Origin of the sequence: Knoellia locipacati (genome assembly GCF_007992835.1) — a bacterium.
In the GTDB taxonomy this organism is placed as follows: domain Bacteria; phylum Actinomycetota; class Actinomycetes; order Actinomycetales; family Dermatophilaceae; genus Knoellia; species Knoellia locipacati.
In genome coordinates, this window is the sequence record NZ_BKBA01000011.1 from 225,164 (window position 1) to 273,001 (window position 47,838).

The following is a 47,838-nucleotide window of genomic DNA, read 5'->3' on the forward strand; positions in this document are numbered from 1 at the left end:
GCTCCCCTGTTCACCTTGCGTGACCAGAACGGCGCGGACGTCTCGCTCTCGGACCACCTGGGCCGGCGCCACGTCCTGCTCGTCTTCTACCCGTGGGCCTTCTCGGGCATCTGCACCGGAGAGCTCACCGAGATCCGCGACAACCTCGGAGCCTTCGTCACGGAGGACGTCCAGGTGCTGACGATCTCGTGCGACGCGATGTTCTCGCTGCGCGCCTACGCCGACCGCGACGCCTACTTCTTCCCGCTGCTGTCCGACTTCTGGCCCCACGGCGAGGTCGCCCGGGCCTACGGCGTCTTCGACGAGAAGGCCGGTGTCGCCCGGCGCGGCACGTTCCTCGTCGACCCCGACGGCATCATCCGGTGGTCGCTCGTGAGCGGCATCGGCGAGCGCCGCGACTTCAGCGGCTACCACGACGCACTCGCCCGGGCCTGACCCGGTCCTGACACAATGGGCGACCGCACGCGGCCCAGCGTCGTGTCGGGGCCTGTAGCTCAGTTGGTAGAGCACCGCGTTTACACCGCGGGTGTCGTCGGTTCGAGGCCGGCCGGGCCCACGTGACCACCACCCTCAAGGACGTCGTCGACGTCCTCGACCGTCTCTACCCGCCGCGGACCGCCCAGTCCTGGGACCAGGTCGGGCTCGTCACCGGGGACCCCGAGCAGCCGGTCGAGCGCATCCTGCTCGCCCTCGACCCCACGCTGGCCGTGATCGAGGAGGCTCGCGACCTGCACGCCGACCTCGTCGTGACCCACCACCCGCTGCTCCTGCGCGGCATCCACTCCGTCGCGACGACGACCGCCAAGGGTGCGAGCATCACCGGTCTGGTCGTCGGTGACATCGCCCTCTACGTCGCGCACACCAACGCCGACGTCGCCGCCAACGGGGTGTGTGAGGCGCTCGCAGCCGCAGCCGGTCTCACCGACACCTCGCCCCTCGCCGTGGTCGAGGACCAGCCGCTGGGCCGGGTCGGGCGTCTCGCGGCACCGACGACGCTCGGTGCCTTCGCGACGGCCCTGCACGCCGCCCTGCCCGCCGCCGCGAGCGGCCTGCGGGTCTCCGGCCCGCCCGACGCGCCCGTCGAGACGGTCGCCGTGCTCGGTGGCGCGGGCGACGACCAGTTCGCGGCCGTGCGGGCGAGCGGCGCCGACGTCTACGTCACCGCGGACCTCCGGCACCACCCGGCGCTCGAGGCCCGCGAGGAGTCGCGGGGCGGTGCGCCCTACCTCGTCGACGCCGGTCACTGGTCGAGCGAGGCGGTCTGGCTGCAGACCCTGCGGGACGCCCTCGCCGGTGCGCTTAGGGTGGACATCGACATCAGCACAGTGCGCACCGACCCGTGGACCTTCACGGTCGGCGCGGAGAACCTCGGAGGTATGCCGTGAAAGCCGAACCAGCCCGCCAGTCAAGGCTGCTCGACCTCCAGGCCATCGACACACGGCTGTCCCAGATCGAGCACGCCCGCCGGACGATCCCGCAGCTCGCGGAGATCGCCGACCTCGAGGGCAAGGCCCGGCTCCTCGACGACCAGCTGATCCGCTCGCGCACCGAGCTCGGGGACGTCAAGCGTGAGATTACCAAGGCCGAGGGCGACGTGCAGCAGGTGCGCGACCGCGCGACGCGCGACCAGCAGCGGCTCGACTCCGGGGTCGGCAGCGCCAAGGACCTCACCGCGATCCAGCACGAGCTCGGCTCGCTCTCACGGCGCCAGGCCGAGCTCGAGGAGGTCGAGCTCGAGGTCATGGAGCGCGCCGAGGCGATCGAGTCCGACGTCGCCGAGCTCGAACGCGGCCGTGGCGAGCTCACCGAGCGGCTCAGTGCGCTCGAGAAGGCCCGTGACGAGCGCCTCGCCGAGCTGAGCGCCGAGGAGGACCAGGTCGCCGCCCCCCGTGAGACCGTCGTCGACGAGGTCGGCGAGGACCTCGTCGCGCTCTACGAGAAGATCCGCTCGACCAGCGGCACCGGAGCAGCACCCCTGCGCCAGCGCCGGTGCGGCGGGTGCCAGCTCGAGCTCAACCCGGTCGAGCTCCGGACGATCAAGGACGCGCCCGAGGACGAGGTGCTCCGCTGCGAGGAGTGCCGCCGGATCCTCGTGCGCACGCCCGAGTCCGGTCTCTGAACGACCCGTCGGGGCGAGCCGCCGCGACCCTAGGCTGGGTCGCATGACCTATGCCGGTGACGTCACCCCCACCGAGGCGTATGCCGCGGTGACCGCCTCCGAGGACGCCGTCCTCGTCGACGTGCGCACTCGCGCCGAGTGGGCCTACGTCGGTGTCCCGCAGCTGGACCCGCAGCGCCAGCCGCTCTTCGTCGAGTGGCAGCGCTACCCCGACGGGAGCATCAACGAGGCCTTCGTCGACGAGCTCCGTGCCGCCGGGGTGGGGGAGGGTACGTCGATCTACTTCGTCTGCCGCTCCGGCGTCCGGTCGATCGCGGCGGCGGAGGCGGCCACGGCCGCCGGTCTCGGGCCGGCATACAACGTCCTCGAGGGGTTCGAGGGTCCGCACGACGCCGCCGGGCACCGGACGGTCGCAGGCTGGAAGGTCGCCGGCCTCCCGTGGAAGCAGGGCTGAGATGAGCGACGACGCCGGACGGGCGTTCCGCCCCGAGACCCTCGCCGTGCGGGGAGGGTTGTCGCGCAGCGGTTTCGACGAGACGAGCGAGGCGATGTTCCTCACCTCGGGCTTCGTCTACGAGTCCGCCGAGCAGGCCGAGGCGGCGTTCAAGGACGAGATCGAGAAGTTCATCTACAGCCGCTACGGCAACCCCACGGTGAGCATGTTCGAGGAGCGGCTGCGCCTGCTCGAGGGGGCAGAGGCCTGCTTCGCCACCTCGTCGGGCATGTCGGCCGTCTGGGTGGCGCTCGCCGCTCTGTGCGGCAAGGGCGACCGGATCGTCTCGTCGCGCGCGCTCTTCGGCTCCTGCTTCGTCATCATCGACGAGATCCTCCCGAGGTTCGGTGTCGAAGCGGTCTTCGTCGACGGGCCCGACCTCGCCCAGTGGGAGGAGGCCCTGTCCGTGCCGACGGCCGCCGTCTTCTTCGAGACGCCGAGCAACCCGATGCAGGAGCTCGTCGACATCGAGGCGGTCTCCCGGCTCGCCCACGCGGCCGGTGCCACGGTCGTCGTCGACAACGTCTTCGGCACACCGGTCTTCTCGCGCCCGCTCGACCACGGGGCCGACGTCGTCGTCTACTCCGCCACCAAGCACATCGACGGCCAGGGGCGCGTCCTCGGCGGCGCGGTGCTCGGCACCTCCGAGTTCGTCGACGGACCGGTCAAGAACCTCATGCGGCACACCGGTCCGGCGATGTCACCGTTCAACGCCTGGGTGCTCGTCAAGGGTCTCGAGACGATGACGCTGCGGGTGCGCCAGATGGCCGACAACGCCCTCACCCTCGCGCGCCACCTCGAGTCACGTGACGGCGTGGTGAGGGTCGTCTACCCGCTCCTCGAGAGCCACCCGCAGCACGAGCTCGCTCGGCGCCAGATGACCGGGGGCGGGACGGTCGTGACGTTCGAGGTCGAGGGTGGCAAGGAGGTGGCGTTCAAGGTCATGAACGCCCTCCAGCTCGTCGACATCTCCAACAACCTCGGCGACGCGAAGTCGCTCGCCACCCACCCCGCGACGACGACGCACCGCCGCCTCACCCAGGAGGCCCGCGCTGCCGTCGGCATCACCGACGGCACCATCCGGATCTCGGTGGGGCTCGAGTCGGCGCTCGACCTCGTCGAGGACGTCGAGGCCGCGCTGGCCGGAGCGCTCCCGGGCTGATGCCGTCCTACCGCGTTACCGTCGACGTCGTCGGTGTGCGGGACGGTGTCCCCCCAGCGGACGTCCTGCCTGCTGCCGAGGCCATCCTGGCCAAGACGCACGTCGTCGAGGACCGGTTGCTCGATGTCGCCGACGTGGCGTCGCCCCGGCCACAGCCGCAGCTCCACCTGAGGTTCGTCGTGCCGTCCTCCGAGCGCGTCACCGAGGACGCCGAGGCCCAGGCCGTGGTGCGCCTGCTCGTGGACGAGCTCGACGCGTTCGCCAGGTGCGGGCGCTGGCAGGTCCGCCGTGGCCCCGGCAGGCGCTGGACCTTCGTCGCGAGCGGGAGCGCCGTCAGCGGGTCGTGACGTCGAGGACCCAGGGTCGGCCGCGTCGGGCCGGGGCGGTGAGCTCGACGTCGAACGCCTCTCCGACGATCGCGGCCAGCCTCTCGGGCGTGCGCGCCCGCTGGCCCTCGACGCAGAGGTGGCGGGCGACGAGACCTCGGGTGTGCTTGGCCATGTGGCTGGCGCCCGGCACGCGGACCTGCACCCAGCGGTCGGCGACCTCGCCCGTGGGAGTCCAGGCGACGGCATACGTCGAGCTCCGGCAGTCGACGACGACCTCGCGCCCGGCAGCAGGGGCGAGCACGTCGTCGAGGACCGGTCGCCAGGCGGCCGCCACCGGTCCGAGACCGGGCAGCCGGACGTCCATCGACAGCCGGTATGCCGTGATCCTGTCCTTGGGTCGCACGGCACCGTGGAGGGCCGAGACGACGACGAGCCACGAGTTGGCCCGGCGACGCGCCGCTGGGTCCATCGAGGCCAGGTCGAGCGCGTCGTAGAGGACGCCGGTGTAGACCTCCGCGGCCGGTGTGGCCGGTGCCGAGTCGAGGACGAGGTTGCGCGCGACCTCGTCGGCCAGACCGGGGCTCACGCCGAGATCGGCTGTGGCAGTGGGGGACTGGCTCACCTCTCGCAGGTGCCTCGCCACGAGTGCTCGCGTCTCGGCGAGCTCGGGGAAGGACCAGCTGCTCGGGTCGGCGGGCCGCCCACGGCGACGGTTCGACTTCGACTCCGACGGGGGCAGGAGGATGAGCACGCGGTCACCCTATGCGGGCCCCGCTTGGGTAGGTTGGCTGGCATGCCCCAGCGCCAGATCCGCCTCGCCCCGGCCGACGCGACGACGTCCGAGTCCCTCCGAGAGGCGCTGCTCGCCCGCTTCACGGCGATCCGGGCCGAGCTCGGGGTGAGCGAGGAGTTCCCGCCCGAGGTCGACGCCGAGGCTCAGGCCGTCGCCACGAGGCCGGTGGACCTGCCGGAGCGCGACGAGACGGCGGTGCCGTTCTTCACCATCGACCCCGCCACCTCGATGGACCTCGACCAGGCGATGCACCTCGAGCGCGACGGCGACGGCTACCGCGTGCGCTACGCGATCGCCGACGTGCCCGCCTTCGTCTCACCCGGCGGTGCCATCGACACCGAGGCCCGCCGGCGCGGACAGACCGTCTACTGCCCCGACAAGCGGATCCCGCTGCACCCCACCGTGATGAGCGAGGGCGCGGCCAGCCTGCTGCCCGGCGAGACCCGTCCGGCCTTCGTCTGGGACCTGCGCCTCGACGCCGAGGGCGAGGGCACGAGTGCCGAGGTCTACCGCGCCATGGTGAGGTCCGTCGAGCGGTTCGACTACACCGACGTGCAGAAGGCGGTCGACGCCGGCGCGACCGACGAGCGCTGGGTCCTCCTCGGCGAGATCGGCGAGAAGCGGATCCGCCAGGAGCAGCTGCGCGGCGGCGCCAGCCTCCCGATGCCCGAGCAGGAGGTCCACCTCGGCGACGACGGCGACTTCACGCTGGAGTTCCGCCCGCCGCGCCCCGTCGAGGAGTGGAACGCCCAGATCTCGCTGCTCACCGGCATGGCCGCCGCCGACATGATGCTGCACGCCCGCATCGGCATCCTGCGCACGATGCCCGAGGCTGAGCCGGGTGCGGTGGCGCGCTTCCGCCGGCAGGCCAAGGCGCTCGGCGCCCCGTGGCCGGCCGAGCAGGGCTACGGCGACTTCCTGCGCAGCCTCGACCGCACCAACCCCAAGCACCTGGCGCTCATCTACGACGCCACCTCGCTCTTTCGCGGTGCGGGCTACACCCCGTTCGACGGGGACGTCCCGGAGCAGGTCGAGCAGGCGGCCGTCGCCGACGCCTACGCCCACGTCACGGCACCCCTGCGGCGACTCGTCGACCGGTTCGGACTGGTCATCTGCGAGGCCGTGAGCAGCGGCACCGACATCCCGGCCTGGGTCCGCGAGGCGCTGCCGACCCTGCCCGAGATCATGAAGGAGTCCGACCGCGTCGCCGGCTCCGCCGAGCGCATGTGCGCCGACGCCGTCGAGGCGGCAGTCCTCAGCCCGCGGGTGGGACAGACCTTCTCGGCCGTCGTCGTCGACCGCGACGACCGTGGTCTCGAGATCCAGCTGCTCGACGTGCCCGTCGTCGCCCGGGCCAAGGGCGAGGCCGAGCTCGGCGCGACGGTCGACGTGCGCCTCGAGTCGGCGGACGTCCCCACGGGCAGGGTGGCCTTCGTCGTCGCGTGAGCGGATGGCGCACCGGGTGCTCGTTCCGGGTGCTCGTTCCGTATGCCGTCCGCACACCTCTATGCTGGGCGCGCGGACGAGTCAGTCCGACGGTCGCGTCGTGGGCAACCACGTCGAGGAAAGTCCGGGCTCCACAGGGCAGGGTGGTGGCCAACAGCCACCCGGGGTGACCCGCGGGACAGTGCCACAGAGAACAGACCGCCTCCCGGCCCCGGTCGGGCGGTAAGGGTGAAACGGTGGTGTAAGAGACCACCAGCGGTTCCGGTGACGGAGTCGGCTAGGTAAACCCCACCCGGAGCAAGCTCAGACAGTGTGCGTTCGAGGGCGGCCCGCCCGAGTACACGGGTAGAGCGCTGGAGGCCACTGGCAACAGTGGTCCGAGATGGATGACCGTCAGCGTGACCCGGGCAACCGGCCACGTGACAGAACCCGGCTTATGACTGACTCGTCCGCCCTCCGAGCCGGGCACCGGCATACGGTGAGGACATGCGACTGACCCACCTCGGACACGCGTGCCTCCTCGTCGAGATCGGTGGCGAACGGATCCTGCTCGACCCGGGGAGCTTCACGCCCGGGTTCGAGGGGCTGCGCGACCTCTCGGCCGTCGTGGTGACCCACCAGCACGCCGACCACCTCGACCAGCAGCGGCTGCCGATCCTGCTGCACCACAACCCCGACGCCCGGGTGCTCGCGGACCCGGGGAGCGCGCAGGTGATCTCCGGCCTCGGGCTCGACGCCGAGGTCCGCAGCGGGACGACCCGAGTCGGTGCGGTGACGCTCACGCCGGTCGGCGAGACCCACGCGCTCATCCACGACGAGATCCCGCGCATCCCCAACGTCGGGGTCGTCCTGCGCGCGGTGGGGGAGGCGAGCCTCTACCACCCCGGCGACAGCCTCGACGGCGACCCCGGTGACGTCGACGTCGTGGCGTTCCCGCTCAGCGCGCCGTGGCAGGCCAGTCGCGAGATGACCGGCTTCCTGCGGCGGCTCAACCCGTCTCAGGCCGTGCCGATCCACGACGCCCTGCTCAGCGCCGAGGGTCGCAGGCTCTACCTGTCGCAGGCCGACTCCCTGGGTGGCGCCGACACGGTGATCCACGACCTCGCCGCTCGAGGTGCGGTCGAGCTCGCGCCTCAGTAACCTCCGAGCAGCGACGTCGCGAGGGGCGGCGTCGACGACACGGAGGGGACACACGTGAAGGCATCACGCAGGGGCATGGTCGTGGCAGCGACGGCGGCGATCGGGGTGCTCGCCGGCGCGACGGCGGCGTACGCCGGCGGAGGCACGGGTGGCAACGGGTTCAGGGCGTCCGCGTGCCCGGGCTCGGTCATCGGCACCTACTCGCTGCAGGCCTCGGGCGGGGCGACCCACCCGAACGCGCGGGTCAAGGTCTACTACTCGACGGCGAGCGGCGGCACGAACTGCGCCGTCCTCCTCGACAACGAGGCGGGGGACCACTACATGCGCGTGACGATCGGGGGGCGGCCGGAGGTCCCGGTCGACTGGGCGAGCGACTACGGCACGTTCTCGTCGTATGCCGGCGCCGTCGGCATCCGCAACACCAACGGGCGGTGCGTCCACATCACCGGGACGATCCGGGACAACGGTCGCGACTACGACTTCGGCCGCTACGCCTGGTGCGGCTGACCCGGACCCGTCCGGGTCGCGGACCCGAGTTGGAGAGATAGGTAAGGCTCACCTACTCTCGATTGCGTGCCCCAGGTCTCCGCGAAGAAGAAGTGCTGCAAGGACAGGCCCCGCTGCAAGGCGTGCCCGGTCGTCCTCATGCGCCTCTCCAAGATGGGCTACGCGGAGCAGCTCTCGACGGGCAAGAAGCCCAAGTACGACGTCGAGAAGAACATCCCCAAGAAGGCGATGGTCCTCGCGCGTCAGCGCTGACCCGGCACAGCACGGTTCGCGAACCACGCAGTGGCTCGCAGTCCGGTTCGATCCGGACTGCGAGGCAGGTCGCGGTCCACGAACCGGTGGTGCCCGCCTGGCCCCAGAACCCGCTCAGTGCGAGTCGTGGTACTCCTGCGCGAGGTGGGCGGCACCGATGATCCCGGCCTTGTTCTCGAGCACGGCCGGCACGATCTTGGTCCGCAGCTTGAGCAGCGGCAGGAACTCCTCGTGGTCCTTGGAGACGCCGCCACCGACGACGAAGAGGTCGGGCCACAGCAGGTTCTCGAGGTGGCTGTAGTAGCGCTGCAGGCGCTCGGCCCACTCGGCGTAGCTGATCCCCTCGATGTCCTTGATCGACGAGGCCGCGCGCTTCTCGGCGTCGTAGCCGTCGATCTCGAGGTGGCCCAGCTCGGAGTTCGGGATGAGCGTGCCGTTGTGGATGAGCGCGCTGCCGATGCCCGTGCCCAGGGTCGTGACGATGACGAGCCCGTCCTGGCCCTTGGCGGCGCCGTAGTGCAGCTCGGCCACGCCCGCGGCGTCGGCGTCGTTGACGAGGACGATGTCGTGCCCGAGCTTCTTCTCGAGCATCGGCTCGGCGTCGAAGTCGAGCCACGACTTGTCGATGTTGGCCGCGGAGCGGACGACGCCCTTGGTGACGACCCCGGGGACGGTGATGCCGATGGGGGAGTCACCGCGCACGTCCTCGAAGTGGTCGACGATCTGGTCGATGACGTCGGCGACGGCCTCGGGGGTGGACTTCGCCGGGGTGTCGATCCGCTTGCGCTTCGCGGCGAACTCACCCTTGCCGAGGTCGACCGGGGCACCCTTGATGCCGCTGCCGCCCACGTCGATGCCCAGCGGCAGACCGGTCTTCTTGCTCATGGGGACTCCTTCGTCCGGGTCGTGCGTCAGGGGAGGGTGAGGATCTCGTTGCCGCGGTCGGTGACGAGGATCGTGTGCTCGAACTGGGCCGAACGCTTCCGGTCGCGGGTGACCACCGTCCAGTCGTCCTCCCACATGTCCCATTCCTCGGACCCGAGGTTGAGCATCGGCTCGATGGTGAAGGTCATGCCGGGCTCGATGACGGTGTCGTAGGAGGGCGCGGCGTCGTAGTGCGGGATGATGAGCCCGGAGTGGAACGAGCGACCGATGCCGTGGCCGGTGAAGTCGCGGACCACGCCGTAGCCGAACCGCTTGGCATAGCTCTCGATGACGCGGCCGATGACGTTGACCTGGCGCCCCGGGGCGGCTGCCTTGATGCCGCGCATCATCGCCTCGCGGGTGCGCTCGACGAGCAGCCGGGACTCCTCGTCGACGTCGCCGCAGAGGTAGGTCGCGTCCGTGTCGCCGTGGACCCCGCCGATGTATGCCGTGATGTCGATGTTGACGATGTCGCCGTCCTCGAGCCGGCGCGAGTCCGGGATGCCGTGGCACACGACCTCGTTGACCGACGTGCACAGCGACTTCGGGAACCCGCGGTAGCCCAGCGTCGACGGGTAGGCGCCGTGGTCGAGGAGGAACTCGTGGCCGACCCGGTCGATCTCGTCGGTGGTGACGCCGGGAGCGATGACGGCGGCCGCCGCCTCCATGGCCTGCGCGGCGATCCGGCCGGCGACGCGCATGAGCTCGATGGTCTCGGCGTCCTTGACCTCGGGGGAGAGGTTCTTGTCCGGCGCGGGCCGGTCGACGTACTCGGGCCGCTCGATCGAGGTGGGGACCGGGCGCCTCGGGGAGACCTCTCCCGGAGCGACACTTCCGTACGTCAGCGGCATACGGTGGAGTCTAGGCAGAGTGCCGATCCGGAAACCGAGGAGGACGACGTGGCGTACTGGTACAACATCGCGACCAAGCAGGTCGAGACCGACGAGAACCGCAGCCGCAACGACGACGTCATGGGTCCCTACGACACCGAGGCCGAGGCCAGCAACGCCATCGCGTCGGCCCACGCGAAGACCGAGCAGTGGGACGCCGAGGAGCGCGCCTGGGAGGGCGAGGACTCCGAGGCCTGAGCCGGCCGGCTCCGCGGGACGGAACAAGAGGCGGTATGCCGGGTGCGCACCCGGCATACCGCCTCTCGTCTCGTCGTGGTCCGGCCTTCGGCCTACTCCTCGAAGGAGTGCTCCGAGGCCGGGAAGGTGCCGGACGCGACCTCGTCGGCGTAGGCGCGGGCCGCGTTGCCCAGGTCGGTGCGCATGTCGAGGAACTTCTTGACGAAGCGGGGCGCGCGCCCGCCGCGCAACCCGGCCATGTCCTGCCAGACGAGGACCTGGGCGTCGCAGTGGGGACCGGCGCCGATGCCGATGGTGGGGATCCGCAGCGCCTCGGTGACCTTGGCGGCCACCGGCGCCGGGACCATCTCCATGACGATCGAGAAGCAGCCGGCGGCCTCGAGCGCGAGGGCGTCCTCGAGCAGCCGGTCCGCGCCGTCGCCGCGGCCCTGGACGCGGTAGCCACCGAGGACGTGCTCGCTCTGCGGGGTGAAGCCGATGTGGCCCATCACCGGGATGCCGGCCCGCACGAGCAGCTCGACCTCGGGGACCATCGGCTTGCCGCCCTCGAGCTTGACCGCGTGGGCCAGGCCCTCCTTCATGAAGCGCGTGGCCGTGGCGAGCGCCTGCTGGGGGCTCGCCTGGTAGGAGCCGAAGGGCAGGTCGGCGACGACCATGGCGTGCTTGGCGGCCGACGTCACGGCGCGGCAGAGCGGCACGAGGTGGTCCACGGTGACGGGCACCGTGGTCTCGAAGCCGTAGACGTTGTTGCCGGCGGAGTCTCCGACGAGGAGCACCGGGATGCCGGCCTCGTCGAAGATCTCGGCGGCATACATGTCGTAGGCCGTGAGCATGGCCCACTTCTCGCCGGTCTCCTTCATCTTCTGGAGGTGGGGGACGCGGATCCGCTTCTGCGGCGCGGCCTGGGCGCCGGTGCCGTAGGGGTTGGTCGTCTCGGCCGAGGGGGAGGGCTGCTCGCTCATGCGCCCGATCCTGTCAGAGAGGCCCGCGTGTCCGAGGACTGAGCCGGAAGGTAAAGGGGGAGTAAAAGATCACTCCGGAAACCGCACAAACCATTGTGCAATCCGAATGCACATGTTTCTCTGCAATGGCCCGCCTGACCCCTGGCTGGCGATCACATTCGGAGGAAACGTGACACGACGACACACTCGCGCCCTGGCCGGTCTGGCCGGAGCCGCGTTGGTGGTGAGCCTCGCGCCGATGGGTGCGCAGGCGAAGGACGCCGCCCCGCCGGCCAGCGACACCAAGGCCTCGACCGCGAAGAAGGACGACCTCCCCAACCCCCTGGGCGACGCCCAGCGTGCGCTGCGCCAGGAGGCCATCCAGGCGCTCGTCAAGGGCGAGGCGACGACCGAGACGCGAGGTGGCCAGCGGGTCATCAAGATGTCCGGCGACACCAAGACCGCGAAGGCGGGCAAGGGCGAGAAGGCCAACAAGCCCCGCTACGTCTCCTACCCGGTCGAGCGCGAGGAGGACATCTTCACGATCCTCGCCGAGTTCGGCACGCAGTCGAACCCCAAGACGGGTGGCACGGCCGGTCCGCTCCACAACCAGATCCCCGAGCCCGACCGCACGTGGGACGGCAACGCGACCGACGACAACTCGACCGAGTGGAGTGCGGACTTCAACCGCCAGCACTACCTCGACATGATGTTCGGTGACGGCGAGTCGTTCAAGGACTTCTACGCCAAGCAGTCCAACGGCCGCTTCCTGGCCAAGGGCGACGTCTCCGACTGGGTCAAGGTCCCCGGCAACGCCGCGACCTACGGCAGCAACAAGATCTCCGACGCCGAGGGTGCCTGGCCGTTCGTCCAGGACTCCGCCAACGCCTGGTACGACGCGCAGAAGGCGGCCGGCAAGACCGACGCCGAGATCAAGACCTACCTCGCGCAGTTCGACAAGGTCGACCGCTACGACTACGACGGCGACGGCAACTTCAACGAGCCCGACGGCTACATCGACCACTTCCAGGCCATCCACTCCGGTGAGGGCGAGGAGGCCGGTGGCGGCGCCCAGGGCGAGGACGCCATCTGGTCGCACCGCTGGTACGCCTACTCCAACCAGATCGGCAAGACGGGCCCGGCGCAGAACAAGGCCGGCGGTGTCCAGCTCGGCTCGTCGGGCATGTGGATCGGTGACTACACCACCGAGCCCGAGAACGGCGGCCTCGGCGTCTTCACCCACGAGTTCGGCCACGACCTCGGTCTGCCGGACTACTACGACACCGCGGGTGGCGACAACGGCACCGGCTTCTGGACGCTCATGTCCGGTGGCTCGTGGCTCAACCACGGCACGGACTCGATCGGCTCCACCCCGGGCTACATGGGTCCGCTCGAGAAGCTCCAGCTCGGCTGGCTCGACTACACGGTCGCCGACAAGAGCGGCAAGTACACGCTCGGCCAGGCCGACCTCGACGGCGCCAAGACGCCCCAGGCGATCGCGGTCCCGCTGCCCGACAAGAAGGTCGTCACCAACTACAACAAGCCGCACAGCGGTGCCAACGAGTGGTGGAGCGGGTCGGGCAACGACCTCAAGAACGCCATCACGCGTGACGTCGACCTGACCGGCAAGAAGACCGCCAGCCTCTCGGCGTGGCTCGACCACGACATCGAGAAGGGCTACGACTTCCTCTACGTCCAGGGCTCGACCGACGGTGGCGCCAACTGGACCGACATCGACGCGGTCGACGGCAAGAGCGCCGGCTGGGTGCAGAAGACCTGGGACCTGTCCCAGTTCGCCGGCAAGCAGACCAAGCTCCGCTTCCGCTACGTCACCGACGGTGGCCTCGCCCTCAAGGGTGCGTTCATCGACGACATCTCGATCACGGCCGACGGCGCCTCGCTCCTCAGCGACAACGTCGAGTCGGGTGCCAACGGCTGGACCGCCGAGGGCTTCACGATCATGTCGGGCACCACGGACAAGATGTACCCGCGCTTCTACCTCGTGGAGAACCGCGTGTACTCCGGCTACGACAAGACGCTGCAGACCGGTCCGTACAACTTCGGCTGGTCCTCGACCAAGCCCGACTGGGTGGAGCGCTTCCCCTACCAGAACGGCATGCTCGTCTGGTACGTCGACGGCTCCTTCGCCGACAACAACACCTCGGCCCACCCCGGTGGCGGCCAGTCCCTCCCGGTCGACGCCCGTCCGGCCCCGGTCAAGTTCCCCGGCGGCCAACTGCTCGGCAACCGTCGCCAGCCGTGGGACGCCACCTTCGGCCAGGAGAAGACCGACAAGGTCACCTTCCACCGCAACGGTGTCCCGGTGACCATCGACAAGCAGGCGGCGATCCCGACCTTCGACGACACCGACCCCAACAAGTACTGGACCGCGGACAACCCGTGGAACTCGGTCAAGGTCGCCGGTCTCGGCAACAAGATCACGGTCGCCAAGACCACCAAGAAGGGCACCGAGATGGAGCTCGACATCCAGCTCGGCGCCAAGTGACCGCAGCCACGAGCTGAGTCACCCCAAGAGGGGGAGGGCCCCGGAGCGAGATGCTCCGGGGCCCTTGCCCTGCCTCCCCCTAGGATGCCGACATGGATCGTCAGCAGGAGTTCGTGCTCCGCACCATCGAGGAGCGGGACATCCGCTTCGTCCGTCTCTGGTTCACCGACGTCCTCGGTGCGCTCAAGTCCGTCGCCGTGGCCCCGGCCGAGCTCGAGGGGGCCTTCGCCGAGGGCATCGGGTTCGACGGATCGGTGATCGAGGGCTTCGCACGCGTCTACGAGGCCGACATGCTGGCCAAGCCGGACCCCTCGACGTTCCAGGTCCTGCCGTGGCGTGGTGAGAGCCCGGGCACGGCCCGCATGTTCTGCGACATCACGCTGCCCGACGGGGCCCCGAGCATGGCCGACCCGCGGCACGTCCTCCAGCGCACGCTCGCCAAGGCGGCCGACCAGGGGTTCACCTTCTACACCCACCCCGAGATCGAGTTCTTCCTCTTCGAGCGGGGCTTCAAGCCGGGGGAGCAGCCGACGCCGATCGACCAGGCCGGCTACTTCGACCACGTGCCGCACGGGTCCGCCCAGGACTTCCGCCGCGCCGCCATCACCATGCTCGAGTCGATGGGCATCAGCGTCGAGTTCAGCCACCACGAGGGTGCTCCGGGCCAGAACGAGATCGACCTCCGCTACGCCGACGCCCTGTCGACGGCCGACAACATCATGACCTTCCGGACGGTCATCAAGGAGGTCGCGCTCGAGCAGGAGATCTATGCCTCGTTCATGCCCAAGCCGCTCGCGGACCACCCGGGCTCGGGCATGCACACCCACATGTCGCTCTTCGACGGCGACAGCAACGCCTTCTACGAGGCCGGCGCCCCCTACCAGCTGAGCAAGACCGGGCGGCAGTTCATCGCGGGCCTGCTCCACCACGGCGCCGAGATCACCGCCGTGACCAACCAGTGGGTCAACAGCTACAAGCGGCTCTGGGGTGGCGGTGAGGCACCGGCGCACCTCACGTGGGGTCACAACAACCGCTCCGCCATGGTGCGCGTCCCCATGTACAAGCCCAACAAGGGACAGAGCAGCCGCGTCGAGGTCCGCTCGATCGACTCCGCGTGCAACCCCTACCTCGCCTTCGCCGTCCTGCTGGCCGCCGGTCTCAAGGGCATCGAGGAGGGCTACGAGCTCGCCCCCGAGACCGAGGACGACGTCTGGGGCCTCACCGACTCCGAGCGCAAGGCCATGGGCATCAAGCCCCTGCCGGCCTCGCTCAGCGAGGCGATCGAGGTCATGGAGGAGAGCGAGCTCGTCGCCGAGACGCTCGGCGAGCACACCTTCGACTTCTTCCTGCGCAACAAGCGTGCCGAGTGGGCCGACTACCGCGGCCAGGTGACCGCGTTCGAGCTCGAGCGGTACCTCCCGCGGCTGTGAGGGGCGCAGCGTGAGCGCCCGTATGCCGTCCGTCCCGGGCGACCTGACCCGTCTTGGTTTCGGGGAGTCCCGTCGCGCCGAGACGCTGCTGGCCGACAAGGCGCTGGTCCCGCTGGTCAAGGACCGCGCGCGGGTCGAGGCCGACGGGCTGGCCGTCGCGCTGTCCAGGGTGGCCGACCCCGACCAGGCGCTGCTCGCCCTCGTCCGGCTCATGGAGGCGGTGGCCGCTCCGGCTCGCGCGTCGGTGCGTGACGAGCTCGTCTCCGCCCTGCGCGAGCCGGGCCGGTCGCGCGAGCGGCTGTTCGCCGTCCTCGGCGCCTCGACGGCGCTGGGGGACCACCTCGTCGCACGCCCCGAGCACTGGAGCGCGGTGGCCAACGCCTTCCCGCTCGAGGTCGAGGAGCGGATCGACCTGCTCACCGCAGCGGTGCGCGAACCCGCCGCGGGCGTCACGCCCGAGGACGCCCTGCGGATCGAATACCGCCGCCAGCTCCTCGGCATCGCCACCCTCGACGTCGCCCGCCCCGACCCGCAGGCCCGGCTGCCCGAGGTGGCGGCCGCGCTCGCCGACCTCGCGGAGGCCGCCCTCGAGGCCGCCCTCGTCATCGCCCGCGACGCCGTGGGCGAGGGCGCCGACCGGTGCCGCTTCGCCGTGATCGGCATGGGCAAGACCGGTGGGCGGGAGCTCAACTACCTCAGCGACGTCGACGTCATCTTCGTCGCCGAGCCGGCCGAGGGCACCGACGAGGACACCGCGCTCGCGATCGGCACCGAGCTCGCCACCCGGCTCATCAAGATCTGCTCGAGCGCGACCACGGCCGGGTCGCTGTGGCAGGTCGACCCTGCGCTGCGGCCCGAGGGCAAGAACGGCCCGCTCGTCCGCACCCTCGACTCGCACGTCTCCTACTACGAGCGCTGGGCCAAGACGTGGGAGTTCCAGGCGCTGCTCAAGGCCCGCCCGGTGGCGGGGGACAGGGCGCTGGGACGGGCCTACGTCGACGCCGTCGCGCCGTTCGTGTGGAGCGCCGCGTCCCGCGAGAACTTCGTCGAGGACGTCCAGGCGATGCGGCGCCGGGTGGAGGACAACGTCCCGCACGGCGAGGCCGACCGCCAGCTCAAGCTCGGCCCGGGCGGTCTGCGCGACATCGAGTTCAGCGTCCAGCTGCTCCAGCTCGTCCACGGCCGCGCCGACCGCTCACTGCGGTCCGGCACGACGCTCACGGCCCTGGCCGCCCTGTCCCAGGGGGGCTACGTCGGGCGCGAGGACGCGCAGACGCTCGCCACGGCATACCGGCTCCTGCGCACCCTCGAGCACCGGATCCAGCTGCACCGGCTCCGCCGCACCCACCTCATGCCGACGGCGCCCGGAGACCTGCGCTGCCTCGGCCGGGCGCTCGGCCACCAGAGCGACCCCGAGGACTCCGTCGTCGCCCAGTGGCGCACCGCCGCCCGCGAGGTCCGCCGGCTGCACCAGCGCATCTTCTACCGCCCGCTCCTGTCGGCCGTGGCGCGGCTCGGCCCCGACGAGGTGCGGCTCACCCCCGAGGCGGCGCGCGAGCGTTTGGCCGCCCTCGGCTTCCGCGACCCCCGTGGCGCCCTGCGCCACCTCGAGGCACTCACCGACGGCGTGAGCCGGCGGGCGGCCATCCAGCGCCAGCTGATGCCGGTCATGCTCGGCTGGTTCGCCGACGAGGCCGACCCCGACGCCGGGCTGCTCGCGTTCCGCCGGATCAGCGACGCGCTCGGCACGACCCACTGGTACCTCCGGCTCCTGCGCGACGAGGGGAGCGCGGCCGAGCGGCTGGCGCACACCCTCGGGCGCAGCCGGTACGCCGCGGACCTCCTGCAGCAGGGGCCGGAGTCGGTCCAGATCCTCGGTGACGCCGGGGGTCTCAAGCCGCGCTCGCGCGACGAGGTCCAGGGCCGGATGCGGTCGGCGGCCAGGCGCAAGGACGACCCGCAGGCCGGGGTGCTCGCCGCGCGTGCCGTGCGGCGCTCCGAGCTCTTCCGGCTCGCGGTCGCCTCGCTGCTCGGGCAGGTCGGGCTCGACGACCTCGGCCGGGCGCTCGCGGACCTCAACGGGGCGCTCATCGACGTCACCCTCGAGATCGTCCTCGCGGGCGTCGAGGAGCAGACCGGGGCTCCCGCGCTCAGTCGCCACCTCGTCGTCGGGATGGGGCGCCTCGGTGGCGGTGAGTCCGCCTTCGGCAGCGACGCCGACGTGCTCTTCGTGCACGACCCCGTCGAAGGGGCCGACTCGCGGGCGGCCCAGGAGCAGGCGCTCGAGGTCGTCAAGGAGCTCATCCGGCTCCTCGGGCTGGCCGCGCCCGACCCGCGTCTCGAGGTCGACGCGGGGCTGCGGCCCGAGGGCAAGAACGGCCCGCTGACCCGGTCGCTCGACTCCTACCGCGCCTACTACGAGCGGTGGTCCCTCGTCTGGGAGGCCCAGGCGCTGCTCCGGGCCAGCCCCGTGGCGGGCGACGCCGACCTCGGTGCGGCGTTCGTCGAGCTCATCGACCCGCTGCGCTGGCCCGAGGCAGGGCTCGACGCCGGGCAGGTGCGCGAGATCCGCACGCTCAAGGCCCGGATGGAGTCCGAGCGGCTGCCGCGCGGCGCCGACCGCAAGACGCACTTCAAGCTCGGCCACGGCGGGCTGAGCGACGTCGAGTGGTGCGTCCAGCTCATCCAGCTCGAGCACGCCCACGCGCACGAGGGCCTGCGCACCACCTCGACGATGGGTGCCCTCGCCGCCGCCCAGGCCGAGGGGCTCGTCGACGCCGACGACGCGAAGGCGCTGGCCGAGTCGTGGCGCCTGGCGTCCGAGATGCGCAACGCCGGGCTGCTCGCGCGTGGGCGTGCGGTCGACTCGGTCCCGTCCGACCTGCGCGACGCCGACGGCATGGCCCGCATCATGGGGCTGCCGCCGAAGTCGGGTCAGGAGCTCGCCAACCGCTACCGCCGGGTCGCGCGTCGTGCCCGCCATGCGGCCGAGCACGTGTTCTACGGGGACGCTACCTAGACTGGGAGCCATGATCCCCGTCCTCGACCTGCGTGGGCGCGCGCCCGGTGTCCGTGAGCTCAGGGGGACGCTGCCCCGTGCCGAGCTCGACGTCGAGGCCGCGCTGGCCACCGTCCGTCCTGTGTGCGACGACGTCGCCGCCCGTGGCGCCGCCGCCGTCCTCGACGCCTCCGAACGCTTCGACGGCGTGCGACCCGACGCGCTGCGCGTCCCGGCCGGCGTCGTCGCCGCGGCCCTGCACGACCTCGACCCCGACGTCCGTGCCGCCCTCGACGAGTCGATCCGCCGCGCGCGCATCGTCCACGCCGACCAGCGCCGCTCCGACACGACGACGACCGTCGTGGACGGCGGGACGGTCACCGAGCGCTGGGTGCCGGTCGACCGCGTGGGCCTCTACGTCCCCGGGGGTCGGGCCGTCTACCCGAGCAGCGTCGTCATGAACGTCGTCCCCGCGCTGCTCGCCGGCGTCGGCTCGCTCGCCGTCGCCAGCCCGCCCCAGAAGGACCACGGCGGCTGGCCGCACCCGACGATCCTCGCGGCATGTGCGCTGCTCGAGGTCGACGAGGTGTGGGCGATGGGTGGCGCTCAGGCGGTCGCCGCGTTCGCCCACGGGTTCGACGGCGAGGGCGACGCGCAGCTCGAGCCGGTCAACCTCGTCACCGGCCCGGGCAACATCTGGGTCGCCGCGGCCAAGCGCCTGCTCAAGGGACTCATCGGCATCGACGCCGAGGCCGGCCCCACCGAGATCGCGATCCTCGCGGACGCCACGGCCGACCCCGACCACGTCGCCGCCGACCTCATCAGCCAGGCCGAGCACGACCCGCTGGCCGCCGCCGTCCTCGTCACCGACAGCACCGACCTCGCCGACGCCGTGCAGGCCGCTGTGTCCCGTCGGGTGGGGGAGACCAAGCACTCCGACCGCGTCCGCGAGTCCCTCACCGGGCGTCAGTCCGCCGTCGTCCTCGTCGACGACGTCGAGGTCGGGCTCGACGTCGTCAACGCCTACGCCGCCGAGCACCTCGAGATCCACACCGCCGACGCCGCCGCCGTCGCCGCCCGCGTGCGCAACGCCGGCGCCGTCTTCGTCGGCACGTGGTCGCCGGTGAGCCTGGGGGACTACTGCGCCGGGTCCAACCACGTCCTGCCCACGGGTGGCTGCGCGACCCACTCCAGCGGGCTGTCCGTGCAGTCGTTCCTGCGCGGCATCCACGTCGTCGAGTACACCGAGGCCGCCCTGCGCGACGTCGGCTCCCACGTCGTCACCCTCGCCCGCGCCGAGGATCTGCCCGCCCACGGCGACGCCGTCCTCGCGCGTCTGCCCGACCTCGCATGAGCACCTCTCCTGTGAGCCCGATCGACCAGCTGCTCCGCGAGGACCTGCGTGGGCGGACGGCATACGGCGCACCCCAGCTCGACGTGCCCTTCGCGCTCAACACCAACGAGAGCTCGTATGCCGTGCCCCCTGCAGTCGTCGACGACATCGTCGCCGCCGTCGCGGCCACGGCCGGGGGCCTGAACCGCTACCCCGACCGGGAGTTCACGGACCTGCGAGGTGACCTCGCGGCATACCTCTCGCGCAGTGGCACGCAGGTGCGCCCGGAGCAGGTCTGGGCCGGCAACGGCTCCAACGAGGTCCTCCTGCACCTGCTCCAGGCGTTCGGTGGTCACGGGCGCACGGCGCTCGGCTTCACCCCGGCGTACTCCATGCACCCGATCATCACCGCCACGACGGGGACGACCTGGGTCGACGGCATGCGCGGCATCGACGCGCGTGACGGAGGCGGCGGGGGAGCGTTCGACCTGTCGCTCGAGTCGGCCGTGCAGCAGGTGAGGGAGCACGACCCGCACGTCGTCTTCCTCTGCTCGCCCAACAACCCGACCGGGACGGCCCTCACACTCGACGTCGTGACCGCCGTGCACGACGCGGCGCCGCGGGCGGTCGTCGTCGTCGACGAGGCCTACGCCGAGTTCGCCCGTCCCGGCACGGTGAGTGCGCTCAGCCTGCTCGAGGGCAGGCCTCGGCTGGTCGTCACCCGCACGATGAGCAAGGCGTTCGCGTTCGCCGGTGGCCGTCTCGGCTACCTCGCCGCCGACCCCGAGCTCGTCGACGCGCTGCGGCTCGTGCGGATGCCCTACCACCTGTCGTCGCCCGCCCAGGCGGTCGCGCGCGCCGTCCTGCGCCACGCCGACACCATGCTCGGCACGGTCGACGCGATCAAGGAGCAGCGCGACCGCATCGTCGCCACGCTCAGCGGGCTCGGGCTCGACCCCGTGCCGAGCGACGCGAACTTCGTCCTCTTCGGCGGCCTCCGGGACAGCGCGACGACCTGGCAGGCGCTCCTCGACAAGGGGGTTCTCGTCCGGGACGTGGGGATCGACCACTATCTTCGAGTCACCGCCGGGACCCCGGAGGAGACGTCGGCGTTCCTCGACGCCGTGGCCAACCTCGGGCCCGACCACCTGGAAGGACAGTCGTGACCACCAACCGCACCGCGACGGTGACGCGTTCCACCTCCGAGAGCAGCGTCGAGCTGAGCCTCGACCTCGACGGCACCGGCGTCGGTGACGTCAGCACGGGGGTCCGCTTCTACGACCACATGCTGTTGTCCTTCGCCAAGCACTCGCTCATCGACCTGCGGGTCAGGGCCACCGGTGACGTCGACGTCGACGCCCACCACACGGTCGAGGACGTGGCGATCGTGCTCGGTGACGCGCTGCGCGAGGCGCTCGGTGACAAGAGCGGGATCTCGCGGTTCGGCGACGCCACCGTGCCGCTCGACGAGGCCCTCGTCCACGCCGTGGTCGACGTCGCCGGCCGTCCCTACGTCGTCCACACCGGTGAGCCCGCGGGTCAGGAGTACGCCGTCATCGGCGGCAACTACATCGGCTCCCTCACCCGCCACGTCCTCGAGTCCTTCGCGTACCACGCGGGCATCGCCCTGCACGTCCGCGTCCTGGCCGGCCGCGACCCGCACCACGTCGTCGAGGCCCAGTTCAAGGCCGTCGCGCGGGCCCTGCGTGCCGCCGTCGAGCGCGACCCGCGCGTCGTCGGCATCCCCAGCGCCAAGGGTGCGCTCTGAGCCGTGAGCACCGCTGACCAGTCCCCACCCCTCGGACACGGGCTCGTCCTCGTCCGGGGTAGCGCCGCCGCGTCCGCGCGGTGGGTGCGCCGCGGGCTCGCCGCGGTCCGGGTCGCGCCGTTGCAGGGCTGGACCGGCGTGTGCCTCGCCGAGGACCTCGCGCTCACCGCCGCGCCCTACGACGTGGGTCTCGAGATCCTCGCGGCGCGACGGGTCCCGACCCGGCACCGGCCGGCGGTCGGGCTGTTCGTCATCGACGGGTGTGCCGTCGTCACCGTCCAGGCCCGCGGGTGGCGCCTCGAGCAGCGGTGGCTCGTGTGGGAGCCGGGCACCGGTGTGCGCCGCACCCCCGACCTGCCCGCGCTGCCCGCCGGCCTCATCGTCGACGTGGCGGGTGCGCGCTCGCGCACGTCACCGGCCGAGGTGACCGAGCACTTCGCCGACCCGGACGGCGAGCCGCTCGACGTCCTCGTCGGCCTCATGCGGATGCTCGGGCTGCCCGGCGAGGAACTACTGCGCGACGGCGCCGACGAGAGCTACGAGCGCATCGACCCCAGTCCTCGTTCCATCGCCGCGTTCGACGCGTTGGTCGCCGAGGAGTCGGCCCACCGCACGGAGTCCGAGCAGTGACGGCGCGACGGGTCGTCGTCCTCGACCACGGCAGCGGCAACGTCCACAGCGCCGTCCGCGCCCTCGAGCGTGTCGGTGCCACGGTCGAGCTCACCGCCGACCGCCAGCGCGCCCTCGACGCCGACGGCCTGCTCCTGCCCGGTGTCGGCAACTTCCACGCGTGCGTGCGGGGGATGCGCGCCGCCGACGCGCCCCGCATCATCGACGTCCGACTCTCCGGTGGCCGCCCGGTGCTCGGCGTCTGCGTCGGCATGCAGGCCCTCTTCGAGTCCTCGACCGAACCCAGCGCCGTCGCGGAGGAGGGCCTCGCCGAGTGGCCCGGCACCGTCGAACGCCTCGAGGCGCCGGTCGTGCCCCACATGGGGTGGACCGAGGTCGACGTCCCGGCCGGCTCCACCCTCTTCGCGGGCGTCGAGTCCGAGCGCTTCTACTTCGTCCACTCGTATGCCGTCCGCACCTGGACGATGCCCGAGCCCACCGGTCACTTCGCGGTCGTCGCACCGAAGGTGACCACGGCGACCCACGGTGACCGCTTCGTCGCCGCGGTCGAGAACGGACCGTTGTCGGCCACCCAGTTCCACCCCGAGAAGTCGGGCGAGGCCGGCCTGCACCTCCTCGAGACCTGGGTCCGCTCGTTCTGAGCCGACCCGCCTGACTGCCCAGCCCGAACGACCGATCCCGACGATGAAGGTGTCATGACCTCGCCCCGCCTCCAGCTCCTGCCCGCCGTCGACGTCGCCGGTGGCCGCGCCGTCCAGCTCGTCCAGGGGGTCGCCGGCACCGGCGGTGAGTTCGGCGAGCCTTTGGAGGCCGCGATGCGCTGGCAGGAGCAGGGCGCCGAGTGGCTGCACCTCGTCGACCTCGACGCCGCGTTCGGACGCGGTGACAACGCCGAGCTGCTCGCCCGGATCGTCGGCTCGCTCGACATCCAGGTCGAGATGAGCGGTGGCATCCGCGACGCCGAGACCCTCGAGCGGGCGCTCGCGACCGGCTGCCGCCGGGTGAACCTCGGCACCGCCGCGCTCGAGGACCCCGAGTGGACCGCGTCGGCCATCGCCGAGCACGGTGATCGCGTCGCCGTCGGGCTCGACGTCCGCGGCACGACGCTCGCCGCCCGTGGCTGGACCCAGGAGGGTGGCGACCTCTGGGAGACCCTCGAGCGCCTCGACCGCGAGGGCTGCGCCCGCTACGTCGTCACCGACGTCAACAAGGACGGCATGCTGGCCGGCCCCAACGTCCAGCTGCTCCGCGACGTCTGCGCCCGCACCGACCGCCCTGTCATCGCCTCGGGCGGCGTCTCCACCCTCGACGACATCGCCGTGCTGCGCACCATGGTCGGTGAGGGTGTCGAGGGGGCGATCACGGGATCGGCGCTGTACCGCGGGGCCTTCACCCTGCCCGAGGCCCTCGACGTCGCGGGCCGCCCGTGACCCGCGACCTCGTCTTCACCGGCTTCGAGGGTGACGACGGCTCGGCCCCGGCCGCGCTGACCACGGCGCTCGAGAACGACGACCCGGGCGCCCTCATGACGGCCCTCGCCGACGCCCGCCTGCTCGTCCCGATCGTCGCCGAGCCCGTCGAGACGGCGACCGAGGGCGGCCTCACGGTCGACAAGCAGACCGACATGGCAGCCGTCACCCTCGTCGCACCCGACGGTGAGCGCGCCCTGCCCGTCTTCAGCAGCCTCGACGCCCTCGCCGCCTGGGACCCGTCGGCCCGGCCCGTGCCCGTCACGGCCGCCCGCGCCGGCCAGGCGGCGGTGAGCGAGCGCTGCGACGTCGTCGTCGTGGACGTCGCCGGCCCCCGGACCCGCGTGCTGCGGCCCTCGATGGTGTGGGCCCTGGCCCAGGAGCGCGCGTGGACCCCGCCGCACCTCGACGAGTTCGTCGCCGGCGGCGTGGCCCGTGCCGTCGCCGAGGAGCCGCAGGTCGTCTCGCACTCCGTCGAGGAGGGCGCCCCCGCCGGCCACGGCATCCTCGGCGTCGCCCTCGAGCTCGCACCCGGCCTCGACCCTGCCGAGGTCCAGGCCGTCGCCACCCGCGTGGGGGAGCGCCTCGCCACCGACGGCGAGCTCCGCGCCCGCATCGACGGCCTCGCCTTCCGCATCCGCTGACTCTCCAACTGATTGCCCCTAGACGAGGCCCTGCCTCGTCCAGGGGCAATCAGTTGGAAGAGGCCGTGGGGCGCGAGGGGCGACATGGACCCCGGCGGTGAGTGGACGGCATACGACGAATTGGTCGTGAGTCGTGGGGCTGCTACTGTTGGCGGCTGACCGGCTGTGTCCCTCGGGGCACGGTGCGCAAGTGAAGCTCGCTTCCACCCGCGAGGACCTCAGGGTCGCCGGGTTCTCCATCTCGGTCACGGCATCCGTGTATGCCGTGGACGGCCGACATGGTCGGATGTGGGGCTTCTCGTGCGCAGCGCGAGGAGCCTCTTCTCATGTCCGGGCACGAGCACAGACCAGTGTTTCCGTCCAGAAGGAGTTCGACATCAGCGAGCCTCGCATCAACGACCGCATCCGGGTTCCGGAGGTGCGGTTGGTTGGCCCCAACGGCGAGCAGGTCGGCATCGTCCGCGTCGAGGATGCCCTGCGCCTCGCCGCCGAGGCAGACCTCGACCTGGTCGAGGTGGCCCCGATGGCCAAGCCTCCCGTCGCCAAGCTCATGGACTTCGGCAAGTACAAGTACGAAGCCGCCATGAAGGCCCGAGAAGCGCGCAAGAACCAGGTCAACACGGTCATCAAGGAGATCAAGCTCCGCCCGAAGATCGACCCGCACGACTACGCCACCAAGAAGGGGCACGTCGTCCGGTTCCTCGGTGGCGGTGACAAGGTCAAGGTGACCATCATGTTCCGCGGTCGCGAGCAGTCGCGCCCCGAGCTCGGCTACCGCCTCCTCCAGAAGCTGGCCGAGGACGTCATCGAACTGGGCACCGTCGAATCGGCGCCCAAGCAGGACGGGCGCAACATGATCATGGTGCTGGCCCCGACCAAGAAGAAGTCCGAGGCTCGCGCCGAGCAGCGTCGCAAGAAGGATGACGCCGTCGTGGCGACCGAGGCCCCCGCCGAGGCAGCGACCGAGTCCGACGTCGCGACCGAGGCGGCCCCCGAGGCTCCGGCCGAGGCGCCCGCAGCGAAGGCCGACAAGGCCGACGAGGCCGTCGCCGCCGAGTAGGCGTCGACCCCAAGTTTTCCCGCAAGCAGCACCACAGCAGCACCGACAGCGAAGGAGATCGGCAGCCATGCCGAAGAACAAGACCCACAGCGGCACCAAGAAGCGCTTCCGCGTCACCGGTTCCGGCAAGGTCATGCGCGAGCAGGCCGGTCACGTCCACAAGTTCCACGAGAAGACCCCCCAGAAGGCCCGCGCCCTCTCCAAGGACGTCCTCGTTTCCAAGGCCGACGTCAAGAAGGTCAAGAAGCTCCTCGGCATCTGAGCCGAACCCCCCGAACGTCCAAGAACAGCAAGGAGTACTCACGTGGCACGCGTGAAGCGGGCGGTCAACGCCCACAAGAAGCGCCGGGTCGTCCTCGAGCGCGCGAGCGGTTACCGCGGTCAGCGGTCCCGTCTCTACCGCAAGGCCAAGGAGCAGGTCACCCACTCGCTCGGCTATGCCTACCGCGACCGTCGCGCCCGCAAGGGTGACTTCCGTCGTCTGTGGATCCAGCGCATCAACGCTGCGGCCCGCGCCAACGGCATGACCTACAACCGTCTCATCCAGGGCCTCAAGGCCGCTGAGATCGAGGTCGACCGTCGCATGCTCGCCGAGCTCGCGGTCAACGACGAGGCCGCCTTCGCCGCCCTCGTCGAGATCGCCAAGGCCAACGTGCCTGCGCAGCAGCCGGTCGCCGAGAAGGCGTCCGCCTGAGCCACCTCCGGGCGCACCTCCGCGTCCTCGTAGCGCCGGGAGAGCCGTGCTGACCAACGTCCGATCCGATCGGGTCAAGTCAGTGCGATCGCTCTCCCGGCGCTCGGTGCGTGAGCGGACCGGTCGCTTCGTCGTCGACGGCCCGCAGGGTGTGCGCGAGGCGATCCGGTATGCCGCGGCGCGCGTCGACGACCTCTACGTCACCTCCGCGGCCCTCGAGCGGCACGACGAGATCGTCCAGGCCGCACTCGAGGCCGAGATCCGCGTGCACGAGACCGACGACGCCGTGCTCGAGGCGATGTCCGACACCGAGTCGCCGCAGGGCCTGCTCGCCGTCGTGGCGGCCGAGGCCGCGACGCTCGACGACGTCCTCGCCGGCAGCCCCCGGCTGCTCGTCCTGCTCTCCCACGTGCGCGACCCGGGCAACGCCGGGACCGTGATCCGTGGCGCCGACGCGTTCGGCGCCGACGCGGTGCTCGTCACCGAGGGGTCGGTCGACGTGCTCGCCCCCAAGGTCGTGCGCTCGACGGTGGGCTCGATCTTCCACCTGCCCGTCGTCACCGGGCTCGACGTCGAGGCGACGCTGGGCGCCCTGGCGAGCCACGGCATACGGACGTTCGCAGCCGACGGAGTCGGCGACACGCTCCTGCCCGACGTCGACGTGAGCCGACCGCACGCCTGGGTCATGGGCAACGAGGCGTGGGGCCTGCCGGTCGAGGTCCGCGACCGCTGCGACGAGGTCGTGCGCGTCCCGATCTCGGAGCGGGTCGAGTCGCTCAACCTCGCGATGGCCGCCACGGTGTGCCTCGCGGCGTCGTCGGGGGCGACTCGACGCGTCTGACGTGATGGGATGAGGCCATGGACCAGCAGGTACCCGAAGAGCCCGTCCTCACCGTCTCGCACTCGGCCGCCTCGTCGGCGGCCGAGATGCTGCCCGACGGCCTCATCGCGGCGGACTCCGAGGGCATCGTCTCCTCGGTGAACCAGCGCGCCGAGCAGATGCTCGGACGGCGCGCCGCGGAGCTCGTCGGGCACGACATCCGCGAGGTCCTGCCCCTCGAGACCCGCAACGGTGAGTCGTGGTGGGCGATGACCGACCCGTGGAACGGCCTGCGCACGCGCACCGGCCACCGCGAGAAGCTGCTCCAGCTCCCCGACGGGATCGAGCTGCTCATCACCGCGCGCTACCTGCGCGCCGGACGGGCCGGGCCCCTGGGCGCGATCCTGCTCTCGCTGCGCGACGCCGAGGCGCGGCGGCGGGCCGAGCTCGACCACGCCGCCCTCATCTCGACGATCGCGCACGAGCTGCGTTCGCCGCTCACGGGCGTCAAGGGCTTCACCTCGACGCTGCGCCGGCGCTGGGACCAGTTCAGCGAGGAGCAGCGGCTGACGATGCTCGAGGCGATCGACGCCGACGCCGACCGGCTCACTCGGCTCATCACCGACCTGCTCGACGTGTCGCGGATCGACTCCGGCCGGCTGCGGATCCACGAGGTCCCGCTGCCCACACGTGACATCTTCGAGCACCACGTGAAGCGCCACGTGGCCGCAGGCCAGGACGAGCAGGACTTCACGATCACCGTCGGCGAGGGCGCCGAGGAGATCTTCGCCGACGCCGACCGGCTCGACCAGGTCCTGTCCAACCTCCTCGAGAACGCCGTGCGGCACCGCGCCAAGAACGTCACCCTTGAGGCGTCACCGTGGTCGGGGCCGACCGGGCCCGGCGTCATGATCAGCGTGAGCGACGACGGCACCGGCATCCCGGCCGAGCAGCGCCGGGCGGTGTTCAGCCGGTTCTGGCACGGCCCGAGCGGCGGGGGCACGGGCTTGGGCCTCTACATCGTCAGGGGTGTCGTCGAGGTCCACGGCGGATGGGCCGAGATCGACGACGCACCCGGTGGCGGCGCGGTCGTGCGCGCGTTCTTCCCGGCCGAACCCTCCTGACGCGGACCGCCCCGGCACGCTCCCACCGGACGACCTAGGCTGCTCCCCGGTGCCGTCCGGCGCCAGGGGATCGAAGAGGGGTGCCAGGTGTCCGTCGTGTCGATCGCGCCCTACCGGGCCGCGCTCGCCAGCCCGGGTCTGAAGTCGGCGCTCCTGCTCGGTGCCTTCGTCCGGATCCCGGTCTTCTCGGCCGGTGTGCTGCTCACCGTGCACGTCGTCACCACCCTGGGGAAGTCGTATGCCGCGGCCGGCTTCCTCGCGGCCGTCGCCACCGTGGCCATCGCGGTGAGCGGACCGTGGCGCGGCCGCCTGCTCGACCGGGTCGGGCTGCGGCGGGTGGTGCTGCCCTCGACGCTCGTGGCGCTCGGGTGCTGGTCGGTCGCGCCGTGGGTGGGCTACCTTCCGCTGCTCGTCCTCGCGGCCGTCGCCGGGCTGTTCGTCATCCCGACCTTCTCGATCATCCGCCAAGCGGTCATCGCGGCCGTCCCGACGACCGAGCGCAGGACCGCAATCTCGCTCGACGCCGTCGCCGTCGAGCTGTCGTTCATCGTCGGCCCGGCGGCCTCGATCTGGGCCGCGTCGCACTGGGACACGCGGTGGGTCCTCTTCACGATCCAGATGCTCGGCGTCGTCGGTGGCGTGACGCTCTGGCTCGTCGACCCGGTGCTGCGCTCCGAGAGCGAGGACGCCGACGAGGCGGCGAGACCACGCCGCTCGGACTGGTTCGGGCTGCCCTTCGTCGCGGTGTGCCTCGCCGCCTCGTGCGCGACCTTCGTGCTGTCGGGCACCGACCTCGGCATCGTCGCGCGGATGCGGGAGCTCGACCAGCCCACCGCGATCGGTCTCGTCCTCGCCCTCTGGGGGCTCGGCTCACTCGTGGGCGCCCTCGTCTACGGCGGGCTGAGCCGGCCGATCTCCACGTTCTGGCTGCTGGGCGTGCTCGCGCTGGTCACGCTGCCGATGGCCATGGCAGGCGGGGCCCTCGCCCTGGGCGGGCTGGGCTTCGTCGCGGGGCTGCTCTGCGCACCGACGATCACCGCGAGCATCGACCAGGCGACCCGGATGGTCCCCGCCTCGGCGCGTGGTGAGGCCATGGGCTGGCACGGCTCCGCCCTGACCCTCGGTGGTGCGCTGGGCGCGCCGTTCGCCGGTCTGGCCATCGACCGCGTCGGGGCCGGCGGCGGCTTCGTGGCGCCGGCCCTCGTGGGACTCGTCGTGGCCGTCCTGGGCGCCGTCGCGGCGCAAACCCGACGGCGTCGCCGAGCGCCTGCGCGATAGGCTGGACCCATGTCGTCCGCCCCCGGCCCCCGCACTCCCCGTGCCGTGCGCCGATTTACCGTGCCCTCGGGTGCGATGACGCCTGCCTGAGCCCTCGTGCACCGGGCGCCCGGCGTCCGCCGCACAGCCCGAGGGCGCCGCGACCTCCCAGAGACGTCCCAGCCTTCCCCGGCGCGAGTGAGTCGCGCCCCGCGACGAGAGTGGAACCCATGTCAGGACCCAACACGAACTTCGACCCGGTCGAGGTCGCGGCGCTCGACCCCGAGCACGTGGAGTCGGCCGTCACCAGCGCCCTCGACGCCGTGGCCGCCGCGAGCTCCCTCGACGAGCTCAAGACGCTGCGGGCGACGCACACCGGTGACAAGTCGGCCCTCGCCCTCGCCAACCGCGAGATCGGCGCCCTGCCGCCCAGCGCCAAGGCCGAGGCCGGCAAGCGCGTCGGCCAGGCGCGTGGTCGCGTCAACGCCGCCTTCGCCGCGCGTCAGGTCGAGCTCGAGGCCGAGCGCGACGAGCGCATCCTCACCGAGGAGGCCGTGGACGTCACGTTGCCCACGGGCCGCCGCCCGCTCGGTCGCCGGCACCCGATCGAGCTCATGTCGCAGCGCATCGCCGACCTCTTCGTCGGCATGGGCTGGGAGATCGCCGAGGGCCCCGAGATCGAGGCCGAGTGGTTCAACTTCGACGCCCTGAACTTCGACGCCGACCACCCCGCGCGCCAGATGCAGGACACGTTCTACGTCGACCCGCCCGAGGACGGCCTCGTCCTGCGCACGCACACGTCGCCGGTGCAGGCGCGCACGCTGCTCGACCGCGGGGTGCCCGTCTACGTCGCCGCGATCGGTCGGGTCTTCCGCACCGACGAGCTCGACGCGACGCACATGCCCGCCTTCCACCAGGTCGAGGGCCTCGCCGTCGACGAGGGCATCACCATGGCGCACCTCAAGGGCACGCTCGACCGCCTGGCGAGCGAGCTCTTCGGTGACGGCATCACCACCCGCCTGCGCCCGTCGTTCTTCCCGTTCACCGAGCCGAGTGCCGAGATGGACCTCCGCTGCTTCGTGTGCCGCGGCGAGGACCCGGACTGTCGCGCCTGCAAGGGCACCGGCTGGATCGAGTGGGGCGGCTGCGGGATGGTCAACCGCAACGTCCTCACCGCCTGTGGCGTCGACCCCGACCGCTACACCGGCTTCGCCTTCGGCATGGGCATCGACCGCGCGCTGATGTTCCGCTCGGGTGTGAGCGACATGCGCGACATGATCGAGGGCGACGTGCGCTTCGACGCCCAGTTCGGACTGGAGATCTGATGGCCGCCACCGCTGTCCCCGCACCCCGCCCGGGTGCCCCCGTTCCCGCCGGCATGGAGATCTGATGCGCATTCCCGTCGAATGGCTCCGCGAGTACGTCGCGGTCCCCAAGGACGCCCGTGGTCTGCAGATCGCGGCCGACCTCGTCAGCGTGGGGCTCGAGGAGGAGGGGCTGCACACCGGCGGTGTCACCGGCCCGCTCGTCGTCGGCCGCGTCCTCACCCGCGAGCCCGAGCCGCAGAAGAACGGCAAGACGATCAACTGGTGCACCGTCGACGTCGGCGACGCCAACGGCACCGGTGAGCCGCAAGGGATCGTCTGCGGTGCCCACAACTTCGAGGTCGACGACCTCGTCGTCGTCATCCTGCCCGGTGGCGTGCTCACGACGCCGCAGGGACCGCTCGAGGTCAGCGCCCGCAAGACCTACGGCCACGTGTCGGCCGGGATGATCTGCTCCGAGCGCGAGCTCGGCATCGGTGACGACCACGACGGCATCCTCGTCCTCACCCGCAAGTTCGCCGGCGACGACGCGCTCCTGGCTCGGCTCACCCCGGGCACGGACGCGATCCCGCTGCTGGGCCTGGACCGCGAGACCGTCGAGGTCAACGTCACCCCTGACCGCGGCTACTGCTTCTCGGTGCGTGGTGTGGCCCGCGAGTACGGCCACGCGACCGGGGCCACCTTCACCGACCCGGTGACGGCCCTCGACGCCGCTGCCCCCCAGCCCACGACGGGAGGCTTCCCGGTCGAGCTGCGCGACGAGGCGCCGATCCGCGGGCGCGACGGCTGCGACCGCTACGTCGCGCGGGTCGTGCGCGACATCGACGTCACGGCACCCACCCCGCCGTGGATGGCGGCCCGGCTCACCGAGGCTGGCATGCGGCCGATCTCGCTGCCGGTCGACGTCACCAACTACGTCATGCTCGGTCTCGGCCAGCCCCTGCACGCCTTCGACCTCGCCTCGCTCGAGGCCCCGATCGTCGTGCGGCGCGCCCGCGCGGGGGAGCGGCTCACCACTCTCGACGCCACGGACCGGGCCCTCGACACCGGAGACCTGCTCATCACCGACCGCGGAGGCGAGCGGCCCGTCGCCATCGCCGGCGTCATGGGTGGCGCCGAGACCGAGGTGGGCGCCGGGACGCGCGACGTGCTCATCGAGGCGGCACACTTCGAGCCGGTGAGCATCGCCCGCTCCGCCCGCCGGCACAAGCTGCCGTCCGAGGCGTCGCGCCGCTTCGAGCGCGGTGTCGACACCGCCCTCGCGACAGCCGCCGCCCAGCTCGCGGTCGATCTGCTCGTCGAGCACGGCGGAGGCGTCGCCGACACCGAGGTGACCGACGTCGGCTCCCCGGCCGCACCGGCACCCGTCTCGATGCCGGTCTCGTTCCCCTCGCGCATCATCGGCGTCGACTACCCGGAGTCCGAGATCGTCACGATCCTCGAGGCGATCGGGTGCACCGTCACGCGTGACGCCGACGTCCTCACCGTCGTCCCGCCGACCTGGCGGCCCGACCTCACCACCGCGGCTGACCTCGTCGAGGAGGTCGCGCGCATCCACGGCTACGACGCCATCCCCTCGGTGATCCCCACGCCCCCCGGTGGGTCCGGCCTCACCCACGGCCAGCGCGTCCGGCGGATCGTCGCCGACGTGCTCGCGGGCCAGGGGCTGTCGGAGGTGTGGAGCGCGCCGTTCGTCGGCGCCGACCGCTACACCGCACTCGGGCTCGACGCCGACGCCGAGGTGGCTCGCTCCGTCCGTCTGGCCAACCCGCTCTCGGACGAGCAGCCCCTCATGCGCACGCGCCTCCTGGCGACGATGGTCGACGCCCTGCGCCGCAACGTCGCCCGCGGCAGCCGCGACGTCGGCCTGTTCGAGGTGGGCCTGGTCGTCGACCTGGACGGGGAGCAGCGGTCCGCGCCGACCGAGGACGTCGGCATCCGCCCGTCCGACGAGACCCTGGCCGCCATCCGGGCCGCGGTGCCGGCCCAGCCGCGCCACGTGGCCTTCCTGCTCGCGGGCGACCGCGACCGCGCCGGCTGGTGGGGCGCGGGACGCAGGGCCGACGTCACCGACGTCATCGAGCTCGCGCGCGTCCTCGGTGAGGCGCTCGGGGTCGCGGTCACGACGGTGGCCGACACGGTGGCGCCCTTCCACCCCGGCCGGTGCGCGCGCGTCGAGCTCGAGGACGGGACCGTGCTGGGCCACGTCGGCGAGCTGCACCCCAAGGCCGTCGCCGGCCTGGGCCTGCCGGCCCGGACCGTCGGTGGTGAGCTGGACCTCGACGTGCTCACCCGCGCGGCCGAGCCACCGGTGCTGGCTCGCACGCTGACGACCTTCCCGATGGCCCAGAGCGACGTCGCGCTCGTCGTCGACGACTCGGTGACCGCAGCGGCGGTCGAGTCGGCCCTGCGCGACGGCGCCGGACCGTCGCTGGAGTCGGTGTCGCTGTTCGACGTCTACCACGGCGACCAGCTCGAGGCGGGGCGCAAGTCGCTGGCCTACCGCCTCACCTTCCGGGCGCCCGACCGGACGCTGACGACCGAGGAGGTCTCCGGCCTGCGGGACTCGGCCGTCGCGGCCGCCGCCTCACGCACCGGAGCGGTCCAGCGGTGACCACGCCCGTCGCGGTCGTCACCGGGGCCTCGCGAGGGATCGGGGCCCACCTCGCCGACGCCCTCGAGAAGGACGGGTATGCCGTGGAGCGCGGTTCGCGCTCCACGGCCGAGGTCACGGACCGCGAGGCGGTTCAGGCCTGGGTGGCCGACATCGTCGAGCGTCACGGCCGGATCGACCTGCTCGTCAACAACGCCGGGGTCATCGACGCCGAGATCCCGCTCGTCGACAGCGACCCCGACGAGTGGTGGCGGACGGTCGAGACCAATGTGCGCGGTCCCTACCTCATGACCCGTGCGGTGCTCCCGCACCTGGCCCGGGGCACCGGTCGCATCGTCAACCTCAACTCCGGCGCGGCGTACCGCAACGTCGACGCGGCGACGGCATACAACCTCAGCAAGGGCGCCCTCGCGCGCCTCACCTCGCAGCTCGGGCTGGGGGAGGGGCGCACCGCGCTCGTCTTCGACCTCGCGCCGGGTGTCGTGCGGACCGACATGACGCTGGCGATGACGATGCACCGCGGCCGGACCGAGTGGACCTCACCGACCGAGGTGAGCGACCTGCTGCTCGCCATCGCGCACGGTGACCTCGACGCGTGGAGCGGCCGCATGGTTCGGGCCGGCACGGACACCGTCGAGTCCCTCCGGGCGCGCGCGGCTGCGGGGCTGGGCGAGACGGACCGGACGCTCGGGCTCGTGCCCTGGGGCCAGGACGACCCGCTGCGCTGAGCTCGTCAGCTGCCGTTGACGCGGAGCAGGGCGAGCACCGCGTCGTCGAGGGCCGCTCGCAGCCGGAGGCAGGACCCCCACAGGAGGTAGGCCTCGGGCCTGCTGCCAGGTGGCCAGCCGCTGACGTCCCCCGGGTCGGACTCCGACACCTCGAGGACCGACCGGGTGTCGTGGGGGTCGACCGGCGGCCACGGACCGACGCAGGTGCGAGCCCGCGCGACGAGCTGGACGGCATACCCGCCGTCCTTCTCCTGCGACCATCGGGCCACCTCCGCGGGTGTCGTGGAGGCGAGGTCGGCGACCGACTCGACACCGCGCCTCGACAACTGGGCGGTCCAGCGGGCGCCGACGCCACGCAGCGCCCGGACCGACAGCGACCCGACGAGACCGGCGACGCCGCCCGGGTCGGGAGCCGGCCCCTCGCCCGGAGCGGTCGACTGCTCCCGCACGAGGCCCGACGGACGCATGACGACCTCGGCCTGCCAGACGATGTCCTCCCAGGGGGTCGTGTCCGTGGCGGGTCGTGACCCGATGCGCCCGACGACCCGCTCGACGGTGAGCACGCCGGCGGCGTCCATCGCCCGGAGCGCCCCCGCGACGCCGGCGTCGGCCTCGCGGGCCACGAGGGCGGCCAGCTCTGCAGGGCCCACCGTCAGGCCTCGGTCCGGAAGCGGATCTCGATCTCGCCGAAGACGTCGGCGCGCTCGTTCGGTGTGCCGGGTTCCGTCGTCGTGACCGGAGGGCGGACGTGCAGCCTGAGGTCACGGATCCCGTCGAGGACCTCGGGCCTGAGGATGGTCGCGCGCGGACCGACGAGGTCCCCGATCCGGCCCGCGGGCAGCCCGCCGAGCACGGCCCGGGTGACCGCGGGCGTGAGCCCCGATGTTGCCGACCGGGCGGGGGTGGGGTCGGCTGCCGCGCGACGCACGGTGGTGAACGCGAGCTTCGCCCGGAGCGTGCCGCCGTCGACGAGCACGCGGGGGACTCCTCGACGCCGCACCTCCTGGACCGACTCGAGGTGACGTCGGGCGAGGAACAGCGCGACGGCGTTGCGGATGGTGCCGACGTCGCCACTGGAGAGACCGCCGTCCCGTGCCGGCACCTTCAGGTCGAGCTCGGCGAGCACCTCGGGGCTGGGAGTGGGGCCACCGACCACCACGGTCGAGCCACCCTTGCCGTCGGGGAAGAGCTCGACGAGGGTGAGGTCGACCATGCCCCCGGTGATCGACGTCGCGGCCACCTCCTCCGGGGTGACCCCTGCGGCGGCGTCGAGCGCCCGCAGGCGGTCCTCCTGGCTGGCGTGGGACGCGACGATCGAGTCGAGGGTCTCCACCAGGAGGACCGCCACGAACTCCGCGAACCCCACGTCGGACACATCGCTGTCAGGCATGGCTCAGGCTCCTTCGGGGTCGAGGCGTCAGGGGGTGTCGAGCGGCAGGTAGTCGGTCTTGAAGTTGATCTTCACGCCACCGGTGATGGTGACGTCGACCCCCGAGCTCGAGCCGCTCGCGGTGTTGCTCGTGCTGACGTTGACGGACGTGTAGGCCGTGCTCGCCGACGCCTTGACCCATGCCGACAGGATGCTTCCCGTCTGCGCGTTGGCCTTGAACTGGAACTGCTGGCTCGAGTAGCGGCTCGAGTTGTTGCGCAGGAAGTCCGAGCCGTACGAGTGGAAGTTCAGACCGGTCTCGATGGTGCCGTCGGTGACGACCAGGCGCAGCATGCCGAGCTTGACCATCTCCTTGAGCAGCGTGTACTTGTTCGCCGCCACGCGCTGCGCGACGGCCTCGCGGAGCGTGTCGATCGCCTTGTCGTCGAGGTTGCCGGCCTTGGCGGCCTTGTCGTTGGACACGGCGTTGGTGGCGGGGTCGGTGATGGTGAGCGCGGTGTTGATGGCCGACGCCTCGTCCGCGCTGAGCTTGCCGCCGGCGGTGACCGCCGTCGGGCTGTCGCTCGTCGCCGGCGTCTCGGTGTTGCGGGGCGCGATGGCCGTGAGGACCTGCATGATCTCGCCGGGACCGATGTCGTCCTTGGTCTCGTTGACGTAGGTCGTGAGTGACTTGCTCGTGGCCTGCAGCAGCTCGATGAAGGCCTGCTGCTGGCGGAGGTTGGAGGCGACGAGAGTGTCGAAGACATCGCTCACGAGCTTGGTCGTGAACTCGACGAACCCGATCTCCCCCAGGCGCGTCGCGGCACCGATGGCGTCGTTGACACCGGACATGGTTGTTCTCCCTCGTGACAGGACATCCGCCCAGTGCGGTGTCGCAACGGGGAGGAGGGGCCGCAGCGGCGCCCTGATACCGCTCGGACGAAATTGCATACAGTTGTGACCGCGTGCAAGACTATGCACATGCTGAGAGTCGCAGTCGCCGGAGCGAGCGGGTACGCCGGAGGCGAGGTCCTGCGATGGCTGCTCGGGCACCCCGAGATCGAGGTCGGCGCGGTGACGGCCGGTGGCAACGCCGGGGCCGGTCTCGGCACGATCCACCCGCACCTCTTCGGTCTCGCCGACCGCGTGCTCCAGGAGACGACACCCGAGGTGCTCGGGGGGCACGACGCCGTCGTGCTCGCCCTCCCGCACGGTCACTCCGCCGCGGTCGCCTCCGCACTCGACGACGACGTCGTGGTCGTCGACTGCGGTGCCGACTTCCGCCTGCGCGACGAGTCCGCGTGGACGACGTTCTACGACACCCCGTATGCCGGGTCGTGGGCCTACGGTCTTCCCGAGCTGCCGCTCGTCGGGGGAGCGAGGGGTCGTGACTCCCTCGCCGGTACCCGCCGCGTCGCCGTGCCCGGGTGCTACCCGACCGCGGTGTCGTTGGCCCTGGCCCCCGGCCTCGCCGCCGGCGTCATCGAGCCCGACGACGTCGTGGTCGTGGCTGCCTCGGGCACCTCCGGAGCCGGCAAGGTGCTCAAGCCGCACCTGCTCGGGTCCGAAGTCATGGGGTCGATGTCGCCCTACGGCGTCGGCGGCGTGCACCGGCACACCCCCGAGATCGAGCAGAACCTCACGGCCGCGGCCGGCGCCCCCGTGACCGTCTCGTTCACCCCCACCCTCGCCCCGATGCCTCGTGGCATCCTCGCGACCTGCACCGCCCGAGCAGCCCACGGGGTCACGGCGGAGTCGGTCCGGGATGCCTGGCGGACGGCATACGAGCACGAGACCTTCGTCCACGTCCTCGAGGAGGGCGCGTGGCCGACGACGTCCGCGGTCGTCGGCAGCAACCACGTCACCGTCCAGGTCGCGCTCGACGAGCGCACCGGGCGCGTCGTCGCCGTCGCGGCGGTCGACAACCTCGCCAAGGGCACGGCCGGCGCTGCCGTCCAGTGCCTCAACCTCACCGCCGGCCTGCCCGAGGCGACCGGCCTCCTCGGATCGGGGGTGGCGCCGTGAGCGCCATGCCGCTGCACCTCATGACCCACCCCGAGCCCCTCGTCGTGGCACGCCTCGACGGTGGCTCCGAACCCGTCTGGGACTGGACGCCGGGGCCGTTCGCGTCCCTGACGCGGACCCCCAACGAGACGTCGGTCGTCTGCCTCGCCGAGCTCGTGCCCGACGGAGTCCTCACAGAGGGGCCGTTCCGCGGCGTCGAGGTCGCCGGACCGCTGGCGTTCGAGGCCGTCGGTGTCATGGCAGAGATCCTCGCGCCGCTGGTGAGCGCGGGCATCAGCGTGCTCGCCATGTCGACCTTCGACACCGACTGGGTCCTCGTCCCCGAGCAGCACATCACCACGGCGTCCGAGGCGTGGCGCAAGGCCGGCCTCATCGTCACGCCGACGGTCCTCACCGGCCGGGGCGACCGGTGAGCGTCACCTCGGCGCAGGGCTTCCGGGCCGCCGGCGCCACGGCCGGGCTCAAGGCGTCGGGCTCGAGCGACGTCGCCCTCGTGGTCAACGACGGGCCCGACCACCACGTTGCCGCCGTCTTCACGTCCAACCGGGTCGAGGCCGCGCCGGTGACCTGGTCGCGGCAGGCCGTGAGCGACGGACGGGCGGATGCCGTCTTCCTCAACTCCGGTGGCGCCAACGCCTGCACGGGTGCCCGGGGCTTCCAGGACACGCACCGCACGGCCGAGCTCGTCGCCACCACGTTGGGCTGCAGCGCACTCGACGTCGTCGTGTGCTCGACCGGGCTCATCGGCGAGTTCCTGCCGATGGAGCGGATCGAGGCGGGGGTCGGACTCACCGCCGAGGCCCTGGCGACGGACGGTGCGGACGATGCGGCCCGCGCGATCATGACGACGGACTCGGTCCCGAAGCAGGCGACCGTCTCGCGCGACGGCTGGTCCGTCGGCGGGATGGCCAAGGGAGCGGGCATGCTGGCGCCGGGTCTGGCCACCATGCTCTGCGTCGTCACCACCGACGTCGTCACCGATGCCGCGACCCTCGACGCCGCCCTCAGGACGGCCACCGCCTCGACGTTCGACCGGGTCGACTCCGACGGCTGCATGTCGACCAACGACACCGTCGTCCTCCTCGCCTCCGGCGCCTCGGGCGTGCAGGCCGACGCCGACGAGGTGACCGCGGCCGTCACCGAGGTCTGCGCCTCGCTGGCCCGCCAGCTCGTCGCCGACGCCGAGGGCGCCAGCCACGACATCGCGGTCGAGGTGCGTTCTGCCGCAACCGAGCTCGAGGCCGTCGAGGTCGCCCGGTCGGTGACGCGGAGCAACCTCTTCAAGGCGGCCATCTTCGGCAAGGACCCCAACTGGGGTCGTGTGCTGGCCGCGGTCGGCACGACCGACGCCGCCTTCGACCCCACGACGATCGACGTCGCGGTCAACGGGGTGCAGGTCTGTCGCTCGTCGTCGGTGGGGGACGACCGCGACCTGGTCGACCTCGAGCCACGTGAGGTCCGCGTCGTCATCGACCTCCACGCCGGGGACGCCACCGCCACCGTGTGGACGAACGACCTCACCCACGAGTACGTCCACGAGAACTCCGCCTACAGCACGTGAGGACCCACCCGTGACCGACGAAGTGAACCGGCTCAAGGCGCGCACCCTCGTCGAGGCCCTGCCCTGGCTCGAGGAGTTCCGGGGTGCGCTCGTCGTCGTCAAGTACGGCGGCAACGCCATGGTCGACGACGAGCTCAAGCTCGCCTTCGCGCAGGACATCGCGTTCCTGCGCTACGTCGGCCTGCGCCCTGTCGTCGTCCACGGTGGTGGGCCGCAGATCAAGGCGATGCTCGACCGGCTCGGGCTCGAGAGCGAGTTCAAGGCAGGTCTGCGTGTCACGACCCCCGAGGTCATGGACGTCGTCCGCATGGTCCTCACCGGGCAGGTGGGACGTGAGCTCGTCGGCCTGCTCAACCAGCACGGACCGCTCGCCGTCGGGCTCTCCGGAGAGGACGGCGCGCTCTTCGGCGCGCGCCGCCGCGGGGTCGTCGTCGACGGCGTCGAGGTGGACCTCGGGCTCGTCGGCGACGTCGTGTCCGTCAACACCCAGGCCGTGGTCGACCTCCTCGAGGCCGGCCGCATCCCCGTGGTGTCGACGATCGCCCCAGACCTCGACCACGAGGGCCAGGTCCTCAACGTCAACGCCGACACCGCCGCCGCAGCCCTGGCCGTCGCCCTCGGCGCCCGCAAGTTCGTCGTCCTCACGGACGTCGAGGGCGTGTATGCCGCGTGGCCCGACCGGTCCTCGCTCCTCTCGACCCTGCCCCTGAGCCAGGCGCGCGAGCTCCTGACGCGCGTCGACGCCGGGATGATCCCCAAGCTCGAGGCCTGCATCCGCGCGGTCGAGGACGGCGTCCCCCAGGCCCACGTCATCGACGGCCGCGAACCCCACTCGCTGCTCCTCGAGGTCTTCACCTCGGAGGGCATCGGCACCCTCATCGAGGAGGACGCATGAATGCACCCCACGAAGTTCTTCCCCCGCTTCGCTCCTCCGATACTTCGCGGGGACCCCGCACGAACGCCCCCGAAGGCTCGAGCTCACAGGCCGAGCTGCTCGACCGCTACGCACACTCGCTCATCCCCGTCTTCGGGACGCCCCAGCTCGTCCTCGAGCGGGGTGACGGCGCCTGGGTGTGGGACACCGACGGCAAGCGGTACCTCGACCTCGTGGGCGGCATCGCCGTCAACGCGCTCGGACACAACCACCCTGCCCTCGTCGCCGCGGTCTCGAAGCAGGTCGCCGAGATGGCGCACATCTCCAACTTCTACACGTCGCGTGCGCAGATCGAGCTCGCCGAACGGGTGCTCGAGATCGCGGGTGCGCCCGCCGGCTCCGGCGTCTTCTTCGCCAACTCCGGGGCCGAGGCCGTCGAGGGTGCGATCAAGCTGTCGCGCCGCACCGGCCGGACCGGCCTCGTCGCTGCGGAGGGTGCGTTCCACGGACGGACGACCGGCGCACTGGCGCTCACCTCCAAGGCCGCCTATCGCGACCCGTTCGCCCCGCTCATCCCCGACGTCACGCACGTGCCCTACAACGACAACGAGGCCCTGCGCGCCGCAGTCACCACCGAGACCGCAGCGGTGGTCCTCGAGCCCGTCCAGGGCGAGGCGGGAGCGATCGTCGCGGACCCGGCATACCTGCGTGCCGCCCGCGAGCTGACCACGGCGGCAGGAGCGCTGCTCGTCATCGACGAGGTCCAGACCGGGATCGGCCGCACCGGCGACTGGTTCGGCTTCCAGGAGAGTGGGATCGTGCCCGACGCGATCACCCTCGCCAAGGGACTCGGCGGAGGACTGCCGGTCGGCGCGCTCGTGACGTTCGGCCCCGACGTCACCGGGCTCCTCACCGCAGGCCAGCACGGCTCGACGTTCAGCGGCAACCCGCTCGTCGCGGCGGCCGGGCTCAGCGTGCTCTCGACCATCGAGGCCGAGGGCCTGCTGGACCACGTCGTGCAGATGGGCGAGCACCTCGTCGGCGCCGTGGCCGCTCTCGGCCACCCCGACATCGAGGGGGTCCGCGGGCGTGGGCTGCTCCGCGCGGTCGTGCTGCGCTCCGAGCTGTCGTCCGGCATCGCCTCCGCTGCCCGTGAGGCCGGCTTCCTCGTCAACCCCGTCGCGCCCGACGCCATCCGGCTCGTGCCACCACTCGTCGTCACCCGCGAGGAGCTCGACCTCTTCGTGGCCGCGCTGCCCTCGCTCATCGCCACCGCCAAGGAGCCGACCCCATGATCACCCCACAAAGTTCTCCCCCGCTTCGCTCCTCCGATACTTCGCGGGGACCCCGATCGACCACCACCCCCAGGCACTTCCTCCGGGACGACGACGTCACCCCGGCCGAGCAGGCCGAGATCCTCGAGCGCGCGGCCGCCATCAAGGCGCGTCCGTTCAGCGACCGCTGCCTCGAGGGCCCCGAGGTCGTCGCGGTGCTCTTCGACAAGCAGACGCTGCGCACCCAGGTCTCGTTCGCCGCGGCGATCTCGCACCTCGGCGGGTTCCCGCTCGTCATCGACGGCAAGCTCGCCCAGGTGGGTGTGCGTGAGTCGATCGCCGACGTCGCCCGCGTCCTGACCCGCGAGGCCAAGGCCATCGTCTGGCGCACCTACGGCCAGGAGCGCATCGAGGAGATGGCCGCGCACTCCAGCGTCCCCGTCGTCAACGCGCTCACCGACGAGTTCCACCCCTGCCAGATCCTCGCCGACCTCCTGACGATCAAGGAGCACAAGGGCACGCTCGCCGGGCTGACCTTCGCCTACGTCGGTGACGGCGCCAACAACATGAGCCACAGCTACCTGCTCGGCATGGCGACCTCTGGCCTGCACGTCCGGATCGGCACGCCCGCGGGCTACCAGCCCTCACCAACGCTGCTCGCGCGCGCCGCCGAGATCGCGGCGACGACCGGTGGGTCGGTCACCGTGGTCGAGGACCCGGCGGAGGCCGTGACCGGGGCCGACGTCGTCGCCACCGACACGTGGGTCTCCATGGGCTTCGAGAAGGAGAAGAAGTCCCGCCAGGGGTCGGCGAGCCCGTTCGCCCGCTACGCCGTGAGCGCCGAGCTCATGGCCCTCGCCAAGCCGGACGCGATCTTCCTGCACTGCCTCCCGGCCTACCGCGGGTTCGAGGTCGACGCCTCCGTCATCGACGGGCCGCAGTCGGTCGTGTGGGACGAGTCCGAGAACCGGCTGCACGCCCAGAAGGCCGTCCTGTCGTGGCTCATCGAGCGGAGCGGCGGGCAGCGCCGATGACCGTCTCGTCGAGCCGCACCGGCCGCCAGCGACGCATCGTCGAGATCCTCTCCAGCCGCCCGGTCCGGTCGCAGACCGAGCTGCTCGGCATCCTCGGCGAGGACGGCATCGACGTCACGCAGGCGACCCTGTCGCGCGACCTCGTCGACGTGGGTGCCGAGAAGGTCCGCGTCGGCAAGAACCTCGTGTATGCCGTGCCGGGCGAGGGCGGCGACCGCACCGTGCGCGTCGCTCCCGACGCGGAGGAGACCTCGAGCCGGCTGGCACAGCGGTGCCACGAGCTCCTCGTCTCGGCCGAGCAGTCGGCCAACCTCGTCGTCCTGCGGACCCCGCCCGGGGCGGCGAACTTCCTCGCCTCGGCCATCGACCACACGAGCGTCCCCGGGGTGGTCGGGACGATCGCGGGGGATGACACGATCATGGTCATCACGACAGGCACGGCGGCGTCGCGCAAGGTCGCCGCCCGACTCATGGGATACACCCGCAAGGAGAACGTGTGAGCACGACGGACGCCAACGAGCCGGCCCGGACCGGGCTGAGCCTGTGGGGAGGCCGCTTCAGCGGAGGCCCCGCCGACGCCCTCGCCGAGCTGTCGCGCTCCACGCACTTCGACTGGCGCCTGGCGCTGCACGACATCGCCGGGTCCCGCGCCCACGCCCGGGTGCTGCACGGCGCCGGGCTGCTCGCCGACGACGACCTCACCGCCATGCTCGACGCGCTGGCCCGGCTCGCGGCCGACGTCGAGTCGGGGGAGTTCGTGCCGGCCCCCGGCGACGAGGACGTCCACACGGCTCTCGAGCGCGGGCTCATCGAGCGGGCCGGGCCCGACGTCGGTGGCCGCCTGCGGGCCGGCCGCTCCCGCAACGACCAGGTCGCCACGCTCGTGCGCATGTACCTGCGCGAGCACGCACGCACCGTCGCCGGCCTCGTCGTCGACGTCGTCGACGCCCTCATCGCGCAGGCCGAGCGGCACCCGTCGGTCGCCATGCCGGGTCGCACGCACCTGCAGCACGCGCAACCGGTCCTGCTCGCCCACCACCTCCTCGCGCACGCGTGGCCGCTGCTGCGCGACGTCGAGCGGCTGCGCGACTGGGACGCCCGAGCGGCGCTGAGCCCCTACGGCTCCGGGGCCCTCGCCGGCAGCTCGCTCGGGCTCGACCCCGAGGCCGTCGCGGCGGACCTCGGCTTCGACGGGTCGGTCGAGAACTCCATCGACGGCACCGCCGCCCGCGACGTCGTCGCCGAGTTCGCCTTCGCGACGACGATGGTCGCGGTCGACCTCTCACGCATCGCCGAGGAGGTCATCCTCTGGGCGACCAAGGAGTTCGGCTTCGTCACGCTCGACGACTCGTACTCGACCGGGTCGAGCATCATGCCGCAGAAGAAGAACCCCGATGTTGCCGAGCTCGCCCGCGGCAAGGCCGGCCGCCTCGTGGGCAACCTCACCGGCCTGCTCACGACGCTCAAGGGCCTGCCGCTCGCCTACAACCGCGACCTCCAGGAGGACAAGGAGCCGGTGTTCGACTCGATCGACACCCTCGAGGTCCTCCTGCCCGCCTTCAGCGGGATGGTCGACACGATGGTGTTCGACACCGGGCGACTCGAGTCCCTCGCCCCCCAGGGCTTCTCGCTCGCGACCGACATCGCCGAGTGGCTCGTGCGCCAGGGTGTCCCGTTCCGGGTCGCGCACGAGGTCGCGGGGGAGTGCGTGCGGGTCTGCGAGTCGCGTGGCATCGAGCTCTGGGACCTCGACGACGACGACCTCGCCGGCATCTCCGAGCACCTGACGCCGGCGGTCCGCGACGTGCTCTCGGTCGAAGGCTCCTTGGCGTCGCGCGACGCCAAGGGCGGCACGGCGCCCCGACGGGTGGCCGAGCAGCTGACCCGGGCCGTGGGCCGGCGTGACGAGGCTCGTGCCTGGGCCGCCTCACTCCCCGAGATCCGGTGACCCTGGACCGGTCGTTCTTCGCTCGGCCGGCGCTGGTCGTGGCGCCCGAGCTGCTCGGGTGCACGATCGTCCATGGCGGCGTCACCGTGCGCCTCACCGAGGTCGAGGCGTATGCCGGTGAGGGCGCCGACCCGGGGTCGCATGCCTTCCGCGGGCGCACGCCGCGCACCGAGGTGATGTTCGGCGAGGCCGGGCACCTCTACGTCTACTTCAGCTACGGCATGCACTGGTGCGCGAACGCGGTGTGCGGCGACGAGGGCGAGGCCCAGGCCGTCCTGCTCCGCGCCGGTGAGGTCGTCGCGGGCCACGAGCTGGCAGCGGCCCGGCGCGCGGGCGTTCCGGAGCGGGACTGGGCCCGTGGTCCCGCGCGCCTGACGTCGACCCTGGCGATCGACCGGGCCCACGACGGTGTCGACGTCTGCGGTGACGGTCCGGTGCGCTTCGAGGCACCCGCCGTGCCGGTCGATCCCGGCTCCGTCCGCACGGGACCACGCGTCGGCGTGAGCGGCCCCGGTGGTGACGGGACGGCATACCCCTATCGGTTCTGGATCGAGGGGGAGCGGACGGTGAGCGCCTACCGGCCCGGCGTCATCCGCCGGCGTACGCGCTGATCTCGTCGCGGACGCGCCGCTTGACGTCGTCGGGGGCGTAGCTCACGTCCACGGCCGTCCTTGCGAGGTCGGCCAGACCGGACTCGTCGAGGTCGAGGAGGTCGGCGGCGATGGCGTACTCGCGGTTGAGGGTCGTGCCGAACATCGGCGGGTCGTCGCTGTTGACCGTGACGACCACGCCGGCGTCGCGCAGGGGGCGCAGAGGATGGTCCTCGAGCCGGTCGACGCACCGTGTCGCGATGTTCGAGGTCGGGCACACCTCGAGCGGGATGCGCTCTGCGACAAGGCGTTCGACCAGTCGTGGGTCGTCGATGGACCGGATTCCGTGGCCGATCCGCTCGGCACCGAGGGCGTCGAGCGCGTCCCACACGGACTGCGCGTCGGTCGACTCACCGGCGTGGGGGAGTGACCGGAGGCCGGCTGCACGCGCGCGGTCGAAGTGCGGCTTGAACTGAGGGCGCGGGACCTCGGGGCCCCCGAGCCCGAAGCCGATGAGCGACTCCGGCCCGTGGTCGATCGCGTAGCCGATCGTCGCGTCCGCGGAGTCGAGACCGGCCTCGCCGGGGATGTCGTAGACCCACCGCAGGACGATGCCGTGGTCGCGCTCCGCCGCCCGGCGCGCGTCCTCGATCGCCTCGGTGTAGGCCTCGATCGGGATGCCCATCCGCACGCTCGTGAACGGCGTCATCGTCAGCTCGGCGTAGCGGACCCGCTGTGCCGCAAGGCGTTCGGCGACCTCATAGGTCAGCAGGTGGATGTCCTCGGGCGTCCTCAGCAGCGACACGACGGCGAGGTAGACATCGATGAAGTGCGCGAAGTCCGAGAACGTGTAGAAGTCCCGCAACGCCTCGATGCCCTGCGGCACACCGGAGTCGGGGTGCCGCTCCGCCAGCCGCGCGACCGTCTCGGGCCGCGCGGACCCGACGTGGTGGACGTGGAGCTCTGCCTTCGGCAGCCCTGCGATGAAGTCGTCGTATGCCGTCCGCTCACCCATGTGCCGCAGTCTGTCAGTCGGACAGGACCTGGGTGACGGCACGGGCACCCAGCGGCGCCAGGGCGTGCCCGCGCGGCTCGTAGATCCAGTGGGCGATCCGGCCCTGGATGGCCGCGCACGCCCTGCCCCAGGCCCACGAGACGTCGTCGACCTCGAGCAGCGCGCGGAACCGCTCGCGACCCGGTCGGTCGAGGACCCACCACGCGGGGGTGAGGTCGGTCGCGGCGTACCCGGTCGTGAGGGTCCCGAAGTCCAGCAGGCCCACGAGGTCGTCACCCCGGGCGACGAGGTTGCCCGGGATGAGGTCGGCGTGGAGCAGGACCCGGGTGGGATCCGGCGTCCCGGCGGCCAGGGCCTCGTCGACGACCGCCCGCACGGGGGTGGCGTCGAGCGGTCCGGAGACGGCGTCCTCGCGCTGGTCGAGCCCCTCCGCCCTCTCGCTCAGGTGCCCGCCGCGTGCGCCGCGTGGCCAGTCCTCCTGCGGGACCTCGTCGAGGTCGACCGCCCTCAGAGCCGACAGGGTGGCCGCGAGGGTGTCGGCCCACCCCGCCGGCACGTCACCGGAGAGCACGCGCGCCGCCACGTCCTCGCCGTCGATCCAACGGTTGACCATCCAGGTGTGGGGATAGTCCTCGGTCGGGGTCCCGACGTGCTCGACCACGGGGACCTCGAGGGGCAGCCGCCCATGCAGCCGCGGCAGCCAGTCGACCTCCTTGCGCAGCCCGGTCTCGGCGTCCGCGTCGCGCGGCACCCGGACGAGCAGCTCCTCGCCGAGGCGGTAGGTCGTGTGCTCGGTGCCGGAGGTCGTCATCGCCCGGAGGGGCAGCCCCCGCCAGCGCGGGCACTGCCTGTCCACGAGGGAGCGCACGAGCTCGTCCGTCACGGGCGTCTCGCTGTCGAAGAGGGTGGGCATGCGCCACATCCCACACGGCGACGCGGTGCGGCGTCCACCGAGTTCGTCGTGGCAGGCTGACGTCCGTGAACGACATCCTTGCCGAGCTCCAGTGGCGCGGCCTCGTGGCGCAGACGACCGACGAGGGCGCGCTCCGCGACGCCCTGACCCGCGGGCCCATCACGGGCTACTGCGGGTTCGACCCCACGGCTCCCTCGCTGCACTTCGGCAACCTCGTGCAGCTCATCGTGCTGCGTCATCTCCAGCGGGCGGGGCACAGGGTCATCTGCCTCGTCGGGGGGTCGACCGGTCTCATCGGTGACCCGCGACCGAGCTCCGAACGCGTGCTCAAGACCAAGGAGCAGACTGCCGAGTGGGTGGGGCGCATCCAGCAGCAGGTGCAGCCGTTCCTCGACTTCGAGGGCGACAACCCGGCCGTGATGGTCAACAACCTCGACTGGACCGCGCCGATGTCGGCGCTCGACTTCCTGCGCGACATCGGCAAGCACTTCCGGGTCAACCAGATGGTCAAGAAGGACGCCGTCGCCGCACGGCTCAACTCCGACGAGGGCATCTCGTACACCGAGTTCAGCTACCAGATCCTCCAGGGGCTCGACTTCCTCGAGCTCTACCGCACCCACGGGTGCACGCTCCAGACCGGCGGGCAGGACCAGTGGGGCAACCTCACCGCCGGCTCCGACCTCATCCACAAGGTGGAGGGGGAGTCGGTCCACCTGCTCACGACGCCGCTCGTGACGGACGCCGCCGGCAACAAGTTCGGCAAGAGCGAGGGCAACGCCGTCTGGCTCTCGTCCGACATGACGAGTCCCTACGCCTTCTACCAGTACTGGCTCAACGTCGAGGACGCCTCGGTCGTCAAGCTCCTGCGGATCTTCACCGACCGCACGCAGGACGAGATCGCCGAGCTGGAGCGCCAGGTGGAGCACGAGCCGTTCCGGCGAGCGGCCCAGCGGACCCTGGCCGCGGACGTCACGACGCTCGTCCACGGGGCAGGGGCGACGGCATCGGTCCAGGCCGCCTCCGAGGCGCTGTTCGGCAAGGGTGACCTGGCCGCTCTCGACGCCCGCACGCTGGACGACGCGACGGCCGAGCTGCCCGGTGGTGAGGTGGCGCCTGGGATGACGATGACCGATGCCCTCGTGGCCGTCGGGCTGGTCGAGTCACGCAACGCCGCACGGCGTGCGATCGGCGACGGCGGAGCCTCGGTCAACGGCGAGAAGGTCACCGACCCGGAGTTCACGCTGTCCGACGAGCACTTCCTGCACGGCTCCGTGGCCATCCTGAGGCGCGGGCGCAAGTCGATGGCGGCTGGTCGACGCGCGTAAAGCGTTGTCGCACAGCCGTATCGGGCCCCTCCATGCCGCTCCAACGGCGACCGGAGGGGCCCGATTTGGTTTCTGGCGAGAACGTCCTCTAAGGTTCTCGATGTCAGCCCGAGAGGGAGGAACGGACACCACTGCGCAGGGCCCACGGCCCCGCACGAAGTAGGCCGGTCCCGGGGTTGGCCCCAACAGCTCGACACAGTGGCGACACTGTCGACGGCGTGGCGCCCACGAGGAGCCACGGTTGGGAGTGACCGACCGTCACGAACCAGCGGATGACGCGGGTTTGGAACGCGGCCCCAGGGCTGCTACGGTGGGC

Annotated in this window: 49 protein-coding genes, 1 tRNA gene and 1 other RNA gene (1 of these 51 running past the window's edge); 42 read left to right on the forward strand and 9 right to left on the reverse strand. The window is 71.8% G+C overall.

Annotation, left to right across the window (positions count from 1 at the left end; genetic code table 11):
* The 7 genes from KLO01_RS15000 to KLO01_RS15030 form a co-directional block, all read left to right on the forward strand.
* A protein-coding gene (locus KLO01_RS15000; RefSeq protein WP_147066598.1) for a peroxiredoxin crosses the window boundary here: on the forward strand, positions 1–435 show its 3' portion. It extends 42 nt beyond the left edge of the window; the window shows 435 of its 477 coding nt (coding positions 43–477); its start codon lies beyond the left edge, outside the window; its stop codon occupies positions 433–435.
* 48 nt (positions 436–483) lie between these two features.
* Positions 484–556: transfer RNA gene (locus KLO01_RS15005), tRNA-Val, on the forward strand.
* 1 nt (position 557) lies between these two features.
* Positions 558–1,385, forward strand: coding sequence for a Nif3-like dinuclear metal center hexameric protein (locus KLO01_RS15010; protein ID WP_147066600.1), 828 nt, complete (start codon positions 558–560; stop codon positions 1,383–1,385).
* A complete protein-coding gene (locus KLO01_RS15015; RefSeq protein ID WP_147066602.1) occupies positions 1,382–2,119 on the forward strand; it encodes a zinc ribbon domain-containing protein in 738 nt (245 codons plus the stop codon). The genes KLO01_RS15010 and KLO01_RS15015 overlap by 4 nt, the downstream gene beginning before the upstream one ends.
* Before the next feature lie 43 nt (positions 2,120–2,162).
* Positions 2,163–2,573: a rhodanese-like domain-containing protein gene (locus KLO01_RS15020; protein WP_147066604.1), complete on the forward strand. Its 411-nt coding sequence runs from the start codon at positions 2,163–2,165 to the stop codon at positions 2,571–2,573.
* 1 nt (position 2,574) lies between these two features.
* The gene (locus KLO01_RS15025) at positions 2,575–3,774 is read left to right on the forward strand and encodes an O-succinylhomoserine sulfhydrylase (protein WP_147066606.1); all 1,200 of its coding nucleotides are present in this window, start codon (positions 2,575–2,577) and stop codon (positions 3,772–3,774) included.
* Complete coding sequence (locus tag KLO01_RS15030) at positions 3,774–4,121, forward strand: hypothetical protein (protein ID WP_147066608.1); 348 nt, start codon at positions 3,774–3,776, stop codon at positions 4,119–4,121. The genes KLO01_RS15025 and KLO01_RS15030 overlap by 1 nt, the downstream gene beginning before the upstream one ends.
* Here KLO01_RS15030 and KLO01_RS15035 read toward each other — a convergent pair.
* Positions 4,108–4,854, reverse strand: a complete 747-nt coding sequence (locus KLO01_RS15035; RefSeq protein WP_147066610.1) for a YaaA family protein — start codon at positions 4,852–4,854, stop codon at positions 4,108–4,110. The genes KLO01_RS15030 and KLO01_RS15035 overlap by 14 nt on opposite strands.
* 42 nt (positions 4,855–4,896) lie before the next feature.
* Here KLO01_RS15035 and KLO01_RS15040 point away from each other — a divergent pair, with 42 nt between their 5' ends.
* The 5 genes from KLO01_RS15040 (at position 4,897) to KLO01_RS15060 (ending at position 8,241) form a co-directional block, all read left to right on the forward strand.
* Positions 4,897–6,342 carry an RNB domain-containing ribonuclease gene (locus KLO01_RS15040; protein WP_147066612.1) on the forward strand — a complete coding sequence of 482 codons (1,446 nt, stop codon included), beginning with the start codon at positions 4,897–4,899 and terminating at the stop codon, positions 6,340–6,342.
* 77 nt (positions 6,343–6,419) lie between these two features.
* Positions 6,420–6,794, forward strand: an RNA gene (rnpB, locus tag KLO01_RS15045) — RNase P RNA component class A.
* Positions 6,795–6,828: 34 nt separating this feature from the next.
* Positions 6,829–7,482 carry an MBL fold metallo-hydrolase gene (locus KLO01_RS15050; protein WP_147066614.1) on the forward strand — a complete coding sequence of 218 codons (654 nt, stop codon included), beginning with the start codon at positions 6,829–6,831 and terminating at the stop codon, positions 7,480–7,482.
* Positions 7,483–7,536: 54 nt separating this feature from the next.
* Positions 7,537–7,989: a hypothetical protein gene (locus KLO01_RS15055; RefSeq protein ID WP_147066616.1), complete on the forward strand. Its 453-nt coding sequence runs from the start codon at positions 7,537–7,539 to the stop codon at positions 7,987–7,989.
* Between the two features lie 66 nt (positions 7,990–8,055).
* A complete protein-coding gene (locus tag KLO01_RS15060; protein ID WP_147066618.1) occupies positions 8,056–8,241 on the forward strand; it encodes a hypothetical protein in 186 nt (61 codons plus the stop codon).
* A 114-nt stretch (positions 8,242–8,355) separates the two neighbouring features.
* Here the strand turns inward: KLO01_RS15060 and ppgK are convergent, their stop codons facing one another.
* Together ppgK and map are read right to left on the reverse strand one after the other, a co-directional pair.
* Complete coding sequence (gene ppgK / locus KLO01_RS15065; RefSeq protein WP_147066619.1) at positions 8,356–9,126, reverse strand: polyphosphate--glucose phosphotransferase; 771 nt, start codon at positions 9,124–9,126, stop codon at positions 8,356–8,358.
* Between the two features lie 26 nt (positions 9,127–9,152).
* Positions 9,153–10,016 carry a type I methionyl aminopeptidase gene (map, locus tag KLO01_RS15070; protein ID WP_147066621.1) on the reverse strand — a complete coding sequence of 288 codons (864 nt, stop codon included), beginning with the start codon at positions 10,014–10,016 and terminating at the stop codon, positions 9,153–9,155.
* 48 nt (positions 10,017–10,064) lie between these two features.
* On the opposite strand from map, the gene KLO01_RS15075 reads away from it, so the two are divergent.
* A complete protein-coding gene (locus tag KLO01_RS15075; protein ID WP_147066623.1) occupies positions 10,065–10,253 on the forward strand; it encodes a methionine aminopeptidase in 189 nt (62 codons plus the stop codon).
* A gap of 92 nt (positions 10,254–10,345) precedes the next feature.
* Here KLO01_RS15075 and panB read toward each other — a convergent pair whose 3' ends face one another.
* The gene (panB, locus tag KLO01_RS15080) at positions 10,346–11,215 is read right to left on the reverse strand and encodes a 3-methyl-2-oxobutanoate hydroxymethyltransferase (RefSeq protein ID WP_147066625.1); all 870 of its coding nucleotides are present in this window, start codon (positions 11,213–11,215) and stop codon (positions 10,346–10,348) included.
* A 238-nt stretch (positions 11,216–11,453) separates the two neighbouring features.
* Here panB and KLO01_RS15085 point away from each other — a divergent pair, with 238 nt between their 5' ends.
* The 19 genes from KLO01_RS15085 (at position 11,454) to KLO01_RS15175 (ending at position 33,594) form a co-directional block, all read left to right on the forward strand.
* Positions 11,454–13,700: an immune inhibitor A domain-containing protein gene (locus KLO01_RS15085; protein WP_186828078.1), complete on the forward strand. Its 2,247-nt coding sequence runs from the start codon at positions 11,454–11,456 to the stop codon at positions 13,698–13,700.
* Positions 13,701–13,792: 92 nt separating this feature from the next.
* Complete coding sequence (locus KLO01_RS15090) at positions 13,793–15,130, forward strand: glutamine synthetase family protein (protein ID WP_147066626.1); 1,338 nt, start codon at positions 13,793–13,795, stop codon at positions 15,128–15,130.
* Positions 15,131–15,152: 22 nt separating this feature from the next.
* Positions 15,153–18,149: a bifunctional [glutamine synthetase] adenylyltransferase/[glutamine synthetase]-adenylyl-L-tyrosine phosphorylase gene (locus KLO01_RS15095; protein ID WP_147066723.1), complete on the forward strand. Its 2,997-nt coding sequence runs from the start codon at positions 15,153–15,155 to the stop codon at positions 18,147–18,149.
* Between the two features lie 10 nt (positions 18,150–18,159).
* A complete protein-coding gene (gene hisD / locus KLO01_RS15100) occupies positions 18,160–19,482 on the forward strand; it encodes a histidinol dehydrogenase (RefSeq protein ID WP_147066628.1) in 1,323 nt (440 codons plus the stop codon).
* Complete coding sequence (locus KLO01_RS15105) at positions 19,479–20,627, forward strand: histidinol-phosphate transaminase (protein WP_186828079.1); 1,149 nt, start codon at positions 19,479–19,481, stop codon at positions 20,625–20,627. The genes hisD and KLO01_RS15105 overlap by 4 nt, the downstream gene beginning before the upstream one ends.
* Positions 20,624–21,229, forward strand: a complete 606-nt coding sequence (gene hisB, locus KLO01_RS15110; RefSeq protein ID WP_147066630.1) for an imidazoleglycerol-phosphate dehydratase HisB — start codon at positions 20,624–20,626, stop codon at positions 21,227–21,229. The genes KLO01_RS15105 and hisB overlap by 4 nt, the downstream gene beginning before the upstream one ends.
* Before the next feature lie 3 nt (positions 21,230–21,232).
* Positions 21,233–21,859, forward strand: coding sequence for a hypothetical protein (locus KLO01_RS15115; protein ID WP_147066632.1), 627 nt, complete (start codon positions 21,233–21,235; stop codon positions 21,857–21,859).
* On the forward strand, positions 21,856–22,500 hold the full coding sequence (hisH, locus tag KLO01_RS15120; RefSeq protein WP_147066633.1) for an imidazole glycerol phosphate synthase subunit HisH: 645 nt from the start codon (positions 21,856–21,858) through the stop codon (positions 22,498–22,500). The genes KLO01_RS15115 and hisH overlap by 4 nt, the downstream gene beginning before the upstream one ends.
* A gap of 54 nt (positions 22,501–22,554) precedes the next feature.
* Positions 22,555–23,289 carry a bifunctional 1-(5-phosphoribosyl)-5-((5-phosphoribosylamino)methylideneamino)imidazole-4-carboxamide isomerase/phosphoribosylanthranilate isomerase PriA gene (gene priA / locus KLO01_RS15125; RefSeq protein ID WP_147066636.1) on the forward strand — a complete coding sequence of 245 codons (735 nt, stop codon included), beginning with the start codon at positions 22,555–22,557 and terminating at the stop codon, positions 23,287–23,289.
* On the forward strand, positions 23,286–23,972 hold the full coding sequence (locus tag KLO01_RS15130; RefSeq protein WP_147066638.1) for an SseB family protein: 687 nt from the start codon (positions 23,286–23,288) through the stop codon (positions 23,970–23,972). The genes priA and KLO01_RS15130 overlap by 4 nt, the downstream gene beginning before the upstream one ends.
* 190 nt (positions 23,973–24,162) lie before the next feature.
* Positions 24,163–25,032, forward strand: coding sequence for a translation initiation factor IF-3 (gene infC, locus KLO01_RS17445; protein WP_246136245.1), 870 nt, complete (start codon positions 24,163–24,165; stop codon positions 25,030–25,032).
* Positions 25,033–25,099: 67 nt separating this feature from the next.
* Positions 25,100–25,294, forward strand: coding sequence for a 50S ribosomal protein L35 (gene rpmI / locus KLO01_RS15140; RefSeq protein ID WP_009775194.1), 195 nt, complete (start codon positions 25,100–25,102; stop codon positions 25,292–25,294).
* A 42-nt stretch (positions 25,295–25,336) separates the two neighbouring features.
* On the forward strand, positions 25,337–25,726 hold the full coding sequence (rplT, locus tag KLO01_RS15145) for a 50S ribosomal protein L20 (RefSeq protein WP_147066640.1): 390 nt from the start codon (positions 25,337–25,339) through the stop codon (positions 25,724–25,726).
* Positions 25,727–25,772: 46 nt separating this feature from the next.
* The gene (locus KLO01_RS15150) at positions 25,773–26,567 is read left to right on the forward strand and encodes a TrmH family RNA methyltransferase (RefSeq protein WP_147066642.1); all 795 of its coding nucleotides are present in this window, start codon (positions 25,773–25,775) and stop codon (positions 26,565–26,567) included.
* A 17-nt stretch (positions 26,568–26,584) separates the two neighbouring features.
* On the forward strand, positions 26,585–27,670 hold the full coding sequence (locus tag KLO01_RS15155; RefSeq protein WP_147066644.1) for a sensor histidine kinase: 1,086 nt from the start codon (positions 26,585–26,587) through the stop codon (positions 27,668–27,670).
* Between the two features lie 87 nt (positions 27,671–27,757).
* On the forward strand, positions 27,758–28,948 hold the full coding sequence (locus KLO01_RS15160; protein WP_147066646.1) for an MFS transporter: 1,191 nt from the start codon (positions 27,758–27,760) through the stop codon (positions 28,946–28,948).
* Positions 28,949–29,157: 209 nt separating this feature from the next.
* The gene (pheS, locus tag KLO01_RS15165; protein ID WP_147066648.1) at positions 29,158–30,252 is read left to right on the forward strand and encodes a phenylalanine--tRNA ligase subunit alpha; all 1,095 of its coding nucleotides are present in this window, start codon (positions 29,158–29,160) and stop codon (positions 30,250–30,252) included.
* 64 nt (positions 30,253–30,316) lie between these two features.
* Positions 30,317–32,866, forward strand: a complete 2,550-nt coding sequence (gene pheT / locus KLO01_RS15170) for a phenylalanine--tRNA ligase subunit beta (RefSeq protein WP_147066650.1) — start codon at positions 30,317–30,319, stop codon at positions 32,864–32,866.
* Entirely contained in the window at positions 32,863–33,594 is a 732-nt protein-coding gene (locus tag KLO01_RS15175) for an SDR family oxidoreductase (protein ID WP_147066652.1), read from the forward strand. Before pheT ends, KLO01_RS15175 begins: the two co-directional genes overlap by 4 nt.
* 5 nt (positions 33,595–33,599) lie before the next feature.
* Here the strand turns inward: KLO01_RS15175 and KLO01_RS15180 are convergent, their stop codons facing one another.
* From KLO01_RS15180 to KLO01_RS15190, 3 genes are read right to left on the reverse strand one after another with little or no spacing between them, the layout of a single operon-like run.
* Positions 33,600–34,244 (reverse strand): hypothetical protein, encoded by a 645-nt coding sequence (locus tag KLO01_RS15180; RefSeq protein WP_147066655.1) that lies wholly within the window; start codon positions 34,242–34,244, stop codon positions 33,600–33,602.
* Positions 34,245–34,246: 2 nt separating this feature from the next.
* Positions 34,247–34,984 (reverse strand): hypothetical protein, encoded by a 738-nt coding sequence (locus KLO01_RS15185; protein ID WP_147066657.1) that lies wholly within the window; start codon positions 34,982–34,984, stop codon positions 34,247–34,249.
* A gap of 27 nt (positions 34,985–35,011) precedes the next feature.
* Positions 35,012–35,815 (reverse strand): hypothetical protein, encoded by an 804-nt coding sequence (locus KLO01_RS15190; protein WP_147066659.1) that lies wholly within the window; start codon positions 35,813–35,815, stop codon positions 35,012–35,014.
* Between the two features lie 129 nt (positions 35,816–35,944).
* On the opposite strand from KLO01_RS15190, the gene argC reads away from it, so the two are divergent.
* The 9 genes from argC to KLO01_RS15235 are packed head-to-tail and all read left to right on the forward strand — an operon-like array spanning position 35,945 to position 44,290.
* Positions 35,945–36,988: an N-acetyl-gamma-glutamyl-phosphate reductase gene (argC, locus tag KLO01_RS15195; RefSeq protein ID WP_147066661.1), complete on the forward strand. Its 1,044-nt coding sequence runs from the start codon at positions 35,945–35,947 to the stop codon at positions 36,986–36,988.
* A 5-nt stretch (positions 36,989–36,993) separates the two neighbouring features.
* Positions 36,994–37,401 carry an ACT domain-containing protein gene (locus KLO01_RS15200; RefSeq protein ID WP_246136250.1) on the forward strand — a complete coding sequence of 136 codons (408 nt, stop codon included), beginning with the start codon at positions 36,994–36,996 and terminating at the stop codon, positions 37,399–37,401.
* Positions 37,398–38,549, forward strand: a complete 1,152-nt coding sequence (gene argJ / locus KLO01_RS15205; RefSeq protein WP_147066663.1) for a bifunctional glutamate N-acetyltransferase/amino-acid acetyltransferase ArgJ — start codon at positions 37,398–37,400, stop codon at positions 38,547–38,549. The genes KLO01_RS15200 and argJ overlap by 4 nt, the downstream gene beginning before the upstream one ends.
* 10 nt (positions 38,550–38,559) lie before the next feature.
* A complete protein-coding gene (gene argB, locus KLO01_RS15210) occupies positions 38,560–39,444 on the forward strand; it encodes an acetylglutamate kinase (RefSeq protein WP_147066665.1) in 885 nt (294 codons plus the stop codon).
* Positions 39,441–40,718, forward strand: a complete 1,278-nt coding sequence (locus KLO01_RS15215; RefSeq protein WP_147066667.1) for an acetylornithine transaminase — start codon at positions 39,441–39,443, stop codon at positions 40,716–40,718. Before argB ends, KLO01_RS15215 begins: the two co-directional genes overlap by 4 nt.
* Positions 40,715–41,731 (forward strand): ornithine carbamoyltransferase, encoded by a 1,017-nt coding sequence (argF, locus tag KLO01_RS15220; protein WP_246136246.1) that lies wholly within the window; start codon positions 40,715–40,717, stop codon positions 41,729–41,731. The genes KLO01_RS15215 and argF overlap by 4 nt, the downstream gene beginning before the upstream one ends.
* Positions 41,728–42,231, forward strand: coding sequence for an arginine repressor (locus KLO01_RS15225; protein WP_147066669.1), 504 nt, complete (start codon positions 41,728–41,730; stop codon positions 42,229–42,231). The genes argF and KLO01_RS15225 overlap by 4 nt, the downstream gene beginning before the upstream one ends.
* The gene (argH, locus tag KLO01_RS15230) at positions 42,228–43,679 is read left to right on the forward strand and encodes an argininosuccinate lyase (RefSeq protein WP_147066671.1); all 1,452 of its coding nucleotides are present in this window, start codon (positions 42,228–42,230) and stop codon (positions 43,677–43,679) included. The genes KLO01_RS15225 and argH overlap by 4 nt, the downstream gene beginning before the upstream one ends.
* A complete protein-coding gene (locus KLO01_RS15235) occupies positions 43,676–44,290 on the forward strand; it encodes a DNA-3-methyladenine glycosylase (RefSeq protein WP_147066673.1) in 615 nt (204 codons plus the stop codon). The genes argH and KLO01_RS15235 overlap by 4 nt, the downstream gene beginning before the upstream one ends.
* On the opposite strand, the gene KLO01_RS15240 is transcribed toward KLO01_RS15235, so the two are convergent.
* Together KLO01_RS15240 and KLO01_RS15245 are read right to left on the reverse strand one after the other, a co-directional pair.
* On the reverse strand, positions 44,268–45,284 hold the full coding sequence (locus tag KLO01_RS15240; protein WP_147066675.1) for an adenosine deaminase: 1,017 nt from the start codon (positions 45,282–45,284) through the stop codon (positions 44,268–44,270). The two genes, KLO01_RS15235 and KLO01_RS15240, sit on opposite strands and share 23 nt — an antisense overlap.
* Positions 45,285–45,297: 13 nt before the next feature.
* Positions 45,298–46,197 carry an aminoglycoside phosphotransferase family protein gene (locus tag KLO01_RS15245; RefSeq protein ID WP_147066677.1) on the reverse strand — a complete coding sequence of 300 codons (900 nt, stop codon included), beginning with the start codon at positions 46,195–46,197 and terminating at the stop codon, positions 45,298–45,300.
* 65 nt (positions 46,198–46,262) lie between these two features.
* On the opposite strand from KLO01_RS15245, the gene tyrS reads away from it, so the two are divergent.
* Positions 46,263–47,522, forward strand: a complete 1,260-nt coding sequence (tyrS, locus tag KLO01_RS15250; protein ID WP_147066679.1) for a tyrosine--tRNA ligase — start codon at positions 46,263–46,265, stop codon at positions 47,520–47,522.
* The last annotated feature ends 316 nt before the right edge of the window (positions 47,523–47,838 follow it).

Bases quoted from the DNA above. Each gene is read 5' to 3' on its own strand.
- KLO01_RS15020 (WP_147066604.1), top strand. From the start codon at position 2,163: ATGACCTATGCCGGTGACGTCACCCCCACCGAGGCGTATGCCGCGGTG.
- KLO01_RS15025 (WP_147066606.1), top strand. From the start codon at position 2,575: ATGAGCGACGACGCCGGACGGGCGTTCCGCCCCGAGACCCTCGCCGTG.
- KLO01_RS15030 (WP_147066608.1), top strand. From the start codon at position 3,774: ATGCCGTCCTACCGCGTTACCGTCGACGTCGTCGGTGTGCGGGACGGT.
- KLO01_RS15040 (WP_147066612.1), top strand. From the start codon at position 4,897: ATGCCCCAGCGCCAGATCCGCCTCGCCCCGGCCGACGCGACGACGTCC.
- KLO01_RS15050 (WP_147066614.1), top strand. From the start codon at position 6,829: ATGCGACTGACCCACCTCGGACACGCGTGCCTCCTCGTCGAGATCGGT.
- ppgK (WP_147066619.1), bottom strand. From the start codon at position 9,126: ATGAGCAAGAAGACCGGTCTGCCGCTGGGCATCGACGTGGGCGGCAGC.
- map (WP_147066621.1), bottom strand. From the start codon at position 10,016: ATGCCGCTGACGTACGGAAGTGTCGCTCCGGGAGAGGTCTCCCCGAGG.
- panB (WP_147066625.1), bottom strand. From the start codon at position 11,215: ATGAGCGAGCAGCCCTCCCCCTCGGCCGAGACGACCAACCCCTACGGC.
- KLO01_RS15085 (WP_186828078.1), top strand. From the start codon at position 11,454: ATGGGTGCGCAGGCGAAGGACGCCGCCCCGCCGGCCAGCGACACCAAG.
- KLO01_RS15090 (WP_147066626.1), top strand. From the start codon at position 13,793: ATGGATCGTCAGCAGGAGTTCGTGCTCCGCACCATCGAGGAGCGGGAC.
- KLO01_RS15095 (WP_147066723.1), top strand. From the start codon at position 15,153: ATGCCGTCCGTCCCGGGCGACCTGACCCGTCTTGGTTTCGGGGAGTCC.
- hisD (WP_147066628.1), top strand. From the start codon at position 18,160: ATGATCCCCGTCCTCGACCTGCGTGGGCGCGCGCCCGGTGTCCGTGAG.
- KLO01_RS15105 (WP_186828079.1), top strand. From the start codon at position 19,479: ATGAGCACCTCTCCTGTGAGCCCGATCGACCAGCTGCTCCGCGAGGAC.
- priA (WP_147066636.1), top strand. From the start codon at position 22,555: ATGACCTCGCCCCGCCTCCAGCTCCTGCCCGCCGTCGACGTCGCCGGT.
- rpmI (WP_009775194.1), top strand. From the start codon at position 25,100: ATGCCGAAGAACAAGACCCACAGCGGCACCAAGAAGCGCTTCCGCGTC.
- KLO01_RS15155 (WP_147066644.1), top strand. From the start codon at position 26,585: ATGGACCAGCAGGTACCCGAAGAGCCCGTCCTCACCGTCTCGCACTCG.
- pheS (WP_147066648.1), top strand. From the start codon at position 29,158: ATGTCAGGACCCAACACGAACTTCGACCCGGTCGAGGTCGCGGCGCTC.
- pheT (WP_147066650.1), top strand. From the start codon at position 30,317: ATGCGCATTCCCGTCGAATGGCTCCGCGAGTACGTCGCGGTCCCCAAG.
- KLO01_RS15185 (WP_147066657.1), bottom strand. From the start codon at position 34,984: ATGCCTGACAGCGATGTGTCCGACGTGGGGTTCGCGGAGTTCGTGGCG.
- KLO01_RS15190 (WP_147066659.1), bottom strand. From the start codon at position 35,815: ATGTCCGGTGTCAACGACGCCATCGGTGCCGCGACGCGCCTGGGGGAG.
- argC (WP_147066661.1), top strand. From the start codon at position 35,945: ATGCTGAGAGTCGCAGTCGCCGGAGCGAGCGGGTACGCCGGAGGCGAG.
- KLO01_RS15200 (WP_246136250.1), top strand. From the start codon at position 36,994: ATGCCGCTGCACCTCATGACCCACCCCGAGCCCCTCGTCGTGGCACGC.
- KLO01_RS15215 (WP_147066667.1), top strand. From the start codon at position 39,441: ATGAATGCACCCCACGAAGTTCTTCCCCCGCTTCGCTCCTCCGATACT.
- argF (WP_246136246.1), top strand. From the start codon at position 40,715: ATGATCACCCCACAAAGTTCTCCCCCGCTTCGCTCCTCCGATACTTCG.
- KLO01_RS15225 (WP_147066669.1), top strand. From the start codon at position 41,728: ATGACCGTCTCGTCGAGCCGCACCGGCCGCCAGCGACGCATCGTCGAG.
- KLO01_RS15240 (WP_147066675.1), bottom strand. From the start codon at position 45,284: ATGGGTGAGCGGACGGCATACGACGACTTCATCGCAGGGCTGCCGAAG.
- KLO01_RS15245 (WP_147066677.1), bottom strand. From the start codon at position 46,197: ATGCCCACCCTCTTCGACAGCGAGACGCCCGTGACGGACGAGCTCGTG.